The sequence below is a fragment of the Bradyrhizobium sp. Kon37 genome, from assembly GCF_055807535.1.
The window spans coordinates 112741-168540 of sequence record NZ_JBVVOY010000005.1; the positions used below are offsets into that span (position 1 = coordinate 112741).

Consider the following 55800-nt stretch of genomic DNA (forward strand, 5'->3'; position numbering starts at 1 on the left):
CGTTAAACCACTTCACGGTTCCCATGCTCATGGGGGTAGTCCCTTCTCAGATAACACAATGTCAGAGCCCGCTCGCGCGGACAGGTTAGATCGAATTTTTGGAAGGGTCGTCAGCGTGTCTGAACCGGCTGTACCGGTGGATGCTAATGTCGTCCGGCCGAAAATCGATTAATTCATTTTATTGGAAACAGAACCCCAAAACAATGCTGGCGTGCACGATTTTTTGATCCGCCGTGATGCTCACGGCGGATCAGCATACAGGTCGGAACTTCAGGTCCGCGCTCGCGCGCTGAGCCCCCGACTAGCGGCGACGGAACTGGCCGCCGCGCTGTCCGGGGCGCGGAGGTCCGCCCATCCCGCTCGGACGTTCGTCCTTGTGGCGGAAAATCAGCCGGCCCTTTTCGAGGTCATAGGGCGACATCTCCACCGTCACGCGGTCGCCCGCCAGAGTCTTGATGCGGTTCTTCTTCATCTTGCCGGCGGTGTAGGCGACGATCTCGTGTCCGGCGTCGAGCTGCACGCGGTAGCGCGCGTCGGGGAGGATTTCGGTGACCAGTCCTTCGAACTGGATCAGCTCTTCCTTAGCCATGAATTTCTCCAGGTCGTGGACGGCTAGTGCGAATGGGGTTTGCGGTTCGGTTGGCCGTTCGGCCGACTCTCGCGGCGCAAAAAGGCAACGCCTTGTATCCCATCAGACGCCCCGGCGCTATGCGCGGAACGCTGTTCCGGACGGCCGTTTGGCGAAGAATGCGCCTTGCCGCCGGTGTGGTCGCGACGAGGAGCCTTCGAAGCCTTCGGGCCAGTACCGGGCCGTGCGTCAGCACGCCTGGCGTCGCCATGCCGTCCCTCGCCGGGTCTTCCGTCGCCCTGCTTGGCGGCACTGTGGTGACGACCGTCAGCATGCCTTTCGTCGGCACGCCGCCCGTCGCCATGCCTTGCGCCTTGCGCACGCTGGCCCGGGCGGCCCGGCCGACCCTGTCGTTGCTGCTGCGGGGGAGGGCCCGCATCGCGGCGGCCAGCGTCGGTGCGGCGATCCTCACGCGGCAGCGCCACTTTGATCAGCCGCTCGATGTCGCGGAGATAGCTCAGCTCCTCGCCGCCTGCGACCAGTGAGATCGCGGTACCCTCGGCACCCGCGCGCGCGGTGCGGCCGATGCGGTGCACATAGGTCTCCGGCACGTTGGGCAGATCGAAATTGATGACATGGGTGATGCCGTCGACGTCGATGCCGCGGGCGGCGATATCGGTGGCGACCAGCGTGCGGATTTCACCGGTGCGGAACTGGGCAAGCGTCCGTTCGCGATGGTTCTGCGACTTGTTACCGTGGATGGCGCTGGCGGGGATGCCGGCCTTCTCGAGTGTCTTCACCACCTTGTCGGCGCCGTGCTTGGTGCGGGTGAAGACGAGGGCTCTGTTGACCTGCTCCTGTTTCAACAGCTGGGCGAGGAACGCCGGCTTCGCGGAGAAGTCGACCTGGATGATGCGCTGCTGGATGCGTTCCACGGTCGAGGAGACCGGGGTCACCGCGACGCGGGCGGGATCGCGCAGCATGGCGTCGGCCAGCTCGGCGATGTCCTTCGGCATGGTGGCCGAGAAGAACAGCGTCTGCCGCTTGATCGGCAGCTTGGCTACGATTTTGCGGATGTCGTTGATGAAGCCCATGTCGAGCATGCGGTCGGCCTCGTCGAGCACGAGGAATTCGACGCTGCCAAGCTTCAGTCCGTTGCTCTGCACGAGGTCGAGCAAACGGCCGGGGGTGGCGACCAGCACCTCGACGCCCTGCATCAGCGAGCGGACCTGACGGCCCATCGGCACGCCGCCGATGGCGAGGGTCGAGGACAGGCGGATGTGGCGGCCATAGGCGTTGAAGCTGTCGAGGATTTGGCCGGACAGTTCGCGGGTCGGCGACAGCACCAGGACGCGGGTCGTCTTCGGCTGCGGCTTGATGCGATTCTCGAGCAGGCGGTGCAGGATCGGCAGCGCGAAGGACGCGGTCTTACCGGTTCCGGTCTGGGCGATGCCGACGACGTCGCGGCCGGTCAGCGCGGTCGGAATCGTCTGGGCCTGGATGGGGGTGGGGGTGACGTAGTTCTCTTCGGTGAGAGCACGAGCGATGGGTTCGGCGAGGCCGAAATCCTGAAACGAAGTCAAAAGGTGGGTTCTTTCCATGTCAAAAGCGGGCGCCCGGCGCATTCGGCGCGGCGCGCGCAAAAGGGTGTCGAGAGGGACACCTGCGTGTTTGGGGTGTCGGATGGCTTGATGGGATGGGGCAAGCCAGACGCCCGTAAGGGCTTAAGAACACGCGGCTCGCAACGGTCTCTGATTCGCAAGAGACCTCGGCCCCCATATGGAACATTGAGGCGGCGCTTTCAAGGCAGGCGCACCACAAATGGCGATCGCGGTGCAGAAATAGTTATGCCGGAAATTTAGCCAGAGCGGGAAATTTGCTCAGAAAATAGCCTGCCTGCCGCATTCGCATACATTTGAATTGCTCAATGTTTAGGCGACCATGCCATGGCGATGCTTCGTTTTCTGTCGATTTCACCAGCGAAATCAATAGCCTATTATGTGTCCAATCCATGGCACGGTTCTTGCGAATCCGTTAATCGCAGGCGGCCGTTGGGGCCGTTTCGCAGCGTTTTTCACGTCTGCGTCAGGGAGATGAGACACTCATGCATAGCAAATCCACTCACGATATAGCGGCGCCATTTAGCCGCCGTGGCGTTCTCGCCGCGACCGCCGGACTGATGCTTGGTCTGGCTTCCATTTCCGGTGCGAAAGCCGCGGACGACACCATCAAGGTCGGCGTGCTTCATTCCCTCTCCGGCACCATGGCCATCAGCGAAACCACGCTGAAGGACACCATCCTCTTCCTGATCGACGAGCAGAACAAGAAGGGCGGCGTCAACGGCAAGAAGCTCGAAGCCGTCGTCGTCGATCCCGCTTCGAACTGGCCGCTGTTCGCCGAGAAGGCGCGCGAGCTGATCACCAAGGACAAGGTCTCGGTCGTGTTCGGCTGCTGGACCTCGGTGTCGCGCAAGTCGGTGCTCCCGGTGTTCAAGGAGCTGAACAGCATCCTGTTCTACCCGGTGCAGTACGAGGGCGAGGAGAGCGAGCGCAACGTGTTCTACACCGGTGCCGCGCCGAACCAGCAGGCGATCCCCGCCGTCGACTATCTGATGAAGGACGAGAAGGTGAAGCGCTGGGTGCTCGCGGGCACCGACTACGTCTATCCGCGCACCACCAACAAGATCCTGGAAGCCTATCTGAAGTCCAAGGGTGTCGCCCAGGAAGACATCATGATCAACTACACGCCGTTCGGTCATTCCGACTGGCAGACGATCGTGGCCGACATCAAGAAGTTCGGTTCGGCCGGCAAGAAGACCGCGGTGGTCTCGACCATCAACGGCGACGCCAACGTTCCTTTCTACAAGGAGCTCGGCAACCAGGGCATCAAGGCGAAGGACATCCCGGTCGTCGCGTTCTCGGTCGGTGAGGAAGAACTCGCCGGCATCGACACCAAGCCGCTGCTCGGCCATCTCGCCGCCTGGAACTACTTCCAGTCGATCAAGTCGCCGGAGAACGAGAAGTTCATCAAGGCGTGGCAGACCTACACCAAGAATCCGAAGCGCGTGACCAACGATCCGATGGAAGCGCACGTGATCGGCTTCGACATGTGGGTCAAGGCGGTCGAGAAGGTGAAGTCGACCGATCCGGACAAGGTGATCGACGCGCTCCCGGGCATCGAAGCCAAGAACCTGACCGGCGGCACCTCCAAGATGCTTCCGAACCATCACATCACCAAGCCGGTGTTCATTGGCGAAATCAAAGCCAACGGCCAGTTCGACGTGGTGTGGAAGACCCCGGGTCTTGTCGCGGGCGACGCCTGGTCGAAGGAGCTCGACGGCTCCAAGGACCTGGTCGGCGACTGGGTCGGCAAGAAGTGCGGCAACTTCAACACCAAGACCAACAAGTGCCTCGGTTCGGGTTCCTGATCCGAATCTGACGCTCCATTGCACGATCGGAGAAGGCGGCGATCCCGCCGCCTTCTCCACCCTTTTCTGCCGGGGTCTCTCACAGTGCCAGCCAATTTGTCCGCCCGCCTCTGTTCGCTCCTGCTCTCGTTGTTCCTGATCGCGTTCGCACTGCCGGCCTTGGCTGGTCCGTTCGAAGATGCGGTCGCCAAATTCGCCAACGACGATTATTCCGACACGGAAGAGGCGATCGGCGTGGTCGCGAGCAGCGGCAATACGCTGGCCTTTCCGATTATCAGCGCGCTCCAGGACGGCCGGCTCATGGCCGATCCGGACAGCAAGAAGGTTTACGTTACCGGTGCCGACGGCAAGTCGATCGATGCCGCGACCGGTCAGGCCGTGGCCAGCGTGCCCGACAGTGCAAGCGCGGTCCGCCTCAACAACCGCCTGCGCCGCAGCGTCGATGCCGCGATCGGCAGTCTGACGCTGCAGTCACCCGACATCGGAGCGCGGCTCCAGGCCGCGCAATCCGTCTTCAAGTCGCATGAGGAGACGTCGCTCGAAGCCGTCGACGGCGCGCTCGCCAAGGAAACCAACCGATCCGTCAAGGCCGCGCTGGGCGACGCCCGCGCGGCGATCCTGTTGTTCAAGCCTGACGCCACCGAGCTCGAGAAGCTCGAAGCCGTTGCCACCATCAAGGCGCGCGGCGACCAGGAGGCGATGGCGCTTCTCACCGGCATGGGCGACCAGCCGGCCTCGGTGACCAAGGCTGCCGCGAGCGCAATCGGCTCGATCCAGAGTTCGCTCGCGGTCTGGTCGATGGTGCAGAATGCGTGGTACGGCCTCTCGCTCGGTTCGGTGCTGCTGCTTGCCGCGATCGGGCTTGCCATCACGTTCGGCGTGATGGGCGTCATCAACATGGCCCATGGCGAGATGGTGATGATCGGAGCCTACACCACCTTCGTGGTGCAGGAGGTGATCCGCACCCGCTATCCCGGCCTGTTCGACTATTCGCTGCTGATCGCGGTGCCGCTCGCCTTCCTGGTGGCGGGCGCGCTCGGCGTCGTGATCGAGCGCAGCATCATCCGCTTTCTCTACGGCCGTCCGCTGGAGACGCTGCTGGCGACGTGGGGCCTGTCGCTGGTGCTGCAGCAGGCGGTGCGCACCATGTTCGGTCCGACCAACCGCGAGGTCGGCAACCCCTCCTGGATGAGCGGCGCGTTCGAGCTCGGCCAGATCACGATTACCTATAACCGGCTCTGGATCCTTGTCTTCACGCTCGCGGTGTTCGTCATTCTGCTCGCGATGCTGCGCTACACGGCACTCGGGCTCGAGATGCGCGCGGTCACGCAGAACCGCCGCATGGCGGCTTCGATGGGCATCGCGACCTCGCGTGTCGATGCGCTGACCTTCGGCCTCGGCTCGGGCATTGCCGGCATCGCCGGCGTGGCGCTGTCTCAGATCGACAATGTCAGCCCCAATCTCGGCCAGAGCTACATCATCGACAGCTTCATGGTCGTGGTGTTCGGCGGCGTCGGCAATCTCTGGGGCACGCTGGTCGGCGCCTTCACGCTCGGCATCGCCAACAAATTCCTGGAGCCGGTCGCCGGCGCCGTGCTCGGCAAGATCGCCATCCTCGTTCTCATCATCCTGTTCATTCAAAAACGGCCGCGCGGTCTGTTCGCGCTCAAGGGCCGTGCGGTGGAAGCATGACCCCTCACATGCTGACGCGATCGCTGGACCGCGGCGCGACGATCTTCCTTGCCGTCGTTGTGGCCTGCGGCATCCTCATCCCGCTCTCCAACCTGCTGCTGCCCGCGGGCTCGTTCCTGCAAGTGCCGACCTATCTGGTCGCGCTCTGGGGCAAATATGTCTGCTACGCCATCCTGGCGCTCTCGATTGACCTGATCTGGGGCTATTGCGGCATCCTCTCGCTCGGCCACGGCGCCTTCTTCGCGCTCGGCGGCTACGCGATGGGTATGTATCTGATGCGGCAGATCGGCAGCCGCGGCGTCTACGGCAACCCGATCCTGCCTGACTTCATGGTGTTCCTGAATTATTCGAAGCTGCCCTGGTACTGGTACGGCTTCGACATGTTCTGGTTTGCCGCGCTGATGGTGTTGATCGTACCGGGGCTGCTCGCCTTTTGCTTCGGCTGGCTCGCCTTCCGCTCCCGCGTCACGGGCGTGTATCTGTCGATCATCACGCAGGCGATGACCTATGCGCTGCTGCTCGCCTTCTTCCGCAACGATTTCGGTTTCGGCGGCAACAACGGCATGACCGACTTCAAGGACATTTTGGGCTTCAACGTGCAGGCCGAGGGCACGCGTGCTGCGCTGTTCGCGCTGAGCTGCCTGGCGCTGATCGTTGGCTTCCTGATCTGCCGCGCCATCGTCTCGTCCAAGCTCGGCAAAGTGCTGATCGCCGTGCGCGATGCGGAATCGCGCACGCGCTTCCTCGGCTACCGCGTCGAATCCTACAAGCTGTTCGTGTTCACGGTCTCGGCCTGCATGGCCGGCGTCGCCGGCGCGCTCTATGTGCCGCAGGTCGGCATCATCAACCCAAGCGAATTCGCGCCGGGCAATTCGATCGAGGCAGTGATCTGGGTCGCGGTCGGCGGCCGCGGTACGCTGGTCGGCGCTGCGCTCGGCGCCGTCGTCGTCAACTACGCAAAGACGTTCTTCACCTCCGGCATGCTTGCGCCCTACTGGCTGTTCATGCTGGGCGCCATGTTCATCCTGGTGACGCTGCTGCTGCCCAAGGGCATCGTCGGCACGTTCAACGCCTGGTGGGACTCGTCGAAGGAAAGGCGCGACGCCGCGACCATTGCGAGCGCCGCGGCCGAAGACGGCGTCACCGAACCCAAAATGGCGGAGGAAGCGCAATGAACGTCATGGACACCCGCGCGACCTCCGCAATGCTCTATCTCGACGGCGTGCACGTCTCGTTCGACGGCTTCCACGCCATCAACAACCTCTCGCTGACGCTCGAGCCCGGCGAGATGCGCGCCATCATCGGCCCGAACGGCGCCGGCAAGACCACGATGATGGACATCATCACCGGCAAGACCAAGCCTGACGAAGGCACCGTGCTGTTCGACGGCGTCACCGATCTGACGCGGCTAGACGAAACCCGTATCGCCGAGCTCGGCATCGGCCGCAAATTCCAGAAGCCGACCGTGTTCGAGAGCCAGACCGTGCAGGACAATCTGTTGCTCGCGCTCAATGTCGACCACAGCGTCAAGGCTACGCTGTTCTGGCGCGGCAGCCGGGCGGAGTCCGAGCAGATCGACAAGGTGCTGGAGACGATCCGCCTCACCGATGCCCGCAACCGTCTCGCCGGCAGCCTCAGCCACGGCCAGAAGCAGTGGCTCGAGATCGGCATGCTGCTCGCACAGGATCCGAAACTACTCCTCGTCGACGAGCCCGTCGCTGGCATGACCGACGTCGAGACGCATCTCACCGCTGAGCTGCTCAAGGAAATCAACAAGACCCACACCGTGATGGTGGTCGAGCACGACATGACGTTCGTGCGCGAGCTCGGCGTCAAGGTCACTTGCCTCCACGAGGGTACCGTGCTCGCGGAAGGCACCATCGACCAGGTCTCGTCCAACGAGCGGGTCATCGAAGTGTATCTGGGGCGCTGAGCGATGCTTGAGGTCAAGGACATCAACCTGTTCTACGGCGCGGCGCAGGCGCTGCGCGGCGTCTCGATCGCGGCCGAACCCGGCAAGGTCACCTGCGTGCTCGGGCGCAACGGCGTCGGCAAGACCTCGCTCCTGCGCGCCATGGTCGGGCAGTACCCGATTTCCTCGGGCGCGATCGTGCTCGACGGCAGCGATATCACCGGCCTGAAGCCCTATGAGCGTGCGCGCAAGGGCATCGGCTTCGTGCCGCAGGGGCGCGAGATATTTCCGCTTCTGACGGTCGAGGAGAATCTCAAGACCGGCTTCGGCCCGCTCAGGCGCGAGGACAAGCACATTCCGGACGACGTGTACTCGCTGTTCCCGGTGCTGCAATCCATGCTCGGCCGGCGCGGCGGCGATCTCTCCGGCGGCCAGCAGCAACAGCTTGCGATCGGGCGCGCGCTGGTGATGCGGCCAAAGCTGCTGCTGCTCGACGAGCCGACCGAGGGCATCCAGCCCTCGATCATCAAGGACATCGGCCGCGCCATCTCGTACCTGCGCAATCTCGGCAACATCGCGATCGTGCTGGTCGAACAATATCTCGACTTTGCCTGCGAACTCGGCGACAGTTTTGCGGTGATGGATCGCGGCGCGGTGAAGTTCACCTGCGACCGCTCCAATCTCGACGCGAGCGAAATCAGCCGCCAGATGGCGCTGTAGGCCATTCTGCCGCGACCGGCTGGGGAGGCGGATGCGCAGCGACGTTTTAGCGACATCTTCGGTGTTCCACGCCAACCGCGCCCGCGGCGCGGTGCGCTTCGACGTCCACGCGCGCGACGGTGTGACACGTCGCGGGATATTGCATGAGTCCGGCTCCCTGCGCGTGCGCTTCCCTTCGCCGGAGGACGAGGGGCTCTCCGGCGTGTTCGTCAACACGGCCGGCGGCGTTGCGGGCGGCGACCGCTTCGACATTGAGATCGCGGCCGCAGATGGCTCGAAGCTGACGCTGACGACGGCAGCCGCGGAAAAGGTCTACCGCGCGCCAGGGCAGGCGGCGGAGCTCAATATAGCGCTGAAGGTTGCCGCAGGCGCACATCTCGGCTGGCTGCCGCAGGAGACGATCCTATTCGACCGGGCGCGCGTGCGACGCCGCTTCGACATAGACCTCGATGCGACTGCCTCGCTCCTGCTGTGCGAGATCGTGGTGTTCGGCCGTACCGCCATGGGCGAACGGATGGAGCAGGGCGAGTTCGTCGACCGCTGGCGGCTGCGTCGTGGCGGCAAGTTAGTGTTCGCCGAGACCGTCAGGCTCGACGGCAACATCGGCGCAAAGCTTGCGCGATCGGCAGTGGCGAAGGGCGGCGCTGCGATCGGCACGGCGCTGATCGTGCCCGGCGACGAGGCCCTGATCGAGCGTCTCCGCGAGGCCTCGGAATCCTTTGGCGGCGAGGTCGGGATATCCGCCTGGAATGGCTTTGCAATGGCGCGGTTCTGTGCCCAAGATGCGGCGCGGCTGCGCGCCGACATGATGGCCGTGCTGGCGCGCACCGGTGCGGCGTTGCCGCGGCTCTGGCTCAATTGATCGGCTGAAAGTGTTGAACGGAAGAGATTTCGCATGAACCTGTCTCCCCGCGAAAAGGACAAGCTTCTGATCTCGATGGCGGCGATCGTGGCCCGCCGCCGACTGGATCGCGGCGTCAAGCTCAACCATCCCGAGGCGATCGCACTCATCTCCGATTTCATCCTCGAAGGCGCGCGCGACGGCCGCACGGTCGCCGAGCTGATGCAGGCGGGCGCGCAGGTCCTCACCCGCGACCAGGTGATGCCGGGCATTCCCGAGATGATCCACGACATCCAGGTCGAGGCGACCTTTCCGGATGGCACCAAGCTCGTCACTGTGCACGAGCCGATCAGGTAGGAGAGAAGCATGATCCCCGGCGAACTCTTCATCCAGGATGGCGAGATCGAGCTCAATGCCGGCCGCAAGACCGTGACGCTCACGGTTGCGAACACCGGCGACCGTCCGATCCAGGTCGGCTCGCACTACCATTTCTTCGAGACCAACCCGGCGCTGAAGTTCGACCGCAAGAAGGCCCGCGGCATGCGCCTTGACATCGCCGCCGGCACGGCGGTCCGCTTTGAACCCGGCCAGACCCGCGACGTCCAGCTGGTCGCCGTGGCCGGCAAGAAGACCATCTATGGCTTCCGCGGCGACGTGATGGGGAAGCTGTGAAATCCACAGGAACGAGCGTGGCACGCCACGGTTGAGGCGAAAACGGAGGACTTTGCCATGCTGTCAGCTGTCCGCCTCGTCTCCGAAGCCGCCGAGCTCGCCGCGCGCCGTCACAACGGCATGGCGCGCAAGGGCCGCGGTCATGAGCCTTACATCAACCACCTCGCCGAGGTCGCGAACCTGCTTGCCACCGCGACCGACGGCGCCGACGCCGAACTCGTTGCAGCCGGCTGGCTGCATGATGCGATCGAGGACACCGACACCGCGCGCGAGGAGCTCGCGCAAAAATTCTCCGACCGTGTCGCGTCGCTTGTCGAGGAATGCACCGACGATATGAGCCTGCCGAAGCCGGAGCGGCGGCGGCGCCAGGTGCTCGACGCACCGAAGAAATCGGCTGGCGCCAGGCTGATCAAGATCGCCGACAAGATCAGCAATATCGGCGCGCGCGTGCATTCCGATCCGACGGCCGAGGAACGCGACGATCTCGTCGATTACACCGACTGGGCCGAGCAGGTTGTTGCCGCTTGCCGCGGCGCCAACTCTTGGCTCGATACGACATTCGACGACATGGTGCTCACAGCGAGGACCTCGCTGTGAGCACCGATCCGAAATTCAAACGCAAACGGGGCTTGTGATGTCCGTCAAAATAAAGCGTTCCGTCTATGCCGACATGTTCGGCCCGACCACCGGCGACAGGGTGCGGCTGGCCGACACCGACCTCATCATCGAGGTCGAGAAGGATTTCACCACCTACGGCGAGGAAGTGAAGTTCGGCGGCGGCAAGGTGATCCGCGACGGCATGGGCCAGTCGCAGGTCACCAACAAGCAGGGTGCGGCGGACACCGTCATCACCAATGCGCTGATCGTCGATCACTGGGGCATCGTGAAGGCCGACGTCGCGATCAAGGACGGCATGATCGCCGGCATCGGCAAGGCCGGCAATCCCGACATCCAGCCGGGTGTCACCATCATCATCGGCCCCGGCACCGACGTGATCGCGGGTGAAGGCAAGATTCTCACCGCCGGCGGCTTCGACAGCCACATCCATTTCATCTGCCCGCAGCAGATCGAGCACGCGCTGATGTCGGGCGTCACCTCGATGTTAGGGGGCGGCACCGGCCCCTCGCACGGCACGTTCGCCACTACCTGCACGCCGGGGCCGTGGCACATGGGGCGGATGATCCAGTCGTTTGATGCTTTCCCGGTCAATCTCGGCATCTCCGGCAAGGGCAACGCCTCGCGGCCCGCCGCGCTGGTCGAGATGATCAAGGCCGGCGCCTGCGCGCTGAAGCTGCACGAGGACTGGGGCACCACACCGGCCGCGATCGACACCTGTCTGTCGGTCGCCGACGACTACGATATCCAGGTGATGATCCACACCGACACGCTGAACGAATCAGGCTTCGTCGAGGATACCATCAAGGCGTTCAAGGGCCGCACCATACACGCCTTTCACACCGAGGGCGCCGGCGGCGGTCACGCCCCTGATATCATCAAGGTCGCGGGGCTGAAGAACGTGCTGCCGTCTTCGACCAACCCGACGCGGCCCTTCACGCGCAACACCATCGACGAGCATCTGGACATGCTGATGGTGTGCCACCACCTCGATCCCTCGATCGCGGAAGATCTGGCGTTCGCTGAAAGCCGCATCCGCAAGGAGACCATCGCGGCCGAGGACATCCTGCATGATCTCGGCGCGCTCTCGATGATCTCCTCGGACTCCCAGGCCATGGGCCGCCTCGGAGAGGTCATCATCCGGACCTGGCAGACCGCCGACAAGATGAAGAAACAGCGCGGGTCGCTGCCGCAGGACAACGGCAAGGACAACGACAATTTCCGCGTCAAGCGCTACATTGCCAAGTACACGATCAATCCCGCGATCGCCCATGGTGTTTCGAAGCTGATCGGCTCGGTGGAGAAGGGCAAGCTCGCCGATCTCGTTCTGTGGTCGCCGGCCTTCTTCGGCGTCAAGCCGGATTGCGTCGTCAAGGGCGGCATGATCGTCGCGGCGCCCATGGGCGATCCCAACGCCTCGATCCCGACCCCGCAGCCGGTGCATTACCAGCCGATGTTCGGCGCCTTCGGCAAGGCGCGCACTGCGTCTTCTGTGGTGTTCACCTCGAAGGCCGCGATCACCGGTGGCCTCGCGCGCAAGCTCGGCATCGACAAGAAGCTCTATGCGGTCCAGAACACCCGCGGCAGGATCTCGAAGAAGAGCATGATCCACAACGACGCCACGCCCAATATCGAGGTCGATCCGGAGACCTATGAGGTCCGCGCCGACGGCGAGCTTTTGACCTGCGCCCCCGCCGAGGTGCTGCCGATGGCGCAGCGATATTTCATGTACTGAAATAGCGCCTCGACGCATGTCTCAGGACCATGTCCTGGTCGCATATCGGAGGCAGCTTTTCCGGTTTTGCGTTCGATCCCGCCTGGTCTAAGGTCCCGCCCGGTATCTGAAGCCCAGAAGAAAAGCCGGGAGGATTTCTCGTGATCTACGTCGTCGCCACCTTGACCATCAAGCCCGAAACGCGCGCCGAATTCATTGCAGCCGCCACCGCCTGCATCAAGGAGACGCGGAAGGAGCCCGGCAATATCGCCTATGATCTGCATGAGAGCGTCACCGATCCCGCCAAGATGGTGTTCGTCGAGCAGTGGGAGAATGCCGAAGCGCTGGTGCCGCATCGCGCCATGGAGCACATGAAGACGTTCGGCCGCGTCGCGGTGAAGTGTTTTACGGCGCCGCCGAAGATCGAAGTGATCACGCCCGAGAAGGTCGAGACACGGTAACGGGGTAAAAGCGCATGATCCGGGCGACGCAGGTCAGGGGACAACACCGCTTCGCGGAAGCGCCGGCGGATACGGTCGTGCTCGATTTCGACGATCGACACCGCCGCCGCATGGCAATGACGGGGACGCGGGGGCTCGAGTTCCTGCTCGACCTGGAGAATGCCGTCGCGCTGCGCGGCGGCGATGCGCTGGTGCTGGAGGACGGCCGGCTGATCGAGGTGGTCGCCGCGCCCGAGCCGCTGCTCGAGATCCGCGGCCACGATCCGCACCACCTTATTCGTGTCGGCTGGCATCTCGGCAATCGTCATCTGCCGACGCAGATCATGGCCAAGGGCCTGCGCATCCGCCGCGACCACGTCATCGAAGCCATGGTGAAGGGCCTCGGTGCCCACGTGATCGAGATCGAAGCGCCGTTCGATCCCGAAGGCGGCGCCTATGCCGATGCCGGTCATGCCCATGGACACGACGACCACGCGCATCACGATCATGGCCACGACGATCATCATGATCATCACGGTCATGATCACCACCATGATCACGCCGCACATGGCGACGGTCACGATCACCGCCACGACGAGCATTGTGATCACCCCGATCATCACCACGGCCACAAGCATGCTCATGACCACAAATGAGCCGGTCGCGGCCCGCGACCTCGCGGAGCGCGAGGCGGCAGCGCTGTACCGGCTGATGACGTGGCTATCGCCCGCGTTTCCCGTCGGCGGCTTTTCCTACTCCAGCGGCATCGAATGGGCGGTCGAGGCCGGCGACATCACCGACGTCGCGACGCTGGCGGACTGGCTCGACGCGATGCTTCGCGATGGCTCGGGCTTCTGCGATGCGATTTTTCTGGTCCACGCCTATCGCGCCACTGAAGCGGGCGAGGGCGACACCTTGAGCGATATCGCGGAGCTCGCCGCGGCCTTCGTGCCGTCGCGCGAGCGGCAGCTGGAGACGACATCGCAGGGCCGTGCCTTCATCGACATCGCCCGCGCCGCGTGGGATGCCGACGGGCTGGATGCCATGGTTGCGGCATGCCGGACGCCACTGGTCTATCCCGTTGCCGTTGGCGTGGTCGCCGCGATGCACGGCGTGCCGCTGGCGCCGACGCTGCACGCCTTCCTGCATGCGCTGGTCTCGAACTGGATCTCCGCGGCCAGCCGGCTCATTCCGCTCGGCCAGACCGACAGCCAGCGCGTGCTGGTGAGGCTGGAAGCCGCGGTTGCCACGACGGCGAATCGTGCGCTGAATGCGACCTTGGACGATGTCGGCGGGGCGAATTTTCGCGCCGACCTCGCCGGCCTGCGGCATGAGACGCAATATACGCGGTTGTTCAGATCTTGATTGCGGCCAGTACACTCCGCAGCCGCCAGGACGACGATAGGAAAGAAGCAATGGCTACATCTCACGGTCCCTTGCGTGTCGGCATCGGCGGTCCGGTCGGATCGGGCAAGACCGCGCTGATGGACCTGCTCTGCAAGACCATGCGCGAGCGCTACGACATCGCCGCGATCACCAACGACATCTACACCAAATGGGATGCGGAATTCCTGGTACGCTCGGGCTCGCTGACGCCGGATCGGATTGCCGGGGTCGAGACCGGCGGCTGCCCGCACACCGCGATCCGCGAGGACGCCTCGATGAATCTCGCCGCGGTGGCGGATATGCGCGCCAAGTTTCCCGGGCTCGATCTCGTGCTGATCGAATCCGGCGGTGATAACCTCGCTGCCACTTTTTCCCCGGAGCTCGCCGATCTCACCATTTACGTCATCGACGTGGCGGCCGGCGACAAGATCCCGTCCAAGGGCGGCCCCGGCATCACCCGGTCCGACCTCCTTGTCATCAACAAGATCGACCTGGCGCCCTATGTCGGCGCCTCCTTGGAAAAGATGGAGACGGACGCCAGGCGCATGCGCGGCGAGCGACCGTTCGTCATGACCAACCTGAAGAAGAGCCAGGGAATGGACCGCATCATCGGTTTCATCGAGGCCAAAGGCGGCTTGAAACGGGCCGGCTGACCGGCGCGACCACTTGGCGCAGGCGTTTTCCCCGGATAACGGCATGGGCAGAGCCGTGTCCGCGGAACAAATTTCGGTCACGGCAATTGATTACCTCCGGTGCCCGGAGCAATCCATCCCGGCCGGACCATCGGCCGGGCGGCTTTAAGCTTCTCAGGCGACCCAAGTTGCGTATCGATGCCTCCTCCTCCATTATCTCGGCCATTGGGGTTCACCCTGTTTCGGCACGTGCCCGTTCGAGCGGCGTCCATATGCTCCGTGTTTATTGCCGACCTCCTGCTTTCGCCTGAGTAGTCGCGTGGTCAGGCTGGGTTTCATCATCGGCTTCATTGCTCTTCTCGGAGCCCTGCTCTCCGGGCTTGCGGCTTATCGTGTCCACGACCAGGAGCTGGCGCTGGACCGGATCGCGCTGGCGCGCGCGATCGACGTCCATGCGAGCCTGGTCCAGGACCGGCTCACCGAGCGCGAACTGCTCGCGCGGGTTGCCTCCGGCCTGTTCCGGGCGCCGTCGGTGCTCAAGCCCAACATGCTCGAGCCGCTGCGCTCGGCCATCTACGCGTTCAAGACCGATTTCGTGGTGGCGGGCTGGGTCGCCCGCCTGAAGCCGAACGAGCTTGCCGCAGCGCAGGCCGCCATCGCGAGCGCCGGCTTCCCGAATCCGCGAATCCGCAGCTATGACGACAAGCCGATCGATCCGGCAGGTGTCACCCAGCCGATCGACGTGCTGATGGATCTCGAGCCGCGCAGCAACGAGACCAAGGGGCTGCCCGGCCGCAGTTACGACCAGGACCAGGTGCGCAGCGCCATGCTGACGCGCGCCAGAGTGGAGAAGAGGTCGGTTGCCTCAGAACCGGTTGCTCTCCTGCGTGGCGACGGGCCGATCGGCATCATTGTGGCCGCTCCCGTCATCCCCGAGGGCGCGACGGAGCCGGCGGGTTTCATAACATTTTCCTACGAGCTCTCTTCCCTGATGCTGACCAACGACGACATGTCGTTGTTCGCGGTCGCGCTGAAGGATCCGCGCCGGGACGGTGGCGAGCTGGTCGCCAACGATCAAGGCGTGGTCTCGGCCCGCCCGACGGCGGCCGATGGGCCGGCGCCGTCGGCGACGCGCACGGTGAGCTTCGGTGGTCGCGACTGGCAGCTCGGCTATTACGCCAAGACCAATTCGGCGCGCCGCGCCGAGCAGACTGCGATCATCGTGGCGGCGATCGGCTTTGCGATCACCGCGATGGTGTGCGGCCTGTTCGGCTATGTCGCCTACAACAATTTGCGGCTCAGCCGGGAAATCCAGGTCAGAATCGGCTTCGAGCGCCGGCTGACCGCTGTCATCGACGAGCTCAACCACCGGGTCAAAAACATCCTGGCGGTGATCCAGTCGATCGTGACCCGCACGCTGCGCCATGGCTCCGACATCGATGTCGCGCGCGAGCTGCTGATCGGCCGCATCCACGCCATGTCCAACGTCGTCTCGCTGCTCAGCGAGAGCCAGTGGCAGGGTGTCAAGCTGAAGGGCCTGTTCGAGGCGCGCGCCATTCCGCATGCCGACCGCATCGCCGTTACCGGTCCTGATATCGCAGTCAGCGCGCGCGCGGCGCAGAGCCTCTCGCTGCTGTTCTTCGAGCTCGCCTCGCACTCCGACGAAGGCCTGTCGCTGGTCGGCAAGCATCCGCACATCACGGCCAATTGGACGGTGACGAACGAGGGCGCCGGCGAGGTCTTCTATTTCCGCTGGGAGGAGTTCAACACCAGCGAAGCGACGCGCCGCCCCGATTCCGACTTCGGCCTGATCCTGCTCGACCGGGTCGCGCCCGAGGCGCTCGGCGGCACTGCCAAGCGCTATTTCACCGACGTCTCCTATGTCTACGAGCTGACCGCGCCGATGGAGACGGTCGAGGACATGACCGAGCGCGACCGCACCGACAAGCTTTCAGCACCGATCCGGCCCGCGCGGTGATTCCAGGTTAGCTCTTCGGCCGCAGCACGAGGTCAACCAGAGTCCGCGCGTAGGCCGGCGTGATCGGCGCAATGCCGAAGACGTAGCGGTAGAACAGGCCGCCATAGATCGCGTCGTAGAGATCCTGGGGCGGTGCGTCCGCCAGAATGCTGCCGTCGCTCTGGCCGGCGGCGATCATCTCGACCAGCGCGTCGCGGCGGAACTGCAGGTAGCGGGCGTAGAACAGCTCCGCCGAGCCGGTCTTGGAAATGCATTCGGAGATGACGGCGAGCTGGACCTTGCCGAACTCGCCCTGGAGCGCTTCGGCATAGGCGGCGGCGTGGCGGCGTGCGCGCGCGGCGGGGCTGCCCGAGCTTGCAGGCGGCAGCGGCAGCATCTGCGCGGCTTGATGAAGGAAGGCGTCGATCAGCAAGGCTTCGCGAGACGGCCACCATTTGTAGATCGTCATCTTGGAGACGCTGGAGTGGCGCGCGATCGCGTCGATGGTGGTGGCGGCAAGGCCGGTGGTGGCCATCAGCGCATAGGCGCTTTGGAGAATGGCGTTGGTGGTCTCGATCGACCTCGGCCGGCCGCGCCGGGGCGCGCTGTCGGCTCCCTCACTCCCGCCATTCGCCATCACCACGCCCGGCCTCCTCGCGCAATCCGCTGCCGCTCCGCTTAGCCCAGCCGCGATGGCCGGCCTAGCGGAATCGGAAGGTGCCGGGCTAGGCCTGTTGCCGCAAGGCTGCCGGCAGGTCCTGCCGCTTCGACCAGGCGATGTAGTATGCGACCGCGGCCATCGCCGCGAAGCCGGCCAGACTCACGGCGATCTGCATCACCACCAGATTGGCACCGGTGATCAGGATGAGATGGCCGGCGAAGGACAGGAACACGCCGACGCAGAACACCGCGAGCCATTCCTCGCCGCATCGGATGACCGCCCGTAGCGATCTCCATTGCAGCCCGGGATGATCGGCCGGCACGAGATGTGTCGCGAGGAAAGCGAGCGCGAGGAAGTGGACCACGCGATAGGGCGCGAGGTTTTCATTGTCGGTCGGCGTGATGTTGTCGAGCACGATGTTCGGCAAGTAGGCGGCAAGCGCCGGCGAGTGGCGCATCAGCGTGATCGCCATCGCGGATACGAGATAGGCGCCCGCAAGCACGCGTAGCCAGGGCAGGCCATGCAGCGCGCGGCTCGACGCACCGGTCACGGCGAACCAGGCGCCCAGCACCATCAGCATCTGCCAGCAGTATGGGTTGAAGGTCCACTCCTGGTCCGGATAGACCCGGAAATTCCATTCGAACCAGCGCGCGGCGACGTACAGCGCGACCGATGCAGCCAGCGTCAGGTTCGGCCGCCGCAACAGCCCCCACAGCGCGAACGGAAAGAAGGCCATCAGCGGGATCATCAGCTGTAACAGATCGAGATTCAGCGGCTCCTCCTGGAGCACGAGGCCACGCACCAGGATGCGCAGCGGGTGCTCGAGAATTCCCGATATGTTGTATTCGTGGATGATCTCGGGCGCCTTGGATTGCGAGGCGACATAGGCGATGGTGTCGATATAGATCACGAACAGCACGACATAGGCGGCATACAGCCGCCAGACGCGGCGAAAGATGCGCGTCGCCGCGACGACATAGCCGCGCTCCAGTGCGATCCTGCCGTGAATGATCGCGACCCCATAGCCCACCACGAACACGAACAAGTCTGCGGCGCCACTGAAGCCGAAATTACGCAGCGTCAGCAAATTGACCACGTTGTTCGGGATGTGGTCGACGAAAACCGACCAGTTGGCGATGCCGAGCGTCAAATAGAGCCGGGGGTCGTGATGGAATGCGGCGAGGTTCGCCTGGACAGACGGTTTCATCGAAAAAATGACTTTTGGAATCAGGGGCGCTGCTTTTAGCGGCAACCGCCTGCCTATCCGAGTAGCGTTTGCGTGAGTAGGGACATTCGCGTTGGGCGACGCAAATTTGGCGGGGCGCCTGCGGGTGTCGAATTCCGAAAGATGCGCTTGCGGGACCTATGACGAAATTTTCTAACGCCCGCTAGCTGCTACTCGGCAGGTTCGGCCGATGCCTCGTCGGGTACGCTTGCGCGGCTCGCCATGATTCCGAGGGCGACGCCGCCGATCGCCAGGATCGGCAACAGCCGCTTGATCCCGATGGCGCGAACGATCTGGAGTCCGGTGGCGAGCAGCATCGGGTCCGCGAGCATGCTTGAGGCCGCCGACTTCGTGGCGCGCTCGGCTGCGATATGAGCTTGCTTGCGCAGCTGCCGTTTGTAGACCCAATAGCTCACCGCTGCGGTCAGAGTCAGCAGAAAGAAGATGCCTGCACCGGCGAGGCAGGCCTGCACCGGACCATATTTGTTGAGCACCGAAATGAACGCCGCTGCGCACAGGAAGCACGTGGTGATGAAGAGTGCGAACGCCGCGCCTGCTGCCAGCGAGGTCAGCCGCACAGTGGTGCCGGTGGATGCGCTGATCCCGTCGATGATGCGCTGAAACATGGCCTTGCTCCTCAGATCCCCACAAGCCGGCACCGGCGGCGCCGCTGCGCCACCGTCTTAATACCCGTTCGCGATCTCAGCGACGCCAGACCGCGCCGATCAGGAAGCCGATGCCGAGCGCGAGCCCGACGGTCGCGAGCGGCCGCTGCGTGATCGCGTCCTCCAGCGTCTCCTCGATCGAGCCGTAGGCCTCCTGTGCCGCGCCCATCATCGCGCTGCCGCGCTCCGACATGTCGTCGATCGCGGAATCCACGTTTTCGCGCGCCTGGCTATAGCCGCGGCGGGCTTGCTTGCTGGAGGAGTTGGCAAAAGTATTGAGCGCGTCGGTGATCTGATCGGTGAGGGCGGCGATATCGCTTTTCACGGCTGCTACATCCTTCTCGAGGCGTTCTCGGGTGGCTTTGTCGGTCCAGTCTCTCATCCCGGCTTCGGCATTGGTGGCGGACATCTGGGGCTCCGAGCTGTTGACGGTTGAGACAGCCGGGAAACGTTTCGTCGTCGCGTAAGTTCCGTTCACGGAAACCGGTCAGTCCTGCGGGAGCTGCGGCGAATCCTGCGGCAACAGATGCTCCTTCAGGATCAGGGCGACGATCAGCAGCGGCGACGACAGGAACGCGCCCATCGGGCCCCACAGCCAGGTCCAGAACGCCAGCGCCAGCAGCACCGCGAGCGCATTGAGCGCCAGCCGTCGGCCGATGATGGTCGGCGTGACGAAATGTCCCTCCAGGAAGGTGATGCCGCCAAAGGCGAGCGCCGCCATCAGGCCGCCGCTGACGGTCGGAAAGGTGACCAGTCCCACCACGACCAGAATGGCGAACATGGCCACCGGTCCGATGATCGGAATGAAATTGAGGGTGGCCGCGAGCGCGCCGAGGCCAGCCGGATTGGGCATTCCGGTGAGGGCGCAGACGATGCCGGCGGCGACGCCGACGCCGACATTGATGAGGGTCACGGTCAAGAGGTAGTTGCCGAGATGGACCTCGATCTCGTTGAGGATGCGTAGCGTGCGCAGCCGTGCCTCATGATCGCTGAAGGTCATGATCATCGCCCGTCGCAGGTCCCGCCAGCTGGCGATGAACAGGATCAGGGTGACGAAGAACAGCAGGAATTCGGTAAACGTCGGTGACAGGAATTCGATCGTCGGCTGCACCCAATCGAATTTCGGCATCTGGAAGCTTGGCAATCCCTCCGAGCCGCCGAGCATCATCTGCAGCTCTCGCCACAGCGCCAGCGGCCGGTCGAACACGTGGACCTTGTCTTTCAACTGCGCGCCGAGTTCGGGCAGGCGCGAGCTCCATTCCATCGCTGGCGAGGCGATCAGCGCGACGATAAAGCCGACCACGGCGGTCACCGCGAGCACGATCAAGGCGGCGGCGAGCCCGCGCGGCACTTTCTGCTTCTCAAGGAAGGTCGCCGCCGGCGAAAGCATCGTGCCGGTGACGAACGCCATCACGACCGGCAGGAAGAACGCCTTGCCGACATAGAGTACCGCGACGATGGCGATGAGGAGCAGTCCGGCGAGCGAGAAGGCGACGAGCTCGGTGCGGCGGATCACCGGCGGGAGCTCGCCGTGGCTCTCAGGAAGTGGAGTGCCTTCGCCGTTGCCGGAAGTCATACGTTCACTGGGAAGGACGCGCACAATACCTCTCCGGCACGGAGGCTTCGGTCCGCGCGCCCATGACGAGAGGAGAACGTCCAAGCGCCCTGCGGGTTCCATCGCGGCTTCGTGAAGAGACGCTCGCTTGACTGTGACGTCGCTGCTGCATCGCTCCACGGAACTTGTATCGGCTCGGCCGCGTTGATCGAACCAGCGCATCACCCAGATGCGGGCATCCAACGGGGCAGCACATGACAAAGTTCTCTGCAGTCCGACGCCGCTTATCGCCGCGCCGCATCACCGCGTTCGCCTTCGCAACCGCCTTGCTGGCAGTGCCGTTCGGCGCCGCAAGCGCACAGACGCTGGGCTACACCTATCCGCAGGATCAGGCTTACCCGCAGGACCAAGGCTATTCGCAGGGTTATGCAAACCAAGGCTATGCAAACCAAGGCTATGCGAACCAAGGCTATGCAAGCCCGAACGCGCAGGCCTCCGACGAGGATGCCGCGCTGCCCGATCGCCTGCGCAAGCAGATTGTCAGCTTCGACCGCAGCGAGCCGGCCGGTACCATCGTCATCGATACCAACAATACGTATCTCTATTACGTGCTCGGCCAGGGGCGCGCCATTCGTTATGGCGTCGGCGTCGGGCGCGAAGGTTTCACCTGGTCGGGCGTGCAGAGCGTCAGCCGGAAGGCGGAGTGGCCGGACTGGCATCCGCCGGCTGAGATGATCGCGCGCCAACCCTATCTGCCTCGCTTCGTCGCTGGCGGCCCCGGCAATCCGCTCGGCGCGCGTGCGATGTATCTCGGATCGAGCGAATACCGCATCCATGGCACCAACGATCCCACCACGATCGGCAAGTTCGTTTCGTCTGGCTGCATCCGCATGACCAACGAGGACGTCACCGACCTGTTCGGCCGCGTCAATGTCGGTGCCAAGGTCGTTGTGCTGCCGAAGAACGCGCCGCTGATGGCCAAAGGCGGGGATTCCGTGCGCAAGCGTCCGGCCGTGACGGCGCTGCCCTCGGGCCGTCAGGCGCTGAACATTTCGAATTCGGCCGTGAACTAAGGGTCGAGTGAGGTCACATGAAGAGACGTTCGATCGGGAGACTCGCCGGGGGCGCGGCGGCATTGGTCGCCGTTGCCTCCTTCGGCCTCGCGCTGACGCCATCGGCCCATGCGGAGGACTTTTTCTCGGCGCTATTCGGCGGCTTCCGCGGGCGGGCGGCGCCCGAGATCCGCATGCCGTTCCAGACCGATGACGCTCCGCGCTACGACACGCCGCGCCAGCGGGCCTCCTATGGCGGCGGCACGGCCTATTGCGTGCGCGGCTGCGACGGACGTTATTTCCCGGCGCAGGGAAATGATTCCGAGAGCAAGGCGCAATCCTGCAAGAGCTTCTGCCCGGCGTCGGAGACCTCACTGGTCTATGGCGGCAACATCGAGGACGCGACCACGGACAAGGGGAAATCCTATTCCGACCTGCCCAACGCCTTCCGGTACCGCAACGAGATCGTGGCAGGCTGCACCTGCAACGGCAAGGATCCGGTCGGGCTCGCCCAGGTCAAAGTCGACGACGATCCCACCTTGCGCAAGGGCGACATCGTCGCGGGCGCCGACGGTCTGGTGGTCGCCAGCCGCAATGCCAACGACCGCCGCGGCGTCGCGATGAATTTCTCCCCATTGCCGGATTCGGTGCGCGCAAGATTCCGACAAGTGCCGGTAGTGGCGAAGGAGTAGCGCTCAACGTCGTCCTGGCGAAAGCCAGGACCGATTACCCCAAATGCCGATGTTGCCCCCACACCGCTGACCACCAGCCTGCCCCTTGCAGAGTGCGGTGGCTATGGGTCCTGGCTTTCACCAGGACCACACCGGCATGTGTGGCTCTAGATACCTACCCTACGCCGCGCGGATCTTGCCGAGGAAGTCGCTGACCTCATGGCCGAGCTGGCGGCTCTGGCTCTCCAGCATCTCGGAGGCGTGCTTTACGTTGTCGGCGGCTGCCGCAGCAGCGTCCGCATCGGATTTGACGCCGGTGATGTTGTCCGAGACGTTCTTGGTGCCCTGCGCGGCAAACTGAGTGCTGCGGGTGATCTCTTGCGTGGCCGCCCCCTGCTCCTGCACGGCGGCGGCGATTGCGGTCGCGACCTCGTTCACTTCGCCGATGATGCCGCCGATGGTCTGGATCGCGCTGATGGCATCGCCCGCGACCTTCTGGATGTCGGCGATCTGCTCGGAGATCTCCTCGGTCGCCTTGGCCGTCTGGCTCGCCAGCGACTTCACCTCGGAGGCGACCACGGCAAAGCCGCGCCCGGCTTCGCCGGCCCGGGCCGCCTCGATCGTGGCGTTGAGCGCGAGCAAATTGGTCTGTTGCGCAATGGTGTTGATCAGGCCGACGACCTCGCCGATGCGGCCGGCCGACTTCTGAAGTCCCTGGACCGTGCCGTCGGTGTCGCGCGCCTGGGTCACGGCGCGGCTGGCGATGCCTGCGGCATGCGCGGCCTGCTGGCTGATGTCGTTGATCGAGGCGCTGAGCTCTTCCGCGGCGGCGGCGACGCTGTCGACGCTCATGGAGGCGTCATTGGAGGCCTTGCCCGCGATTTGCACGCGGTCGTTGGTCTGCCGCGACACCGCGGAGAGATCGCCCGAGGTCTTGCGCATCTCGCCGGAGGCCTCGCTCAACTCGCCGAGCGTCTTGCGCACCGCGCCCTCGAACTCGCCGACATAGGTCTCGACCGCGCGCTGGCGCGCGGAGGCGCCCGCATTGCGTTCGCGCTCCTGCGCCTCGATCGTGAGCTTCTCGTTGGCCTGCTGCTTGAAGGTCTCCAGCGCGCCGGCAAGCGCGCCGATCTCGTCGTTGCGATCGAGATAGCCGCTGTCGACGGCAAGGTCGCCACCGGCGACCTTCAGCATGGCGTCCCGGATGGTGTTGAGCGGAGTGATGACGCGGCGGCTGACCAGCATGATCGCGCCGACGGCAAGCCCCACGGCGAGCGCCAGTAGCGTAAGCTGCACGAACAGTGCGCGTTCTGCGGCGCCGCGCTGCTCCTGCGTGTGGATCTTGGCGGCATCGAGCGCACCTTCTGCCACTGCGACCGCGCTCGCCATGCGGCCGACCGTGAGCGGGCTCCATTGGTTCGCCGTCATCTCGGGCTTCTCACCCTTGACCAGCGCGTCCGCGAGACGGTCGCGCAAGGCCAGATATTGCGGCTCGAAATAGGAGGTCTTGGCGGAGGCCATCGCGGAGGCGAGCCCCGCCGGCAATTGCATGCCGGAGGTCGACAACTCCAGCGCCTTCCACATCGCGCTCGTGCCGCCGACATGTTGGGTATAGGCGTAGCGGCCCTCCGGCGTGATCTTGCCGGCGGCAAGCCCGGTCGAGACGATCAGCGACGCCTCGCCTGCGGTATTGCGGAGCAGCCAGGCGTTCTGCTTGATCGACAGGAGCTGGTCGATCGCGGCGTCCAGGTGATTGACGGTGGCGGCCAGCGTGTTCGAGAGCTTGTCGAGCGTGTCGAGCAGGCCCTGCGTCGTCTCCATGTATTCCTTGGGCAGGCTGGCGCGGCGCTGGTCCTTTGGCTTGGCCACATCCTCCCAGAACTGCTTCTGCTCCTCGATCAGCAGCTTGTAGAGGCGCGCGAGCTCCGGTACCAGCGTACCCGATTGCGGAAAGTCGATGGTCGGCAGCAGCTCGAGCGCGCGCGCCATCGCGGGCATCTGCGCATCGCGCAGGGCGCGCAAATATTTCTCGATCTCGCCGTCCATCGGCTCGGTCGCGTTCAGGAGGCGGACCGTGGTCGAGCGGTCGGTGCGCAGGTTGTGCATCGCCTTGAACAGATCGGCGGACGTGTCGGCGATCTGCGAGATGCGATTGGCGGTCTTCAGGCGATCCCAGGACTCGTAGGCGGTGAGCGAGAGTGCGATCACCACGCAGATCGATGTGATCGCGATCACCGCCTTCAGCAGCGCGGATACGGTCAGACGATTCAGCATCGAAGTCCCCCAATTCCCATTACAAAGTGCGTGAAGTCGCCCCGGCAACATCGGAAAACTGGGCGCACGCAAGACCAGGCAATCGCATGCCGTTTGTGGCTCAGGGCCCAACGGTGACTGCATCTGAAAGGAAAAGGGTAAAGTTTTAGGCAGGCCGGCTGACGGTAGAAGTACGGAATTACTAGAAGTTGCAGAGGGTTGCCTCGATGGAACCGGCGCGAGAGTTGTGCGTTAAGAAGCGTCAGCAACTGGCCTAATGGGGGTCCTAGCAATGTTGGTCGGCGTCCTCGTCACCTTTCTCGTCGTCATTCTCGTACTTTACCTCATCAACATGCTGCCGATGGACGGCCGCGCCAAGCAAATCGCGCGCGTTGTCGTCATCATCATCGGGATCGTGTCGCTGCTGAAATATCTGGCAGTGTTCTAGCCGCGCTACTGCTCCAACAAAAAAGCCCCGGCGCGAGCCGGGGCTTCTGGTGCTCGCTTATTCGGGCCTACCCCGCCGCTTTGGCCTCGCGGCGGCGGGCGGTGAGGATGTATTCGGTGTAGCCGTTCGGCTGCTCGCGGCCCTTGAAGATGAGGTCGCTAGCCGCCTTGAAGGCCGTGCCGTCGAAGTTGGGTGCCATCGGCTTGTAGACGGGATCGCCCGCATTCTGCTTGTCGACGACGACCGCCATGCGCTTGAGCGATTCCATCACCTGCGCCTCGGTGATGACGCCCTGGTGCAGCCAGTTGGCGAGGTGCTGGCTGGAGATGCGCAAGGTGGCACGGTCTTCCATCAGGCCGACGTCGTGGATGTCAGGCACCTTGGAGCAGCCGACTCCCTGGTCGATCCAGCGCACGACATAGCCCAGAATGCCCTGGCAGTTGTTGTCGATCTCCTGCTTGACGTCGTCGGGTGCCCAGTTCGATTTCGACACCGGGATGGTGAGGATGTCTTCGAGCTTTGCCCGCGGGCCGCCCTTGGTGAGTTCCTGCTGGCGCGCGGTGACGTTGACCTGGTGGTAGTGCAGCGCGTGCAGCGTCGCCGCCGTGGGCGAGGGCACCCAGGCGGTGGTGGCGCCGGCCTGCGGATGGGCGAGCTTCTGGGCAAGCATGTCCGCCATCTTGTCGGGCGCGGCCCACATGCCCTTGCCGATCTGGGCATGGCCGGGCAGGCCACAGGTCAGGCCCATGTCGACGTTCCAGTCCTCATAGGACTTGATCCAGGGCTGCGCCTTCATCTCGTTCTTGCGGATCATCGGACCCGCTTCCATCGAGGTGTGGATCTCGTCGCCGGTACGGTCGAGGAAGCCGGTGTTGATGAACATGATGCGCTTGGAGGCGCGCTGGATGCAGGCCTTGAGGTTGACGGTGGTGCGCCGCTCCTCGTCCATGATACCGACCTTGAGCGTGTTCTCGGGCAGCGACAGCATCTTCTCGACGCGGTCGAAGATCTCGCAGGTCAGCGATACCTCGTCGGGTCCGTGCATCTTCGGCTTGACGATATAGGCCGAGCCGGTGCGGCTGTTCTTGACCTTGGAGTTGCCTTTCAAGTCGTGTACGGCGAGAAGCCCGGAGACGGCGGCGTCGAGCAAGCCTTCCGGAATCTCCTCGCCCTTGTCGTCCAGCACCGCGTCGGTGAACATGTGGTGACCGCAATTGCGCATCAGGAGCAGGCTGCGGCCGTGCAGCTTGACCTCGCCCTTGCCGTCAGGCGTCTTGTAGCTGCGGTCGGCATTGAGCGAGCGCGTCAGCGTCTTGCCGCCCTTCTCGAAATCGGCCGACAGCGTGCCGTTCATCAGGCCCAGCGTGTTGCGATAGACCAGCACCTTGTCTTCGGCATCGACGGCCGCGACCGAGTCTTCCATGTCGAGAATGGTTGAGACCGCGGATTCCATGACCATGTCCGCGACGCCGGCCGGATCGTCCTTGCCGATCGCGCTGGTGCGGTCGATCTTCACCTCGACATGCAGGCCGTTGTTGGCGAGCAGCACCGCGCTCGGTGCGGCTGCGTCGCCCTGGAAGCCCGCGAATTGCGCGGCGTTCTTCAGCGCGGTGGCGTTGCCGCTCTTCAGCTTCACCGCGAGCTGGCCCGCGACCACGCTATAGGCGGTGACGTCGGTGTGACTGCCGGTCGCCAGCGGCACGGCGGCATCGAGGAACGCTTTTGCCTTGGCGATGACCTTGTCGCCGCGCGCCTTGTTGTAGCCCTTGCCGCTCTCGGACGGCTCGTGCGGGATCGCGTCGGTGCCGTAGAAGGCGTCATAGAGCGAGCCCCAGCGCGCATTCGCCGCGTTCAGCGCATAGCGTGCATTGGTCAGGGGCACGACCAGCTGCGGGCCGCAGATCGTGCCGATCTCCTCGTCCACATTGGTCGTCTCGACCTTCTGCGTCGCCGGCTCCGGGACGAGATAGCCGATCTCCTTCAGGAATGCGGTATAGGCGTTGAGGTCGAACGCCTTGCCCTTGTTGGCGCGGTGCCAGTCGTCGATCTTGGCCTGCAACGTGTCGCGCACCGCCAGCAGCGCGCGGTTCTTCGGTCCCAGCTCCTTGATGATGGCGGCAAGCCCGGCCCAGAACGCATCCGGCGCAATCCCTGTCTTCGGGGCCGCTTCCTTGGCGATGAAATCGAACAGGACGGGAGCAATCTTCAATCCGTGGGCGTCGACGCGTTTCATGATGGGCTTTCTCGTTGGAAATGGCTGTTTTTGGCTGCTTTTGACCCGACAGCAGCAAAATGCGCCCATAAGGGGCGGCTTTCAGGGTCTTATTAGCCCCAAAATCGGGGCCGTGAGAAGGCCCCCAAAAGTTGTCAAAATGTCAAGGCGAGGTGGGCGGCTCCCGCACGGTGTCATTCCCCGCGAAGGCGGGGAATCCAGTACGCCGCGGCCTCTCGGCTGAATCACTGCTGTCGGTGGAATACTGGGTCGCCCGGTCAAGCCGGGCGACGACAGCGGGGCAGCAGCCCGCCTTCAAATATTCGCGGCGAGGTCCACGAGTTCGTCGAACAGCACGCCGGTCGTCTTGAGCATCTGTTCGATCTCGTCCGCCGCCTCGGCGACCGTCCGCGTCGAGGTGTCGATCACGAGCTCAGCGGCTTGCGGCGTCTCGTAGTCGTTACCGATACCGGTGAACGACGCGAGCGTGCCGGCGCGCGCCTTCTTGTAGTGGCCCTTGGGGTCGCGCTCCTCGCAAATTTCCGCCGGCGTCGCCACGTGAATCTCGCGGAACGAGGTGTCGGCGATGCGGCGCGCGGTGGCTCGGTCCTCGCGGGCGGGCGAGACGGCGGCGACAATGGCGATGTGGCCGTTACGGGCGAGATGCGTCGCGACTTCGGCGAGGCGGCGGATGTTCTCGCTGCGATCGGCGGCCGAGAAGCCGAGATCGCTGTTGAGTCCGGCGCGCAGCGTGTCGCCGTCGAGCAGGATCGGCGAGCCGCCATTGCTGAACAGCCGCCGCTCCAGCGCTTTTGCGAGAGTCGACTTGCCGGAGGCGGGAAGGCCGGTGAGCCAGACCACGGCGCCGTTGTGACGATAGCGCGCGGAGCGCTCGTCGGGCCGCAGCGCGGATTCCACCGGCACGATGTCGACGGGCACTGCGCGCTGGCCGGCGTCGACCGACAGCACGAGGCCGCCGCCGGCGATGCGCCCGGACACCTCGATCACGAGACGGCCGGTGCGGGGATTTTCCGTGTAGGGATCGGTGGCAATCGGATTCGAAAGGGAAATGTCGATCTCGCCGACATGGTTGCGCCCGATCGCCTTGTTCTCGACGCTCGACAGCTCGCCCGGATCAACCGCCTTCTCGATCGCGACGACGGTGGCGCGGCTTTCCTTCGGTCCGCAGCGAACCAGGAGCTGGTCGCCCTTGGCCAGCGGCTTGTCGTGCAGCCAGAAGATCCGCGCGCGCAGCCGTCGCGTCTCGCGCGGCGCCCTGTTGGCATGCGCGATGATATCGCCGCGTTCGAGGAACAGCTCGCGGTCGAGCGTGATGCCGACCGAGCGGCCTGCACCCTGGCGGCCCGCGACCGGCGTCACCGGCCAGCTCTCGACCGTCTTGATCCTGGCGATCTTGCCGGCGGGCATGATCACGATTTCGTCGCCGGCAACCAGGCTGCCGGATTCGATCCGGCCCGCGACGATGCGGCGGTCGTCGAACTTGTAGATCGCCTGCACCGGCAGGCGCAGCGCCAGCGCTTCCAGCGGCCGCGCCGGCTCGAGCCTGTCGAGGGCTTCGACCACGGTCGGACCCTTGTACCAGCCGATGCGGTCGGTGCGCTCGGCGACGCCGTCGCCGTCGCGGGCGGAAATCGGAATCACGGCCGTGGGCTTCACGCCAAGGCTCTGCAGATGCGCCGAGATCTCGTCGCTGATCTCCTTGAAGCGCTCGGCGGAGAAGTCGACGCGGTCCATCTTGTTGACGACGACCGCGACCTGCTTCACGCCGAGCAGATGCAGGAGATAGCCGTGCCGCCTTGTCTGATCGCGCACGCCTTCGAGCGCGTCGATGATCAGCACCGCGCCGTCGGCCTGCGAAGCGCCGGTGATCATGTTGCGCAGGAATTCGGCGTGGCCGGGTGCGTCGATCAGCACGATGTCGCGTGAATTAGTGCGGAAGCGGATCTGCGTGGTGTCGATGGTAATGCCCTGGTCGCGCTCGGTCTGGAGCGCGTCGAGCAGGAACGACCATTCGAACGGCATGCCGCGCCGCGCGCTGACGGCCTTGAGCATGTCGAGCTTGCCGTCGGGCAGGCTGCCGGTCTCGTGCAGCAGGCGGCCGACCAGCGTCGACTTGCCGTGGTCGACATGGCCGACGATGACGATGCGGACCTGCGGTCGCGTCGTGCCGTTCGGGGTGGCGGGCGATGCGGGGGTGACGATCATGTTCATACGACGCTCGCGTCCTTGATCAGAGATAGCCGGCGACGCGCAGGCGCTCGAAAGCGTCCTCGGTCTCGTGGTCGAGCGCGCGGCCGGACCGTTCCGGCACCTTGGTCTGCTCGAGCTCGATCAGGATCTCGTCGATGGTCGACGCGTTTGAGGCGACCGGATTGGTGATGTCCTGATCGCCCAGCGAGCGATAGCGCTTGCCGTTTTGAGACAGATACAACGGGATGATCGGGATGTTCTCGCGCTTGGTGTAGGCCCAGATATCGGACTCGGTCCAATGCAGGATCGGATGGATGCGCAAATGCGCGCCTTGCGGCGGCGACGCATTGAAATGATCCCAGAACTCCGGCGGCTGGTCGCGCACGTCCCAATTGCCCTCCAGGCCGCGCGGCGAGAACACGCGCTCCTTGGCGCGCGTCGCCTCCTCGTCGCGGCGGATGCCGGCAATCAGGCCGTCAAAACCGTATTTGCCGAGTGCCATCTTGAGGCCCTCGGTCTTGCGCGCGGCGGAACGGGCGGCGGGCGGCAGCGTTGGGTCGACGGCATCAATCGGCGGGCAGGGCTCGACGCGCAGATCGAGATCCCATTCCTTGCCGTAGTGATCGCGGAAGCGATACATCTCCGGAAACTTCTTGCCGGTGTCGACATGGAGGGCCGGGAACGGCAGACGGCCGAAGAACGCCTTGCGCGCCAGCCAGATCATGACGTTGGAGTCCTTGCCGAGCGACCACAGCAGGGCGATCTTCTTGAGGCGGCCGAAGGCTTCGCGGAAGATGTAGATGCTCTGGGCCTCAAGCTGGTCGAGATGGTCCATGCTCGGGGCAAGGTCGGCAGAAAATTCTTGCGCGGGCACGCGCTCGGCGAGAGCGGGGCTGCTCAGCCCGCCAGCAGTGGAATTGTCCTTGAGAAGATGCATCTCTGCCACTTTGCGTTTGGAGGCGAAAATTCTATAGTTGCGGTGCGAGAGAGAAGAAAAAATTTTCTCTTTGCGCGCTCGAAAAGACACATATATAGAAAATAATTCCAGTCAACCCCGGATCTGGGGGGAGCGAGTATCGTATGCGGTTCTTGCCGGTGTTCCTCGATCTCACGGCCGGTCCGGTGGTTCTCATCGGCGCGGGTGAGCTTCTGCGCGCCAAGCTGCGCGTGCTCACTGCGGCCGGTGCGCGCATTCGCGTGCATGCGATCGACGGCAATCAGGACCTGAGTCTGAGCTCCGGGGATGCGGCGCGTATCGACATCGCGGCCGCCGATCCGCTGACAGCAGATCTCTCTGGCGTCATCGCTGTCGTTTGCGCCGGCGCCGGCGATGTCGGCGTGGCGATGTCGGCCCGCGCCAAGGCGCTCGGCCTGCCCGTCAACGTCATGGACGATCTGGAGCATTCGAGCTTCATCTTTCCGGCCATCGTGGATCGCGGCGATGTCGTGGTCGCCGTCGGCACTGGCGGCACGTCGCCGGTGGTGGCGCGGCGCGTGCGCGAGCAGATCGAGGCGCTGCTGCCGGCGCGGATCGGCGAACTCGCCGAGTTCATCGGCAGCTTCCGCAAATCCATCAACGAACGCATTGCCGAGTTTCCGCTGCGTCGCCGCTTCTGGGAGCGCGTCATCGACGGCCCGATTGGCGCTGCCATTCTGGCCGGCCGCAAAGGCGAGGCGGACGCAGCGCTCAAGGCGATTTCCGATCCATCCGCCTTCGCCCGGGCCGACCAACCGGAAGGCTCCGTTGCGCTGGTCGGCGCCGGTCCGGGGGATCCGGATCTGCTCACCATCAAGGCGCTGCGCGCGCTCCAGGATGCCGATATCGTCTTCCACGACGAGCTGGTCTCGCCTGAAATTCTCGACCGCATCCGCCGTGACACCACGCGCGTGCCGGTCGGCCGCCGCGTCGGCAAGCCCGGCATCGGGCAGGACGCCATCAACAAGCGCATGATCGAGGCCGCGCAATCCGGCCAGCGTGTGGTGCGGCTGAAGGGCGGCGATCCCTTCGTGTTCGGCCGTGGCGGCGAAGAGGTCGAAGCGCTGCGTGCTGCCGGCGTTGCCTATTCGATCATTCCCGGCATCACTGCAGGCCTCGGCGGCGCCGCCGATTTCGAGGTGCCGCTGACCTACCGTCATGAAGCAACCCGCATCACCTTCCTCACCGCGCACAAGGCGCGCGACGCGGAAGTCGTGGACTGGTCGACGCTGACCGACGCCAGGATGACCGTCGTGGTCTATATGGGCATGACGGCTGCGCCGGCCGTACGCGCCGGCCTCTTGGCCGCCGGCCGTTCGCCGGAGACGCCGGTCGGCGTGTTCGCCCGCGTCACGCGCCCCGATGCGCAAGGCGCGATCGGCACGCTGCGCGACCTGCCCGAGCTGGTGCGGCGGACCAACGGTGGCCCTGCCATTCTCATCATCGGCGATGTGGTCCGGCATGCCGGCTCGCTTCGCCGCCAAACCCCAAAGCAAATCATCTCTGACCTATTGGATGCAGCCGAATGACCTCCCCGCTTGAACAGAAGAAGATCAAAATCGCCGGCCCCTCGGTCGTGACCGCCAACCGCACCTGGGACGGCATCGTGGTTTACCGCACCGCCGCCAAGAGCTGGTCCGCGGACCTGTCGGAAGCCGCGATCGTGCGCAACTCCGATGAGGCGAAAGCGTTGCTTGCGGAGTCCGTGGCCGATGACGTGGGCGCGATCGGTCCCTATATCGCCCCGGTACAGGTCGGCGCCGACGGCAAGATCGAACCCGGCAATCTGCGCGAACAGATCCGCCGCACCGGCGTGACCATCGGACAGCCGGTCCAGGTTTAAGGCAATCTCTCATGTACGCTTACGATGAAATCGACCGCACGCTCGTCAACGAGCGCGTCTCGGAATTCCGCGACCAGGTGAAGCGCCGCCTCTCCGGCGAGCTCACCGAGGACGAGTTCAAGATCCTGCGGCTCCAGAACGGCGTCTATCTGCAACTGCACGCCTACATGTTCCGGGTCGCGATCCCCTACGGGACGCTGGCGTCGAACCAGCTGCGGGCGCTCGCCCACGTCGCGCGCAAATACGATCGCGGCTACGGCCATTTCACCACGCGGCAGAACATCCAGTTCAACTGGATCAAGCTCGCCGAGCTGCCGGATGCGCTGGCCGATCTCGCCGAGGTCGGCATCCATGCGATGCAGACCTCCGGCAACAATATGCGCAACGTCACCTCGGACCAGTGGGCCGGCGTCGCGCCCGGCGAGATCGAGGATCCCCGCATCTGGTCGGAGCTGATCCGCCAGCACACCACGCTGCATCCGGAATTCTCGTTCCTGCCGCGCAAGTTCAAGATCGCGATCACCGCGTCGGACCACGACCGTGCCGCGATCAAGATCCACGATATCGGCCTGCGCCTGATCAAGAACGAGAAGGGCGAGACCGGCTTCGAGGTTCTGGTCGGCGGCGGGCTTGGGCGCACGCCGTTCATCGGCAAGACCATCAAGCACTTCGTGCATGGCCGCGACATTCTCAGCTATATCGAGGCGATCCTGCGCGTCTACAACCAGTACGGCCGCCGCGACAACATCTACAAGGCGCGCATCAAGATCCTGGTGCACGAGCTCGGCATCGAGAAGTTCTCGCGCGAGGTCGAGGAGGAGTGGCAGCACATCCGCAACTCCTCGCTCCAGATCGACGACGAGGTGGTCGAGGACATCCGCTCGCGCTTTACCTATCCCGCCTACGAGAAGCTGCCGCACATGCCGGACGAGCTGCGCCAGGCCGCGGCCGATCCGGATTTCGAGGCATGGCGCAAGAACTCGGTCGCTCCGCACAAAGTCCAGGGCTATTCCATCGTCACGATCTCGCTGAAGCCGATCGGCGCGCCTCCAGGCGATGCCACCGCCGAGCAGATGGATGCGCTCGCCGACCTCGCCGACAAATATTCGTTCGGTGAGATCCGCGTCGGCCACGAGCAGAACCTCGCTTTGCCGCACGTCGCCAAGCGCGACCTGCCGGCGCTGTGGAAGGCGCTCGACAAGCTCGGCTTGGCGACGCCGAACGTCAATCTGATCACCGACATCATCGCCTGCCCGGGTCTCGACTATTGCTCGCTGGCCAATGCGCGCTCGATCCCGATCGCGCAGGAACTGACACGGCGCTTCGCCAATCACGAGCTGGCCAATCTGATCGGCCGGTTGCACATCAACATCTCCGGCTGCATCAACGCCTGCGGCCATCACCATGTCGGTCACATCGGCATTCTCGGCGTCGAGAAGAACGGCGAGGAGGTCTACCAGATCACCATCGGCGGGCGCGCCGACGAGAGTGCCGCACTCGGCAATCTGATCGGCCCCGGCGTCAAGTTCGACGAGGTCGCCGATGTCGTCGAGGACATCGTGGAAGCCTATCTGGCGCTGCGCGAGCGGCCCGAAGAGCTGTTCATGGACACGGTGAAGCGCCTTGGCGTCGAACCCTTCAAGGAGCGCGTTTATGCCACTCGTTAACGGCGGAAAGATCGCCGACGACAGCTTCGTCAAGCTCGCCGTCGACACGCCGCTGCCCGAGGGCGGCGACATCCTGGTGCCGGCCGAACGCTTCGTCGGCGAGGCGGATGCGCTGCTCAAGCGGACCGGCAAGGTCGGTGTGATCTGGCCGAACAATCGCGACATCGCCGAGCTGGTGCCCTATCTCGGCAAGATCGCCGTCGTCGCGCTGGTGTTCCCGACCTTCCGCGACGGGCGCGCCTACAGCCAGGCGCGGCTGCTGCGCGAGCGCTACAATTACCGCGGCGAATTGCGTGCGACGGGTCAGATCCTGCGGGACCAGTTCGTGTTCATGCTGCGCGCTGGCTTCGATTCCTTCGACGTCAAGAAGCAGGCCGACGCGGAAGCTTTCATGCAGACCGCGAAGCGCTACTCGGTATTCTACCAGCCCACCGGTGACGGCCGCATCACGGCGCTGCACCGGCGCATGCAACTGCGTCATTCCGAGGGTGTCGGCACGTGAACGCAATCGCCTCTCCGTCAATCTCCGTCTCGGCGCTGCCCTCGGCGGAGGAGCTCGATCGCGCTTTGCGCGATGCCTCGCCCGCCGAAATCATCGCCGCTGCGCTGAAGACGGTCGGACGCGACAAGCTTGCGCTGGTGTCGTCCTTCGGCACGGAATCGGCGACGCTGCTGAAGGTCATGGCCGACGTCGATCCGGCGATCCCGGTGATCTTCCTCGACACCGGCTGGCTGTTCGAGGAGACGCTGGCCTATCGCGACACGCTGATCGCGACGCTGGGCCTGAAGGACGTCCGCTCGATCAAACCCGCCGAGGAGACGCTGTCGCGCGATGATCCCGACCGCGACCTCTGGTTCTCCGATCCCGACGCCTGCTGCCGTATCCGCAAGGTCGAGCCGTTGGCGCGGGCGCTGAAACCGTTCGATGCGTGGCTCAATGGCCGCAAGCGCTTCCAGGGCAGTACCCGCGCTGACATTCCGGTGGTCGAGGACGACGGTGCGCGGTTGAAGTTCAATCCCTTCGCCAATGTTTCGCGCGAGGAACTCGAGGCCATTTTCGCCCGCGCCAAATTGCCGCGTCATCCGCTGGTTGCGTCGGGATTCCTGTCGGTTGGGTGTATGCCTTGCACGAGCAGAACGACTGAGGGCGAGGATGAGCGTGCCGGTCGCTGGCGCGGCCGGGCCAAGACGGAATGCGGCATCCACACGATGAAGACTTCGTAGCAAAGTTACGCTGCCCTGCTACGAACAAGAAAATCCGGTTCCGTTGACTTAAGCGCGTTTCGACCCGAGTTATGCCCGCACGTCTTCGCTGACACCGATGTCATCGAAGTGAATGGAGATGGACATGATGCGCCGTATCGTTCCGCTCGCTGCAGGACTGCTCGTGACAGGCTTGTTGGCAAGCTCGGCTCTCGCCGCTGACATCAATCTGCTGAACGTATCCTATGATCCGACGCGTGAGCTCTATGTCGAGTTCAACAAGGCGTTCGCGAATGCCTATCAGAAGGAAACCGGCAAAAGCGTCGAGATCAAGCAGTCGCATGGCGGCAGCGGTTCGCAGGCGCGCGCCGTGATCGACGGATTGCAGGCCGACGTGGTGACGCTTGCGCTCGCCTACGACATCGACGCCATCGCGGGCAAAGGCCTCACGACGGCTGACTGGCAGAAGCGGTTGCCGCAGAATTCGTCGCCCTACACCTCGACCATCGTGTTTCTGGTCCGCAAGGGCAATCCGAAGGGCATCAAGGACTGGGACGATCTGCTCAAGCCGGGCGTCGCCGTGATCACGCCGAATCCGAAGACGTCAGGCGGCGCGCGCTGGAATTATCTGGCGGCCTGGGGCTTTGCGCAGAAGAAATACGGCTCGGCGGACAAAGCCAAGGATTTCATCGGAAAGCTCTATCAGCAGGTGCCGGTGCTCGATACCGGTGCGCGCGGCGCGACCGTGACATTTGTCGAGCGCGGCGTTGGCGACGTGCTGCTCGCCTGGGAGAACGAGGCGTACCTGGCGCTCAAGGAATTCGGTCCGGAGAAATTCGAGATCGTGGCGCCGCCGCTCTCGATCCTGGCAGAACCGCCGGTCACGATCGTCGACAAGGTTGCCGATAAAAAAGGCACCCGCAACGCCGCCGACGCCTACCTGCAATATTGGTATACCAAGGAAGGTCAGGAAATCGCGGCGCGCAACTTCTATCGTCCGCGCGATCCTGAGATCGCCAAAAAACATGAAAACTCCTTCGCGAAGGTCGAGCTGTTCACGATCGACGAACTTTTCGGCGGCTGGACCAAGGCGCAGAAGGAACATTTTGCCGACGGCGGCGTCTTCGATCAGATCTACAAGAACTGATCGGGCGCTGTCGGCGGGGCTTAAACAGGGGGCCTGGTGAGCGCAATCGCAGCACGACGCCGGACATTGCCGGGCTTCGGTCTCACCATGGGGCTGACGCTGTCCTGGCTGTCGATCATCATCCTGATTCCGCTCGCCGGCCTGTTCCTGAAATCGCTTGAGCTGAGCCCCGAGCAGTTCTGGAACATCCTCTCCAGCCGCCGCACCCTGAATGCGTTGCGCGTCTCCTTTGGACTCGCCTTTGCGGCCGCCTGCGTCAATCTCGTGATGGGCAGCATCATCGTCTGGGCGCTGGTGCGCTACCGCTTCCCGGGACGGCGGCTGTTCGACGCCATCGTCGACGTGCCCTTTGCGCTGCCGACGGCGGTTGCCGGCGTCGCGCTGACCGCATTGTTCGCCGAGAAGGGCTGGCTCGGCGCGCCGCTCGCGGCGGCCGGCATCAAGGTGGCGTTCACACCGGTCGGCATCTTCGTCGCCATGATCTTCATCGGCATCCCCTTCGTGGTGCGCACGGTGCAACCGGTGCTCCAGGACCTCGACCCCGAGATCGAGGAGGCCGCGGGCAGTCTTGGCGCGAGCCGCTGGCAGACCATCATCCGCGTGATCCTGCCCTCGCTCGGCCCGGCGCTGCTCACGGGGCTCGCGCTCGCCTTCGCGCGCGCAGTCGGCGAATACGGCTCGGTGATCTTCATCGCCGGCAATCTGCCGAACGTCTCCGAGATCGCACCGCTGCTGATCGTGATCCGCCTCTCCGAATTCCGCTATGCCGACGCGACCGCCATCGCAGTGGTCATGCTCGTCGTGTCCTTCGTCATTATCTTCGCCGTCAACCGGCTCCAGCGCTGGGCGCAGAGCCGGATCCCGGCACGCTGAGGGCGGATCATGACGATGCAGATCGCAGATTCCGTCCCACTCTCGGCCCCCGACGCCAAGGCACGCGCGCATGCGGCGGCCGCGCGGAACAATCTGCGCACCGAACCGCGCGCGGTCCGCATCGTCATCATCGCGCTGGCATTGACCTTTCTCTCTGTCTTCGTCGTGCTGCCGCTGGTCGTGGTGTTCGCGCAGGCCTTCTCGAAGGGAATCCTCGCTTATCTCGCCGCGCTGACCGACCCGGAGGCGCTGTCCGCAATCAAGTTGACGCTGTTGGTTGCGGCAATTTCCGTCGGCCTCAATCTTGTCTTCGGCCTGGTCGCTGCCTGGGCGATTGCAAAGTTCGAATTCTCAGGCAAGACCTTCCTGATCACGCTGATCGATTTGCCATTCTCGGTCAGCCCCGTCATCTCGGGCCTCGTCTTCGTGCTGCTGTTCGGCGCTCAGGGCTATTTCGGCGGCTGGCTGCGCGATCATGACATCCAGATCCTGTTCGCGGTGCCCGGCATCGCGCTTGCGACCACCTTCGTGACCTTCCCCTTCGTGGCGCGGGCGTTGATCCCGCTGATGCAGGAGCAGGGCACGCAGGAGGAGGAGGCCGCGATCTCGCTCGGCGCGTCGGGCCTGCAGACCTTCTTCCGCGTCACGCTGCCCAACATCAAATGGGGCGTGCTCTACGGCGTCCTGCTCTGCAACGCGCGCGCGATGGGTGAGTTCGGCGCAGTCTCCGTGGTCTCCGGCCATATCCGCGGTGAGACCAACACGATGCCGCTGCTGGTCGAGATTCTCTACAACGAATACCAGTTCGTCGCGGCGTTCGCGATCGCCTCGCTGCTCGCGATGCTGGCGTTGATCACGCTGATCGCCAAGACCGTTCTGGAAAATCACCTCGACGAAGGACACGACGCAAGTGAGCATTGAAGTCAGGAATCTCGTCAAGAAGTTCGGCAGCTTCAAAGCCCTCGACGGCGTCGACCTCAAGGTCAATGACGGCGAGCTGCTGGCGCTGCTCGGTCCGTCCGGCTCCGGCAAGACAACGCTGCTGCGCATCATCGCCGGCCTCGATTGGCCCGATTCCGGTGAGGTGTCTTTCAACGGCGAGGATGCGCTGGCGCAGGGGGCGCGCGAGCGGCACGTCGGATTCGTATTTCAGCACTACGCGCTGTTCCGCCACATGACGGTATTCGAGAACGTCGCCTTCGGGCTCCGCGTGCAGCCGCGCGCGATCCGCAAGGACGAAGCGACCATCCGTGCGCGCGTCAAGGAGCTGCTCGATCTCGTGCAGCTCGACTGGCTCGCCGACCGTTATCCGAGCCAGCTCTCCGGCGGCCAGCGCCAGCGCATCGCGCTGGCCCGCGCGCTCGCGATCGAGCCACGTATCCTGCTGCTCGACGAGCCCTTCGGCGCGCTTGATGCCAAGGTGCGCAAGGAGCTGCGCAAATGGCTGCGGTCGCTGCACCACGAAATCAACGTCACCTCGATCTTCGTCACCCATGACCAGGAGGAGGCGCTCGAAGTCGCCAACCGCGTCGTGGTGATGGACAAGGGCAAGATCGAGCAGATCGGCTCGCCCGATGACGTCTATGAGAGCCCGGCGACCGCCTTCGTCCACAGCTTCATCGGCGAATCCATCGAGCTTCCGGTGCTGATCGCGGACGGTCTCATCACGCTCGGCGACCGACCGCTTCAGCTCGCGGCAGACGGCCTTGCGCCTGGCGCGTCAAGACTGTTCGTACGGCGACACGACATGCTGGTCGGTCCGCCCGGCAGCGGTGCCTTCGAGGGCGCCGTGCAGCATGTCCGGAATTTCGGCCCCGTGCAGCGAGCCGAGGTGGCGCTCGCTGGCGGCGAGACCATCGAGATCGACGCTCCCCGCGGCAGGGAACTGCGCGCCGGCGATACGATCGGCCTGGAGCCTCGGCGTTACCGGATCTTTGCGGGCACCTGAGCGGGGTCAACGGATCAATTTTTCCTCAATATTCACCTTTCAGCCACGGTTGGTATGCAACAACGGCCCCTGATTTTGGGGGCTCCTGTTCATGCGCGCCGCGGCCGCAATACTCATCACTTTGCTGCTCGCCGGCTGCGCCGGCAACGAAGCACCGGTCCAGCAGCCGTCCATGTATGCCGATATGTCCGTTCCGGGCTCCAAGCTCGATGCGCAGGCGGCAGCGATCATGATCTCGCAATACCGTCAGAACAACGGGCTCGGCACTGTCGTGATCGACCCTGCCCTGATGGGTCTCGCCGAATCTCAGTCCCAGGCCATGGCAGCGGCCAACAAGATGGACCATGACGTCCGCGCGCCGCTGGCCAAGCGCCTCAGCGCCGGCGGTTATCCGGCGACCGTTGCGGTCGAGAACGTCTCGGCCGGCTATCATACGCTGGCGGAAGCGTTTTCCGGCTGGCGCGACTCGCCCCCGCACCGCGCCAACATGCTCAAGAGCGGTGTCACAAAATTGGGCATCGCGGCGGGCTATGCTCCCGGCACCAAATACAAGGTGTTCTGGACCATGATCCTGGCCTCGACGGACTCCCGATAAGCCAGACTTGATCCCGGGATGCATTGACGCCGCGGCAGACTGTCGCCACGGTCGCTCGCCATCTGCTACTGTTCCCGCATGACCGATCATAGTCCAGAAGTCGCAACAATCCCCGCGAACGCGCAACGTGTCCTGGTCCTCCAGGGCGGCGGCGCGCTCGGCTCCTATCAGGCCGGCGCCTATCAGTCGCTCTGCCATGCCGGCTTCGAGCCGGATTGGGTCGCCGGCATCTCGATCGGCGCGGTCAACGCCGCGATCATCGCCGGCAACGAAGGGCAAACGCGCGTCAAGCGGCTCAAGGAATTCTGGGAGATGGTCTCCGCGCCGGTGCCGTGGAAACCGATCGGCAAGAGCGACCACAGCCGCGAGCTGTTCAACTCGACCAGCGCCGCATTGATCGCGACCTTCGGCGTACCCGGCTTCTTCACGCCGCGCATTCCGCCCGCGCCGCTCTGGCCGCCCGGCAGCCCGCAGGCCGAGAGCTATTACGACACCGCACCGCTGAAGAAGACGCTGGAGCGTCTGGTCGATTTCGACCGCATCAACGATCTGAAGACGCGGCTGTCGGTTGGTGCGGTCGGCGTCACCTCCGGCAACTTCAAATATTTCGACAATTTCGAGTTCAGGAAGCTCGGCAAGAAAATCGGTCCCGAGCACATCATGGCCTCCGGCGCGCTGCCGCCCGGCTTTCCGTCCATCGTCATCGAGGGCGAGCATTATTGGGACGGCGGCATCGCCTCCAACACGCCGCTTGACTACGTGCTGGACGCCGAGACCGACCGCGACCTCCTGATCTTCCAGATCGACCTGTTCAGCGCCCGCGGCGATCTGCCGACCTCGCTGCTCGAGGCGACCGAGCGCGAGAAGGACATCCGCTTCTCCAGCCGTACGCGGATGAACACCGACAAGAACAAGCAGGTGCACAACGCCCGCAGGGCCGTGCGCGACCTGATTTCCAAATTGCCCGATTATCTCAAGAACGACCCTTCCGTGGAATTCCTTGCCAAGGTATCGCGTGAAAGCACCGTGACTGTGGTGCACCTGATCTACCGCAGCAAGAACTACGAATCCTCGTCCAAGGATTACGATTTCTCGCATGTCGCCATGGTCGAGCATTGGGAAGCCGGCGTGCGTGACGTGCATCTGTCGATGCGCCACAAGGACTGGCTCGAGCGGCCGCAATCCGGCGAGACCATGGTGACCTACGATCTCACGGGGGACGTCACTGCGCCCCCGCCAAAAAGGAGCGAGTAATATGGGAAGTCTGTCAGGCAAGAACGCCGTCGTGACCGGGTCGACCAGCGGCATCGGGCTTGCCTATGCGCGCGCCTTCGCCGCCGCCGGCGCCAATGTCGTCATCAACGGGTTCGGCTCGCCGGAGGACATCGAGAAGGAGCGCGCCAAGATCGAGTCCGATTTCGGCGTGAAGGCGGTCTATTCGCCCGCCGACATGACCAAGCCGGTCGAAATCGCCGGAATGATCGCTCTCGGAGAGAAGAGTTTTGGTTCGGTCGACATCCTCGTCAACAATGCCGGTATCCAGTTCGTCTCGCCGATCGAGGAATTCCCGCCGGAGAAATGGGACCAGATCATCGCGATCAACCTGTCCTCGGCCTTCCATGCCATTCGCGCCGCCGTTCCCGGCATGAAGAAGAAGGGCTGGGGCCGCATCATCAATACCGCTTCCGCGCATTCGCTGGTCGCCTCGCCCTTCAAGTCGGCCTATGTCTCGGCCAAGCACGGCATCGCCGGCCTGACCAAGACCGTGGCGCTCGAGGTCGCGACCAGCAAGATCACCTGCAACTGCATCAGCCCGGGCTATGTCTGGACGCCGCTGGTGGAGAAGCAGATCCCCGACACCATGAAGGCCCGCAATCTCACGCGCGAGCAGGTCATCAACGACGTGCTGCTCGACGCGCAGCCGACCAAGGAGTTCGTCACCTCCGAGCAGGTCGCGGCCCTCGCGCTGTTCCTGTGCGGCGACGATGCCGCGCAGATCACCGGCACCAACCTGTCGATCGACGGCGGCTGGACCGCGGAGTAGTTCGGCGGTGCCGTAGGGTGGGCAAAGGCGCGTCAGCGCCGTGCCCACCATTCTTGTTCGAATGAGGAAAAGTGGTGGGCACGCTTCGCTTTGCCCACCCTACAAGATGATATCGGACGACGCCATTTTCGTTCAGTGCGTCCAGGCCAGCGCCGTCTCGAACGCCGAGGATAGGTGCAGCTCCGCGAACATGATCTTGCCGGCGACCACGAACAGCACGCTGGCAAGGGTCAGGCGCAGCACCGTCTCGGGCACGCGTGTCGCGCTGAAGCTGCCGACGATGATGCCGGGCAGCGAGCCCAACAGCAGCACGCCCATCAGCGCCCAATCCACGTCGCCAAGCGCCCAGTGCCCCATTCCGGCTATCAGCGTCAGCGGGACCGCATGGGCGATGTCGGAGCCGACGATGGTCGCCATCGGCAGGCGCGGATAGAGCAGCAGCAGAACGGTGACGCCGACCGCGCCGGCGCCGACCGATGAAATCGAGACCAGCACGCCCAGCACGATTCCGGTGACGACTGTCGCGATCGCGGTGGTGCGGTCATCGACCTGCTCCAAACGCCGGCGATAGCGCTCCATGATCGATCTGCGGAAGATCAGCGAGGTCGCGGTCAGCAGCAGCGCGAAGCACAACACCAGATTGACCAGGCCGCGCTCGGAATCGCTGTTGAGGTCGAGCTTCCACAGCACGAGCAGCGTCAGCGCGCTCGCCGGAAGGCTGCCGCAGGCGAGCCGCAGCACCGCCGGCCAGTGCACGCTGCGCGACCAGCCATGCACCACGCTGCCGCCGGTCTTGGTGGCGGCGGCATAGAGCAGGTCGGTGCCGACGGCGGTCGATGGATGAATCCCGAACAGCAGGATCAGCAGCGGCGTCATCAGCGAACCGCCGCCGACGCCGGTCATCCCGACCAGCAGGCCGACGCCGAACCCGGAGGCGACGTAGAGTGGATCGATCATGTCCAGGGAATCTTAGGTTTATCTCGTCAGTTGGGCAATACGACGTAGAATAAACTTTCCCTTGGGCGCAACCGGTTGGACCGAATAAGAAAAATCCTCCTGCAAGGGGGCAGAGTGGAGGCGTTTTCTCCAATTCATCGCTCTCTTGCGAAACGGACGTTTCGGCGAGACGTCAAAACAAAGATTTAGAACTTCGGTTCTGATTCAATCAGATCCGACAACGGTCTAGGCATATTGCCTACCGGGCTCATTCAGCCCCGCGAGCGGCCGCCGTGACGTGTGGCGAATATGGACAATATGGATCACATCGTCGCTGACGCGGTAAAATATGCGGAATGGATAGCGGACGACCGTTACCACGCGGATTTGGGAGCGGTTCGCAACGCGAGGCGCTGCGAAAGGCGCACCCCGAAGGCGCTCGATGACATCGGCAAATCTCCGTCCGACGGCTTCCGCGATCACAGGGCTGGCATTGCTGGCATAATAGGTCGCGATGTCTGCGAGATCAGCAAGCGCCTCTCGCGTCCAGACGACCTTCATCCCCGTCGAAACTTCGCGAAGGCCTCCGCAACCTCGGCATCCGTAGCGACTTCGCCGCGATCGATGGAGGCCAAGGCCGTGTCGATGCTCCGCAACTCATCTTGCGTCGCCAAATACTCGCCGCCGAGCAGCTCACTCTCGATTTCGCTAGCAATCGCAACGAGCTCGTTCTGGGCCTCTTCGGGCCAAGTCTGAGCACGTTCCAGAAGGTTTCGCAGATCGCTTGCAGCCATGACCCCTATTATATCAGGTGCCGCATTGCTTTCCAAATGCCTTGAGCCGACGGTTAGTGGCCGAACGCCAGCACGTGCAGGCCGAGCCGCTGTCGCACGATCCAGAACAGCAACACCGTCTCGAAACTGAGCGAGATCGAGGTCGCGGCCGCAGCACCGTGGCCGCCGAAGCGCGGCACCAGCGCGATGCAGAGCACCAGGTTCATCGCAAAGGCCAGCGCATAGGCCAGCGCGCAGATCTTCTGCTGGCCGAGCATGTTGAGCAGCCGTTCGACCGGGCCGATCGCGGCACGGACCACGAGGCCGATCGCGGCGACGAACATGATGTCGTAGCCGACCACGAATTGCGACCCGAACAGCCAGAGCAGCGGCTTGCCGAGCGCGAGCAGCACGATGGTCGCCGCCAGCGACGGCCAGAACGTCCAGTTGATGGCATGCGCCACGTAAGCCGATAGCCGCGCCTTGTCGCCCGCAGCGTTGTATTCGGCGAAGCGATGCGCGGTCGTCGCCGACATCGCATAGTGGATGAACGAGACCAGCGCCAATGTCTTCACCACGGCGAAATAGACGCCGACCTCGTCGGAGGGACGGAACTGCTGAAGCACCAGCACGTCGGTGTAGGACAGCAGCAAATAGAAGCTTTCGACCAGCAGGATCGGCAGTGAGACGGCGAGCCAGCCGCCGACGTCATAGGCCTTGGGGCCCGGCTCGATGTGATCGGCGAGCTTGCGGTTCAGCACCGCCATCTGCCCGGTCATCGCGATCCACACCGCGCCGGCGCTCGCGACCATCGCGGCGACCGCGCCGAGATGATAGCCGAGCAGGAAGGCGCAGGCCGTGATGCCGATGATCAGCGCCTGGCGGATGATGAATTGCGGCATCAGGCCGAGCTGCATCCAGTCATGCGAGCGCGCGATGCCGTCCTGGGTGTTGGCGACCACGAAAGCGGGCAGCGTCATGCAGCCGATATAAAGCGGCAGCTCTTCGGCCGGATCGATCCAGGGCGACAGCAATTTGACGAGACCGGCGAGGCCGAGCGACACCAGTGCGGAAACGGCAAAGGTCAGCCAGCGGCTGCCCGAGAGAAAGCCGCGCAGCAGCGCATGTTCGCCACGGGCGCGGTATTCCGGAATGATCTTTTGCGCGGAGGCCGAGATGCCGAAGTCCATCATGCTGCCGAGCAGCAGCACCCAGGTCCAGACATAGACGTAGACGCCGTAATCCGACGTCCCCATCCAGCGCGCGAGCAGGACCTGCGAGAAATAGGCAAGGCCGGCGCTGATCACGCGGATGACGAAGATGGTGCCGGCCAGCCGCCGCGTCAGCGATGCTTCGCTCGACCCGCCCGTCAACTTTTCGCGCAGCCGCGCGATGAGGCCGGCAGGTCCGGTCGTTGCGGGTTCTGCATCCATCACGGCCAATTCGAGGGGTCTCCGAGGCGCGCACGAGTGCTGCGGCAGACTTGCCGCAGGAGCCCATGGGATTAGCAACCATTCGTTAAGATTCGGTTGGATCAAGGATGTCGTCCTGGCGAATGCCAGGACCCATACCGCGTGACCTGTCAGGAGGAATTGGGTAGCAGTTCCAAAAAAGGAATCTTCGCCAAACTAATCCCTGGGGTAATGGGTCCTGGCGTTCGCCAGGACGACCACTCACTCCAAATTCGTATTGAACTCGTACGACTTCTCCGGTCCGACCAGCGTGAACTTCAGCGCTGCGCCGTCGGGCTTGGCGCCCGGCGGCAGTCCGTCGAGCTCGAAAGAAAATCGCTTCACGCCCGGTGGGCTGGGCTCGACCGGTGCCGGAATGGGCAACGCCCAATCGGGCGTCGGGCCTTCCACGTACAGATTGACGGTGCGCGCATCGGGCGCGACCACGTCGACCACGACATTCTTGGGCCCGTCACGCTTGACGTCGCGGATGGTGAGCGGGTTGGGATCGCCGATCGTGGCAGGCTTGGGCACGGTGTCGAGTGCTGCGCGCAGATTGGCGTCCTCGGTCGAGGCGACGCTGTTGAAGCCGAGCTCGGCGCGGGCCTCGACCGGAATGCAAAGCTTTTCGCACACCGCATAATTGATCTCGGCGCGCAACGTCACCGGCTTGTCGGCCGCCTTGGCGATGATGCGCAGGGGCAGCACGATCTGGTCGTGGTAGCCGATCGAATGGCCGCCCGCGCCGTCGTCGAATTTCTGCGGGGCCGGCCACATCACCGTCACCGCCTCGACATTGTCGGATTTCGAGAAATCGAAGCGCGGCGGAACGCCGGAATCGCCCGGCATGCGCCAATAGGTTTTCCAGCCAGGCTGGATCTGGAAGGCGATACCGCCGAGCAGGACGGCGCCGCTGCGCGATCCCGCCAGCAACCGCACCGCGGAATGTCCATCGCGCTGCCACGGCGATGCGTCGCCGGCATGGGCCGCAAGCGCCAGCGACGACGCGAGCAGGGTTGTCGCGACGCCAATCGCCGCACGCCGGGGAACTCTTGTCAGCATGGTACGTCTTTACAGGGTCACCCCGCGGCAAACCATTGAATTGCTTGTGATGGACGTACTTGAATCGAGGCCCTGCAAGCCTTGATTTGACAGCCGGCCGGCCCGACATCAGGATAGGAATTGAAACCGGAGTGCTTCACCGATGGCTCCCACAGGCAAGAGGACGGGCGAAAGCACCCGCAAGTCAGCCCCCGCGCTCCCGAGCTCGGCGGGCTACCTCGATGGCCAGCTGTTGATCGCCATGCCCGTGATGGGCGACGAGCGCTTCGAGCGCTCGGTGATCTATCTCTGCGCCCACTCCGCCGAAGGTGCGATGGGCATCATCGTCAACCACCCGGCCGGCAGTATCGACTTCCCGGAGCTGTTGCAGCAGCTCGGCATCATCAACAAGGGCGAGCACATCAAGCTGCCGGAGAATGCCGAAAGCATGAAGGTGCTGCGCGGCGGTCCGGTCGATACCGGCCGCGGCTTCGTGCTGCATTCGAGCGATTTCTACATCGAGAACGCGACGCTCCGGATCGACGACGGCGTCTGCCTCACTGCGACCGTCGACATCCTGCGCGCGATCGCCAACGGCTCCGGCCCCAAGCACGCCATCCTCGCGCTCGGCTATGCAGGCTGGGCGCCGGGCCAGCTCGAGACCGAAATCCAGAGCAATGGCTGGCTGCATTGCGACGCGGATTCGGATTTGATCTTCGGCGACGACGTCGACGAAAAATACGGACGCGCGCTGCGCAAGATCGGCATCGATCCCGGCATGCTCTCGAATGAGGCGGGGCACGCGTAGGCTTGCTGTCGTAGGCTTTCTGTCATGCCCCGCGAAGGCGGGGCATCCAGTACGCTGCAGCGTATCGGTTCTATGAGCGACGTCTCGGAGTACTGGATCGCCCGGTCAAGCCGGGCGATGACACCGATTGCTGAGTAGCGCCTACTCCGCCGCCTGCTGCTGCACCGTCGGCTCCGTGCCTGCCACCGTCGCGCGCCGCATGTCGCGGGGCTGCGACTGGTCGTAGCGGCGGACGCGGTGCATGGTCTGGCGATTGTCCCACATCACGAGGTCATGCAGCGTCCATTTGTGGACGTAGACGAACTCGCTTTGCGTCGCGTGCTCGTTGAGATCGCGCAGCAGCAGCCTTCCCTCGGGGACGCTCATGTCGACGATCTTGCCGGCATGCGATGAGAGATAGAGCGATTTGCGGCGATGCACGGGATGGGTGCGCACGAGACGTTGCAGCACCGGCTTGAACATCTCTTTCTCGTCGTCGGTGTATTCGGTGAAGCCGAGCGATCCCCGCGAATACATCAGAGAGTGCTCGCAGACGAGGTCGTCGATCTCCGCCTTGATCTCGTCGTCGAGCGCGTCATAGGCCGCGCGCATGTCGGCGAATTCGGTGTTGCCGCCCTTCGGGTTGAGCACGCGGGCCGACAGCAGCGAGAATTTTGCCGGGATGGGGCGGAACGAGCTGTCGGAATGCCACAGACAGTTGCCAAGGTTGAACAGATGCGCGCGGCTGTCCTTTGCCAGCGGCTTGCCGTCCTTGCCGAGATTGGAGACGTCGTTCAGGCCCGATTGGAGCCGGTAGTCTTTTTCCTTCGTGACAGTGCCGCCGCGCGCGTCCTCGCGCTGGCCGAAATTCAGCGCAAAGGCCATCTGCTGTTCGTCGGTGATGTCCTGGTCGTGGAACACCAGCACCGCATATTTGTCCATGGCGGCTTCGATCTCGCGCGCCTCGGCCTCCGTGAGAGGTTGCCGCAGGTCGAGGCCGGAAACCTCGCCGACAAAATGTTTGTGAAGCTGCCGGATGGCGATCGTCATGACGTTTCTCCCGGGCGTGCGAGCGGTTGGTCCCGCTCTGTCGTGGAAAAAGTTACTCCCGTAACAGGCGATGTCAACGCTTGGGCAGCATACCTCTCACGCGTTGCGCGCCATCAGGCCGCCGTCGACGGGGATCACCGCGCCGGTGAGGAAGGACGCTGCCGGCAGGCACAGGCTCAGCGTCATGTGCGCGACCTCCTCGGGATCGCCGTAGCGGCCCAGTGCAGTGCGGCGCTTGGCGTAGATGGTCTTGTGCTCTTCCGAGATCCGGTCGGTGATGGCAGTGCGGACCGGCCCCGGGCAGATGCAGTTGACGGTGATGCCTTCACGGCCGAGCTCCACCGCGAGCGAGCGGGTGAGGCTGGCGACGCCGCCCTTCGCCGCCGAATAGGGGCTGTGCAATGCGGTGGCGCCGAGCGCCTCGGTCGAGGCGATGTTGACGATGCGCGGGCTCTTCGACTTGCGCAAGTGAGGCAGCGCGGCGCGGATGATGCGCGGATGCGCCGTCAGCATCACCGCGATACCCCTTGCCCAGGCGTCCTCATAGGCCTCGTCGTCGATCGCGACGCGCACGGAGATGCCGGCATTGTTGACGATGATGTCGAGCCCGCCGAAATGCGCAGCGACGTCGCCGACCACGCGCTTGATCTCATCGCCATCGGCAACGTCGAGCTTCCAGGCTTTCGCGGCGCCGCCGCTTGCCGCGATCTCCTTCGCCACGGCCAGCGCGCCCTGCTCGTCATAGTCGGTGACGGCAACGTTTGCGCCGTCAGCGGCGAACACGCGGGCCGTTGCACGCCCCATGCCGCGGGCCGCGCCGGTCACGAGAACGGTCAGGCCCTTCACGGAGCGACTGAGCTGTTTGAAATCGGACATGGTGTTTCCTCGTGCGTTGCTTATTCTTGTTGTGATTGACAAGGCTGTCATCGATCCGCAGACAGGTCAAACAAGCAAGATGATCGGGGAGGCCAGCGATGACGAACGAGCTCGATTTCTCAGGCAAGCAGGTGCTGGTCGTCGGCGGATCCAGCGGCATCGGCAACGGCATTGCGCAAGCCTTTCGCGTCAGGGGCGCGCAAGTCGCGGTCTGCGGCACGCGTGCCCACGCGAAGGAATATTCAGCTGAGGAGGGCTCGGATCTCACCGGTCTCTCCTACGCGCAACTCGACGTCGGCAATGCCGGAGCGGTCGAAGCGTTCAAGCCGTCGTTCGATCGGCTCGATATCCTGGTGCTGGCGCAGGGCGCGGTGCTCTATCGCCGCGGCGAGTTCGAGATGGCCGGCTTTCGCCAAGTGGTCGAGGTCAATCTGATGAGCCTGATGGCTTGCGCCACGCGCTTTCATGCCATGCTGCGGGACTCACGGGGATCGCTGATCATGGTGTCCTCGACCGCGGCCTATCATTCCACCATGGGCAATCCCGCTTACAACGCGTCGAAGACCGGCGCGGTCGGATTGACGCGCACACTGGGCGAGGCCTGGGCCGAGGATGGCATCCGCGTCAACGGCATCGCGCCCGGTCTGGTCGACACCAAGATGACGAAGGTGACGACCGACAATCCCAAGCGGCTCGAAGGTGCACTTTCACGCATTCCGCTGCGGCGATTGGGCACGCCGGCTGACATGGCGGGCGCGGCGCTGTTCCTGGCATCGCCGCTGTCGTCCTACATCATCGGCCAGACATTGGTCGTCGACGGCGGGCTGATTCTCTGAGTCCAATTTCAAGTCAGATGGAACTGCGCCGCTCCTGATCGGTTACTTGGGCTGACCCCCGAGGAGGAGCATCATGGATAAAGATCGGATTGTCGGATCGGCCAAGGAATTCGCCGGACGCGCGGAAGGCGCTGTCGGTGATCTCGCAGGCGATGCGCAGACACAGGCGTCGGGCAAGGCGCGTGAAGCCGCCGGCACCGTGCAGAATCTCTACGGCCAGGCCAAGGATGCCGTACGTGACGCCACGGACACCGCGGCCAGCTATGCCAAGGACGCCTACGACAAGCCGGCAGAAACCTTGCGCGACGGCTCGCAGGCGCTTGCCCAGAAGGTACAGGACAACCCGATGGGCGCGCTGCTGGTCGCCGGCGGCATCGGTTTCGCGCTCGCGTTGCTGATGGCACGGCCTGCGCGCCGCCCGCCGCCGCGCTGGCGCTATTACGGCTAAAGCCAACGCGCGATATTCATCGGGCCCCGGACGCAGCACGGCGTGTAACGCCGCGTTGCTGAGCCGGGGCCCATTCTTTTTGAACGTGCTGGGCTGCGCAGCAGCGTTTCACGCTGCAGCGCGTCCGGGACACGAGACCTCAGCTTAGAAAGATTACCGGAACACTTCCGCCGATCGCCCGACATTGCCAGGCGGCCGCGGGATCGCGGGGTTGGGATTCGGATTGCGCGGCGCCGGCGCCAATTGACGCGGCGGGGGCGGCGGCGAGCCAAAGCCGAAGAAATCGCGCATCGATGGCGCTGCCTGTGCCGGTTGCTGCGGCGCCGGTGGCTTCTTCGGCGCAAGCTTTGGCGGGGCGATCGCTGCGGCCGCACCCGGCGTACCGCCATCAGGTGTCGTCGCGGCCACCGGCGTATCGCCCTTGGCCTGCTCGCGGCCGACTTCGCGGCGCGGCCAGGCATAATCGTCAGCGCGGCCGGCAGGCGCAGCCAGTGGCTCGCCCTTCACCATCGTCTTCGCAGCGAGCGCATCGACGGCGGCAGGACGTGAGCCCGGCCCACCCAGCAATTGATCGGTCGAGATCGAGGCCGCAACCAGCGGCACGATCGGGCCGGCCAGCGGCCGCGGCGCGGGCTTGCCGGGCTCGGCACTGGTGTCGGGGGTCGCCGGCTCGCTCGGCAGCGCGATCGGGCCGGAGCGCCCGGCGAGCAGGCGGGTGATCTCGCGTTCGACATAGTGGGCGAGCTTGCGCGCGCCTGGCTTGGTGAAATAGACGCCGTCACCGCTGCGGAGCTGACGGATCTGACCTTCGAAGTCCGGGCCCTTCTGCAGGAAACGGCCGGCCTCGTCGACAAAGCCGTCCCAGACGTCGACGTAAGTGATGCCGGCCTTGGCCGCGCCTTCACGATAGAGCGAATCCAGGAACAGCATGTCCGCGGTGCCCTTGGGACCGCGGATGGCAGGCAGGCCGACCCAGAGCACCGGCACGCCCTTGGACTTGAGGACGTTGGCGAGCTCCTCGATCTTCTTGCCGTAGAGTTCGACCCAGCGCTCGTCGCGGAATTCGTACAGGCCGTTCGGGTTACGCGCGGTCTTCTCGGGCGCTGCGACTGCGGGTGCGTCAGCGTTGTCGGCATCATCCTGCGGCAGGTCGGCATCGGCCGGCTTGTCGTCCGGCTTCGCGGCGGTGTCGCCGGGCTTGGCATCGCCGGGCTTGGCCGGTGGTTTGCCGCGCGCGCCCTTGTCATTCTTCTTGTCCTTGTCCGTCGCCTTGTCCGATTTATCGGGCGCCGCCTCGCGGATCGCGATGCGGTCGTTGAGGCCGAGCATCACCACGATCACGTCGGGCTTCTCGGTCTCGAGAATGCCCTTTGCAGCAGCCGTCCAGTCCGAGGGCTCACCCTTGGGCTGATACTTGATCAGGCCGGACGTGGTCTTGTGCTTGCGGATCACGCCCATGTCGGGCTGCTCGGTGTAGGCGTCCTCCAACCCGTAGGCGAGCCAATCGGCCATGGCGTCGCCGATCACCAGCACGTTCCTGTCGGGAATGGTGTCGCGCTTGGCCGGCGCCGGCGCGCGCGAAAAATCCTGACGCGGTGCTTGCGGCTGTTGCTGCTGGAACGGCGCGAAGAAGTCGCCGCCGAACCATCCGCCACCGCCACCTCCACCTCCGCCGTTCCGCGGCGGCGGCGGAGCCGAACGCTGCGGTGGGCCGCCGAAGCCGGGGAAGTTGAAGAACTGCGCCGAGGCGGGTCCCGCGACCGACACCAGAATCGCAAGCGCCGTCCCCAGCGCGATCAGCGGGCCGGTCTCGGTCAGCACCTTGAGCAGGGACTTCTTCGACATGCGATCTCGGCACGGGCAATAGGGATCGGGACAGGCTCGATATAATAGCGGAATCGGGCGCCAAACGGGCAGATTCTCTTTTCAGATTCTCTCAGATCCTGGCCCATACACGGCGAACCTCCGCCCCGGTCAAGGTTGCCGGGCAAAATCCCTGTTCAAGGTTACTTTCGGCGCGATTTTACCGCCCGCGCAGCCGGTTCAGCGCGTCGGAGGAGGCAAATCCGTCTGCGGGGACCCCGATCGAGGCCTGGAAGTTGCGCAGGGCTTCCCGGGTCTGGCCGCCGAACTGGCCGTCGGGGGTGCCCTTGTAGAAGCCGCGCTGGGCCAGCAGCTGCTGGAGTTCCAGCCGCTCGGTCCGGGACAGCTCCCGTTCCTGCCGCGGCCAGGGCTGCACGAAGGGCTGGCCGCCGCGCAGGCGGTCGGCGAAATGGCCGATCGCCAGCGCATAAGCCTCGGCCGGATTGTACTTCATGATGACCCGGAAGTTCTGCAGCATCAGGAAGCCCGGCCCCTGCGCGCCGGCCGGCGCCAGCAGATAGGCCTTCTCGGCCGGATGCGGGAAGGGCTGGTTGGCCGGGCGCTTGAGGCCGAGCTTTTCCCATTGCGCCACCGTCATCGCCTTGGCGCGATCGGCCAGCATGTAGTTGAAGCCCTGGGGCACCACGACCTCGTAGCCCCAGGTCTGGCCGGCCTGCCAGCCGTCCTTCTTCAGATTGTTGGCGGTCGACGCAATCAGGTCGGAGGGATTGTCGACGACGTCACGCCGGCCGTCACCATCGCCGTCCACGGCAAAGCGCTTGAACGCGGTCGGCATGAACTGGGTCGGGCCGAAGGCGCCGGCCCAGGAGCCGCGCAATTGTTCGGGCCTGAGATCGCCGCGGTTGAGGATCTCCAGCGCGGAGAGGAATTCGTCCTTGAAGTAAGCTTGGCGGCGGCCGATGCAGGCGAGCGTCGCGGTCGATTGCAGCACGCTGCGGTCGCCCATCTGCGTCGAGTAGTTGGACTCGATGCCCCAGATCGAGGCGATGATGTAGCGATCGACGCCGGTGGCTTTCTCGGTGGCGTCGAACTGCGCCTTGTATTTGGCCAGGACCTCGCGGCCCTTGGCGAGGCGGTTGTCGTTCACGAGGATGTCGAGATAATCCCAGATCGACTTGGTGAACTCGGGCTGCGAGTCCATGAGGTCCATGATGCGCAGATCGGGTGCGAGGCCTGCCGTGAAGCGCTGGAAATTTTCCTGCGTGACGTTGCGCCGTGCGGCATCGGGCCACATCCCCGCGACGCAATTGTTGAAGTTGCCGGCGGCCTCGCGGATCGCGGCGGCCGTCATCAGCGGATGCCCGGAGGCGCCGTCCTCGCCGGTCCAGGGTTGAACTCCCGTTTGAGCGCCGCTGGGCCCGGGCGCTGCTGGCGAAGGCGCCTGGTTCGGGCCGGAGAAAATACCGCCGAACAGATTTGACAGACCGTTCTGAGCCTGCGCGCTGGCGGGAAGCGGGAACAGCAGGGCGGCCGCAATCATCGTCGCACCGGTCACGGACCCGCCCCGTTTTGCCAGCCCTGCCATTGATTGCATCATGTCCACACCTGTCCGGCCAAAATCCGCCCTCAGGAGGCCTGGTTACGGTTGCCAACAGCTTAACAAAGGTGAAATTTTGATGGTGGCCTTTTTCTTAACTCTGTGAGGATGAGGCCCCACATCCGCCTTTGTTGGCGGCTGCAAACAAGCTAGCAAGATGCCATTGCTCCCTTCACGTGTTCCTCAGGTATTCGATCAATCCCATGAAAATCCGCAAAGCCGTATTTCCCGTTGCCGGCCTCGGCACCCGCGTCCTGCCCGCCACCAAGGCGATGCCGAAGGAAATGCTGACGATCGTCGACAAGCCGCTGATCCAGTACGTCTATGACGAGGCCCGGGAAGCCGGCATCGAGCACTTCATCTTCGTCACCGGCCGCAACAAAAGTGTCATCGAAGATCATTTCGACCGGATGTTCGAGCTCGATGCGACGCTGGCCGCGCGCGGCAAGAAGACCGAGCAGGACGTTCTGGCGCAGAACCAGCCGGAGGCCGGCGCCGTGAGCTTCACCCGCCAGCAGGCGCCGCTCGGCCTCGGTCACGCGGTCTGGTGCGCGCGCGACATCGTCGGCAACGAACCGTTCGCAGTCGTGCTGCCGGACGAACTCGTGCTCAATTCGCCCGGCTGCCTGAAGCAGATGATCGACACCGCCAGCAAGCTCGGCGAAAAATCCAACGTCATCGCGGTCGAGCCGGTGCCCGATCATCTGACCCATCAATACGGCATCTGCGGCGTCGGCAAACGCACCGGCAAGATGTTCGAGGTCGACGGCATGGTCGAGAAGCCGGCCAAGGGCACCGCGCCCTCCAACCTCTCGATCACTGGGCGCTACATCCTGCAGCCGGAGATCTTCAAGATCCTGGAGACCCAGGAGCGCGGCGCCGGCGGCGAGATCCAGCTCACCGACGCCATGATCGGCCTCGCCAGATCGCAAAAATTCTACGGCGTCGAGTTCGAGGGCGAGCGCCATGATTGCGGCTCCAAGCCCGGCTTCCTCCGCGCCAACATCGCCTACGGCCTGAAGCGGCCGGAGCTGCGTGACGGGCTCATTGCGGAGATGAAGAAGTATTTGGGGCAGTAACGCTCCGTCGTCATTGCGAGGAGCGAAGCGACGACGCAATCCAGGCTGCCTCCGCGGAGACAGTCTGGATTGCTTCGCTTCGCTCGCAATGACGGAACGAACCCCTCACGCCACCAGCGACAGCTTCGGCAGGCTCGCGACCACCGACTGGTTGCGGCCGCCGGCTTTTGCGGCGTAGAGCGCCTTGTCGGCGGCGGCGACCAGCAGCGGCCAGTCCATGCCCGTGGTCGGAACGAGGCTCGCGATGCCGCAGGACACCGTCGAGCTCGTGTGGTCGTCGGACCATCCCTGCACCTTGGTGCGGATCTTCTCGGCGACATCAAGGGCGTCGGTGACGGAGGTCCCCGGCAGCAGCACGGCGAATTCCTCGCCGCCATAGCGCGCCGCGCAGTCGCCGGCGCGGCTCACCGAATCGGAAATGCAGATGGCGATGCCGACCAGCACCTGGTCGCCGGCCTGATGGCCGAACGTGTCGTTGTAGGCCTTGAAGTGATCGGCATCGATCATCAAGAGCGCGATCGGCGTCTGCTGCCGCATTGCGCGGCGCCATTCGACCTCGATCACCTGGTCGAACTTGCGGCGGTTCTTCAGGCCGGTGAGCGCGTCGGTCGTCGCCATCTCTTCGAGCTTGCGCTCGGCCTCCGCGCGCCGGCCGATCTCGCGCGCGAGCACCAGCGTCGATGCCAGCATGAACAGGCTGAGCGCCAGGACCACGGCGCCGATGCGGTAGGCTTCCCTCTGCCAGAGCTCGAACACGGCGTTCAGTGGCTTGCCTGCCACCACGAATAGCGGGCCGGTCCCGCTGCTGCGGACATAGAGCCGCGGCGTGCCGTCGATCGGCCCCTGTCCGGCGAATGCGCCGCCGACCTTCAGATTTTCGGCCTTCCAGATCGGCCGGGTGGCCAGATTCGTGCCGATCACGTCGAGATCAAACGGCCGCCGCATCATGACGGTACGGTCGCGCCTGAGCACGGTGATGGTGTCTTCGGGATCGAGGCTCAGCCGCTCGAACAATTCGTGGAAATAGCTGAAGCGGATCGATCCGGCGACGACGCCGAGGAAGCCGCCGTCGGTATCGCTGATGCGCCGGCTCAGCACGATCGAATAAGCGCCGCGGAACAGCATGGGACGGCTGATGAAGAGGCCTGCGTCCGGATTGTCCCGATGGGCCTTGAAGTAATCCTCGTCGCCCCGGTTCACGGCAACGGGATCGAGTGTCGAGGCGTCGATGGTCAGCCGGCCGTCGGCGTCGAACACCTGGATCGCGCCGAAATGCC

56 protein-coding genes (2 of these 56 cut by a window edge) are annotated in these 55800 nt (G+C 64.4%); 34 read left to right on the plus strand and 22 right to left on the minus strand.

The features are described from left to right. From AC0L3J_RS14055 to AC0L3J_RS14065, 3 genes are all read right to left on the minus strand, one after another. Positions 1–31 carry the beginning of a cold-shock protein gene (locus tag AC0L3J_RS14055; protein WP_007599788.1) on the minus strand. The gene continues 182 nt to the left of window position 1, outside the view, so the window shows 31 of its 213 coding nt (coding positions 1–31); it begins with the start codon at positions 29–31; its stop codon lies off the left edge, out of view. 270 nt (positions 32–301) lie between these two features. Then, positions 302–589 (minus strand): translation initiation factor IF-1, encoded by a 288-nt coding sequence (gene infA, locus AC0L3J_RS14060; RefSeq protein WP_007599789.1) that lies wholly within the window; start codon positions 587–589, stop codon positions 302–304. 23 nt (positions 590–612) lie between these two features. Continuing rightward, on the minus strand, positions 613–2193 hold the full coding sequence (locus tag AC0L3J_RS14065) for a DEAD/DEAH box helicase (RefSeq protein ID WP_473347383.1): 1581 nt from the start codon (positions 2191–2193) through the stop codon (positions 613–615). Positions 2194–2672: 479 nt separating this feature from the next. On the opposite strand from AC0L3J_RS14065, the gene urtA reads away from it, so the two are divergent. The 15 genes from urtA to AC0L3J_RS14140 all read left to right on the plus strand — a co-directional run bounded on the left by urtA (position 2673) and on the right by AC0L3J_RS14140 (position 16597). Next, positions 2673–3995, plus strand: coding sequence for an urea ABC transporter substrate-binding protein (gene urtA, locus AC0L3J_RS14070; protein ID WP_007599797.1), 1323 nt, complete (start codon positions 2673–2675; stop codon positions 3993–3995). A gap of 84 nt (positions 3996–4079) precedes the next feature. Further along, positions 4080–5687 (plus strand): urea ABC transporter permease subunit UrtB, encoded by a 1608-nt coding sequence (gene urtB, locus AC0L3J_RS14075; RefSeq protein ID WP_473290396.1) that lies wholly within the window; start codon positions 4080–4082, stop codon positions 5685–5687. Continuing rightward, positions 5684–6862 carry an urea ABC transporter permease subunit UrtC gene (gene urtC / locus AC0L3J_RS14080; protein WP_456766323.1) on the plus strand — a complete coding sequence of 393 codons (1179 nt, stop codon included), beginning with the start codon at positions 5684–5686 and terminating at the stop codon, positions 6860–6862. The genes urtB and urtC overlap by 4 nt, the downstream gene beginning before the upstream one ends. Beyond that, positions 6859–7620, plus strand: a complete 762-nt coding sequence (urtD, locus tag AC0L3J_RS14085) for an urea ABC transporter ATP-binding protein UrtD (protein ID WP_473290399.1) — start codon at positions 6859–6861, stop codon at positions 7618–7620. Before urtC ends, urtD begins: the two co-directional genes overlap by 4 nt. Positions 7621–7623: 3 nt before the next feature. Next, positions 7624–8319: an urea ABC transporter ATP-binding subunit UrtE gene (gene urtE / locus AC0L3J_RS14090; protein ID WP_007605420.1), complete on the plus strand. Its 696-nt coding sequence runs from the start codon at positions 7624–7626 to the stop codon at positions 8317–8319. Between the two features lie 31 nt (positions 8320–8350). Continuing rightward, entirely contained in the window at positions 8351–9181 is an 831-nt protein-coding gene (locus tag AC0L3J_RS14095) for an urease accessory protein UreD (RefSeq protein WP_473347384.1), read from the plus strand. 33 nt (positions 9182–9214) lie between these two features. After that, positions 9215–9517, plus strand: a complete 303-nt coding sequence (locus tag AC0L3J_RS14100) for an urease subunit gamma (RefSeq protein ID WP_007599811.1) — start codon at positions 9215–9217, stop codon at positions 9515–9517. 9 nt (positions 9518–9526) lie between these two features. Next, positions 9527–9832 (plus strand): urease subunit beta, encoded by a 306-nt coding sequence (locus tag AC0L3J_RS14105; protein ID WP_007599812.1) that lies wholly within the window; start codon positions 9527–9529, stop codon positions 9830–9832. Between the two features lie 57 nt (positions 9833–9889). Next, positions 9890–10429 (plus strand): HD domain-containing protein, encoded by a 540-nt coding sequence (locus AC0L3J_RS14110; protein WP_473347385.1) that lies wholly within the window; start codon positions 9890–9892, stop codon positions 10427–10429. Between the two features lie 37 nt (positions 10430–10466). Continuing rightward, the gene (ureC, locus tag AC0L3J_RS14115; protein ID WP_473347386.1) at positions 10467–12182 is read left to right on the plus strand and encodes an urease subunit alpha; all 1716 of its coding nucleotides are present in this window, start codon (positions 10467–10469) and stop codon (positions 12180–12182) included. A gap of 140 nt (positions 12183–12322) precedes the next feature. Then, positions 12323–12622 carry a putative quinol monooxygenase gene (locus tag AC0L3J_RS14120; RefSeq protein ID WP_007599815.1) on the plus strand — a complete coding sequence of 100 codons (300 nt, stop codon included), beginning with the start codon at positions 12323–12325 and terminating at the stop codon, positions 12620–12622. 14 nt (positions 12623–12636) lie between these two features. Then, the gene (locus AC0L3J_RS14125; protein WP_473347387.1) at positions 12637–13257 is read left to right on the plus strand and encodes an urease accessory protein UreE; all 621 of its coding nucleotides are present in this window, start codon (positions 12637–12639) and stop codon (positions 13255–13257) included. After that, positions 13238–13966, plus strand: coding sequence for an urease accessory protein UreF (locus AC0L3J_RS14130; protein ID WP_473347474.1), 729 nt, complete (start codon positions 13238–13240; stop codon positions 13964–13966). Before AC0L3J_RS14125 ends, AC0L3J_RS14130 begins: the two co-directional genes overlap by 20 nt. 50 nt (positions 13967–14016) lie before the next feature. Then, the gene (gene ureG, locus AC0L3J_RS14135) at positions 14017–14640 is read left to right on the plus strand and encodes an urease accessory protein UreG (protein WP_473290409.1); all 624 of its coding nucleotides are present in this window, start codon (positions 14017–14019) and stop codon (positions 14638–14640) included. Between the two features lie 298 nt (positions 14641–14938). Next, positions 14939–16597: a CHASE domain-containing protein gene (locus AC0L3J_RS14140; RefSeq protein WP_456766316.1), complete on the plus strand. Its 1659-nt coding sequence runs from the start codon at positions 14939–14941 to the stop codon at positions 16595–16597. A 7-nt stretch (positions 16598–16604) separates the two neighbouring features. Here AC0L3J_RS14140 and AC0L3J_RS14145 read toward each other — a convergent pair whose 3' ends face one another. From AC0L3J_RS14145 to AC0L3J_RS14165, 5 genes are all read right to left on the minus strand, one after another. Continuing rightward, entirely contained in the window at positions 16605–17213 is a 609-nt protein-coding gene (locus AC0L3J_RS14145; RefSeq protein ID WP_473347475.1) for a TetR/AcrR family transcriptional regulator, read from the minus strand. 88 nt (positions 17214–17301) lie between these two features. Next, entirely contained in the window at positions 17302–18444 is a 1143-nt protein-coding gene (locus AC0L3J_RS14150; protein WP_473347388.1) for an OpgC domain-containing protein, read from the minus strand. A 188-nt stretch (positions 18445–18632) separates the two neighbouring features. Beyond that, positions 18633–19088 carry a hypothetical protein gene (locus AC0L3J_RS14155; protein ID WP_473347389.1) on the minus strand — a complete coding sequence of 152 codons (456 nt, stop codon included), beginning with the start codon at positions 19086–19088 and terminating at the stop codon, positions 18633–18635. A gap of 76 nt (positions 19089–19164) precedes the next feature. Then, positions 19165–19536, minus strand: coding sequence for an ElaB/YgaM/YqjD family protein (locus AC0L3J_RS14160; protein ID WP_027570222.1), 372 nt, complete (start codon positions 19534–19536; stop codon positions 19165–19167). Positions 19537–19614: 78 nt separating this feature from the next. Continuing rightward, entirely contained in the window at positions 19615–20727 is a 1113-nt protein-coding gene (locus AC0L3J_RS14165) for an AI-2E family transporter (protein WP_473347390.1), read from the minus strand. Between the two features lie 209 nt (positions 20728–20936). Between AC0L3J_RS14165 and AC0L3J_RS14170 the strand changes: the two genes are divergently transcribed. Together AC0L3J_RS14170 and AC0L3J_RS14175 are read left to right on the plus strand one after the other, a co-directional pair. Further along, positions 20937–21755, plus strand: coding sequence for a L,D-transpeptidase (locus AC0L3J_RS14170; RefSeq protein WP_473347391.1), 819 nt, complete (start codon positions 20937–20939; stop codon positions 21753–21755). A gap of 17 nt (positions 21756–21772) precedes the next feature. After that, positions 21773–22426 (plus strand): DUF2865 domain-containing protein, encoded by a 654-nt coding sequence (locus AC0L3J_RS14175; RefSeq protein ID WP_473347392.1) that lies wholly within the window; start codon positions 21773–21775, stop codon positions 22424–22426. Between the two features lie 159 nt (positions 22427–22585). Here AC0L3J_RS14175 and AC0L3J_RS14180 read toward each other — a convergent pair whose 3' ends face one another. Then, positions 22586–24679 carry a methyl-accepting chemotaxis protein gene (locus AC0L3J_RS14180; RefSeq protein ID WP_473347393.1) on the minus strand — a complete coding sequence of 698 codons (2094 nt, stop codon included), beginning with the start codon at positions 24677–24679 and terminating at the stop codon, positions 22586–22588. Positions 24680–24950: 271 nt separating this feature from the next. On the opposite strand from AC0L3J_RS14180, the gene AC0L3J_RS14185 reads away from it, so the two are divergent. Further along, a complete protein-coding gene (locus AC0L3J_RS14185; RefSeq protein WP_007599832.1) occupies positions 24951–25106 on the plus strand; it encodes a Thivi_2564 family membrane protein in 156 nt (51 codons plus the stop codon). Positions 25107–25173: 67 nt separating this feature from the next. On the opposite strand, the gene AC0L3J_RS14190 is transcribed toward AC0L3J_RS14185, so the two are convergent. The 3 genes from AC0L3J_RS14190 to cysD form a co-directional block, all read right to left on the minus strand. After that, positions 25174–27339 (minus strand): malate synthase G, encoded by a 2166-nt coding sequence (locus AC0L3J_RS14190; protein ID WP_473347394.1) that lies wholly within the window; start codon positions 27337–27339, stop codon positions 25174–25176. Positions 27340–27633: 294 nt separating this feature from the next. Continuing rightward, on the minus strand, positions 27634–29550 hold the full coding sequence (cysC, locus tag AC0L3J_RS14195) for an adenylyl-sulfate kinase (RefSeq protein ID WP_473347395.1): 1917 nt from the start codon (positions 29548–29550) through the stop codon (positions 27634–27636). A gap of 19 nt (positions 29551–29569) precedes the next feature. Next, a complete protein-coding gene (cysD, locus tag AC0L3J_RS14200; RefSeq protein ID WP_035974680.1) occupies positions 29570–30364 on the minus strand; it encodes a sulfate adenylyltransferase subunit CysD in 795 nt (264 codons plus the stop codon). Between the two features lie 245 nt (positions 30365–30609). Here cysD and cysG point away from each other — a divergent pair, with 245 nt between their 5' ends. The 12 genes from cysG (at position 30610) to AC0L3J_RS14260 (ending at position 41825) form a co-directional block, all read left to right on the plus strand. Next, positions 30610–32034: a siroheme synthase CysG gene (gene cysG, locus AC0L3J_RS14205; protein WP_473347396.1), complete on the plus strand. Its 1425-nt coding sequence runs from the start codon at positions 30610–30612 to the stop codon at positions 32032–32034. After that, entirely contained in the window at positions 32031–32348 is a 318-nt protein-coding gene (locus tag AC0L3J_RS14210; protein ID WP_007605455.1) for a DUF2849 domain-containing protein, read from the plus strand. The genes cysG and AC0L3J_RS14210 overlap by 4 nt, the downstream gene beginning before the upstream one ends. Positions 32349–32359: 11 nt before the next feature. Further along, positions 32360–34015, plus strand: coding sequence for a nitrite/sulfite reductase (locus AC0L3J_RS14215; RefSeq protein ID WP_473347397.1), 1656 nt, complete (start codon positions 32360–32362; stop codon positions 34013–34015). After that, positions 34002–34517 (plus strand): DUF934 domain-containing protein, encoded by a 516-nt coding sequence (locus AC0L3J_RS14220; protein WP_018454648.1) that lies wholly within the window; start codon positions 34002–34004, stop codon positions 34515–34517. The genes AC0L3J_RS14215 and AC0L3J_RS14220 overlap by 14 nt, the downstream gene beginning before the upstream one ends. Then, the gene (locus AC0L3J_RS14225; protein WP_473347398.1) at positions 34514–35239 is read left to right on the plus strand and encodes a phosphoadenylyl-sulfate reductase; all 726 of its coding nucleotides are present in this window, start codon (positions 34514–34516) and stop codon (positions 35237–35239) included. Before AC0L3J_RS14220 ends, AC0L3J_RS14225 begins: the two co-directional genes overlap by 4 nt. A 124-nt stretch (positions 35240–35363) precedes the next feature. Continuing rightward, on the plus strand, positions 35364–36365 hold the full coding sequence (locus AC0L3J_RS14230; protein ID WP_247818119.1) for a sulfate ABC transporter substrate-binding protein: 1002 nt from the start codon (positions 35364–35366) through the stop codon (positions 36363–36365). 36 nt (positions 36366–36401) lie between these two features. After that, positions 36402–37238 (plus strand): sulfate ABC transporter permease subunit CysT, encoded by an 837-nt coding sequence (gene cysT / locus AC0L3J_RS14235; protein WP_081747971.1) that lies wholly within the window; start codon positions 36402–36404, stop codon positions 37236–37238. A gap of 9 nt (positions 37239–37247) precedes the next feature. Then, the gene (gene cysW, locus AC0L3J_RS14240) at positions 37248–38159 is read left to right on the plus strand and encodes a sulfate ABC transporter permease subunit CysW (protein WP_473347399.1); all 912 of its coding nucleotides are present in this window, start codon (positions 37248–37250) and stop codon (positions 38157–38159) included. Further along, positions 38149–39186: a sulfate/molybdate ABC transporter ATP-binding protein gene (locus AC0L3J_RS14245; RefSeq protein WP_473347400.1), complete on the plus strand. Its 1038-nt coding sequence runs from the start codon at positions 38149–38151 to the stop codon at positions 39184–39186. The genes cysW and AC0L3J_RS14245 overlap by 11 nt, the downstream gene beginning before the upstream one ends. Before the next feature lie 91 nt (positions 39187–39277). Then, positions 39278–39781, plus strand: a complete 504-nt coding sequence (locus AC0L3J_RS14250; RefSeq protein ID WP_473347401.1) for a CAP domain-containing protein — start codon at positions 39278–39280, stop codon at positions 39779–39781. A 78-nt stretch (positions 39782–39859) separates the two neighbouring features. Beyond that, on the plus strand, positions 39860–41035 hold the full coding sequence (locus AC0L3J_RS14255; RefSeq protein ID WP_027570240.1) for a DUF3734 domain-containing protein: 1176 nt from the start codon (positions 39860–39862) through the stop codon (positions 41033–41035). 1 nt (position 41036) lies between these two features. After that, positions 41037–41825, plus strand: coding sequence for a 3-hydroxybutyrate dehydrogenase (locus tag AC0L3J_RS14260; protein WP_473347402.1), 789 nt, complete (start codon positions 41037–41039; stop codon positions 41823–41825). A 132-nt stretch (positions 41826–41957) separates the two neighbouring features. Here AC0L3J_RS14260 and AC0L3J_RS14265 read toward each other — a convergent pair whose 3' ends face one another. The 5 genes from AC0L3J_RS14265 to AC0L3J_RS14285 all read right to left on the minus strand — a co-directional run bounded on the left by AC0L3J_RS14265 (position 41958) and on the right by AC0L3J_RS14285 (position 46047). Beyond that, positions 41958–42782 carry a sulfite exporter TauE/SafE family protein gene (locus tag AC0L3J_RS14265; protein ID WP_473347403.1) on the minus strand — a complete coding sequence of 275 codons (825 nt, stop codon included), beginning with the start codon at positions 42780–42782 and terminating at the stop codon, positions 41958–41960. A 225-nt stretch (positions 42783–43007) separates the two neighbouring features. Beyond that, on the minus strand, positions 43008–43322 hold the full coding sequence (locus AC0L3J_RS14270) for a type II toxin-antitoxin system RelE/ParE family toxin (protein WP_473347404.1): 315 nt from the start codon (positions 43320–43322) through the stop codon (positions 43008–43010). Next, entirely contained in the window at positions 43319–43555 is a 237-nt protein-coding gene (locus AC0L3J_RS14275; RefSeq protein WP_473347405.1) for a hypothetical protein, read from the minus strand. The genes AC0L3J_RS14270 and AC0L3J_RS14275 overlap by 4 nt, the downstream gene beginning before the upstream one ends. A gap of 53 nt (positions 43556–43608) precedes the next feature. Further along, complete coding sequence (locus AC0L3J_RS14280; protein ID WP_473347406.1) at positions 43609–44976, minus strand: flippase; 1368 nt, start codon at positions 44974–44976, stop codon at positions 43609–43611. 231 nt (positions 44977–45207) lie between these two features. Then, the gene (locus tag AC0L3J_RS14285) at positions 45208–46047 is read right to left on the minus strand and encodes a protein-disulfide reductase DsbD domain-containing protein (RefSeq protein WP_473347407.1); all 840 of its coding nucleotides are present in this window, start codon (positions 46045–46047) and stop codon (positions 45208–45210) included. Between the two features lie 142 nt (positions 46048–46189). On the opposite strand from AC0L3J_RS14285, the gene AC0L3J_RS14290 reads away from it, so the two are divergent. Beyond that, entirely contained in the window at positions 46190–46834 is a 645-nt protein-coding gene (locus AC0L3J_RS14290; protein WP_007605477.1) for a YqgE/AlgH family protein, read from the plus strand. Positions 46835–46975: 141 nt separating this feature from the next. On the opposite strand, the gene AC0L3J_RS14295 is transcribed toward AC0L3J_RS14290, so the two are convergent. Together AC0L3J_RS14295 and AC0L3J_RS14300 are read right to left on the minus strand one after the other, a co-directional pair. Continuing rightward, complete coding sequence (locus AC0L3J_RS14295; protein ID WP_473347408.1) at positions 46976–47863, minus strand: TauD/TfdA dioxygenase family protein; 888 nt, start codon at positions 47861–47863, stop codon at positions 46976–46978. 96 nt (positions 47864–47959) lie between these two features. Continuing rightward, complete coding sequence (locus AC0L3J_RS14300; protein ID WP_473347409.1) at positions 47960–48739, minus strand: SDR family NAD(P)-dependent oxidoreductase; 780 nt, start codon at positions 48737–48739, stop codon at positions 47960–47962. Positions 48740–48837: 98 nt separating this feature from the next. On the opposite strand from AC0L3J_RS14300, the gene AC0L3J_RS14305 reads away from it, so the two are divergent. Next, entirely contained in the window at positions 48838–49575 is a 738-nt protein-coding gene (locus AC0L3J_RS14305) for an SDR family NAD(P)-dependent oxidoreductase (protein ID WP_473347410.1), read from the plus strand. A 73-nt stretch (positions 49576–49648) separates the two neighbouring features. After that, positions 49649–50023, plus strand: coding sequence for a CsbD family protein (locus AC0L3J_RS14310; protein ID WP_473347411.1), 375 nt, complete (start codon positions 49649–49651; stop codon positions 50021–50023). Positions 50024–50176: 153 nt separating this feature from the next. Here the strand turns inward: AC0L3J_RS14310 and AC0L3J_RS14315 are convergent, their stop codons facing one another. Then, complete coding sequence (locus AC0L3J_RS14315) at positions 50177–51868, minus strand: SGNH/GDSL hydrolase family protein (protein WP_473347412.1); 1692 nt, start codon at positions 51866–51868, stop codon at positions 50177–50179. Positions 51869–52046: 178 nt separating this feature from the next. Beyond that, the gene (locus AC0L3J_RS14320; protein ID WP_473347413.1) at positions 52047–53444 is read right to left on the minus strand and encodes a lytic murein transglycosylase; all 1398 of its coding nucleotides are present in this window, start codon (positions 53442–53444) and stop codon (positions 52047–52049) included. Between the two features lie 203 nt (positions 53445–53647). Between AC0L3J_RS14320 and AC0L3J_RS14325 the strand changes: the two genes are divergently transcribed. Then, positions 53648–54523 carry a UTP--glucose-1-phosphate uridylyltransferase gene (locus AC0L3J_RS14325; RefSeq protein WP_007599884.1) on the plus strand — a complete coding sequence of 292 codons (876 nt, stop codon included), beginning with the start codon at positions 53648–53650 and terminating at the stop codon, positions 54521–54523. 105 nt (positions 54524–54628) lie between these two features. Here AC0L3J_RS14325 and AC0L3J_RS14330 read toward each other — a convergent pair whose 3' ends face one another. After that, positions 54629–55800 carry the 3' portion of a sensor domain-containing diguanylate cyclase gene (locus AC0L3J_RS14330; RefSeq protein ID WP_473347414.1) on the minus strand. It continues 325 nt past the right edge of the window, so 1172 of the gene's 1497 nt are visible here — the last part of the coding sequence; the start codon falls outside the window, past its right edge; it ends in the stop codon at positions 54629–54631.

Excerpts from the sequence above, each read along its gene's own strand:
- ureC (WP_473347386.1), top strand. The coding sequence starts at position 10,467 with ATGTCCGTCAAAATAAAGCGTTCCGTCTATGCCGACATGTTCGGCCCG.
- cysW (WP_473347399.1), top strand. The coding sequence starts at position 37,248 with ATGACGATGCAGATCGCAGATTCCGTCCCACTCTCGGCCCCCGACGCC.
- urtD (WP_473290399.1), top strand. The coding sequence starts at position 6,859 with ATGAACGTCATGGACACCCGCGCGACCTCCGCAATGCTCTATCTCGAC.
- AC0L3J_RS14250 (WP_473347401.1), top strand. The coding sequence starts at position 39,278 with ATGCGCGCCGCGGCCGCAATACTCATCACTTTGCTGCTCGCCGGCTGC.
- AC0L3J_RS14220 (WP_018454648.1), top strand. The coding sequence starts at position 34,002 with ATGCCACTCGTTAACGGCGGAAAGATCGCCGACGACAGCTTCGTCAAG.
- AC0L3J_RS14265 (WP_473347403.1), bottom strand. The coding sequence starts at position 42,782 with ATGATCGATCCACTCTACGTCGCCTCCGGGTTCGGCGTCGGCCTGCTG.
- AC0L3J_RS14170 (WP_473347391.1), top strand. The coding sequence starts at position 20,937 with ATGACAAAGTTCTCTGCAGTCCGACGCCGCTTATCGCCGCGCCGCATC.
- AC0L3J_RS14100 (WP_007599811.1), top strand. The coding sequence starts at position 9,215 with ATGAACCTGTCTCCCCGCGAAAAGGACAAGCTTCTGATCTCGATGGCG.
- AC0L3J_RS14325 (WP_007599884.1), top strand. The coding sequence starts at position 53,648 with ATGAAAATCCGCAAAGCCGTATTTCCCGTTGCCGGCCTCGGCACCCGC.
- AC0L3J_RS14185 (WP_007599832.1), top strand. The coding sequence starts at position 24,951 with ATGTTGGTCGGCGTCCTCGTCACCTTTCTCGTCGTCATTCTCGTACTT.
- ureG (WP_473290409.1), top strand. The coding sequence starts at position 14,017 with ATGGCTACATCTCACGGTCCCTTGCGTGTCGGCATCGGCGGTCCGGTC.
- AC0L3J_RS14110 (WP_473347385.1), top strand. The coding sequence starts at position 9,890 with ATGCTGTCAGCTGTCCGCCTCGTCTCCGAAGCCGCCGAGCTCGCCGCG.
- AC0L3J_RS14320 (WP_473347413.1), bottom strand. The coding sequence starts at position 53,444 with ATGATGCAATCAATGGCAGGGCTGGCAAAACGGGGCGGGTCCGTGACC.
- AC0L3J_RS14255 (WP_027570240.1), top strand. The coding sequence starts at position 39,860 with ATGACCGATCATAGTCCAGAAGTCGCAACAATCCCCGCGAACGCGCAA.
- AC0L3J_RS14175 (WP_473347392.1), top strand. The coding sequence starts at position 21,773 with ATGAAGAGACGTTCGATCGGGAGACTCGCCGGGGGCGCGGCGGCATTG.
- AC0L3J_RS14160 (WP_027570222.1), bottom strand. The coding sequence starts at position 19,536 with ATGTCCGCCACCAATGCCGAAGCCGGGATGAGAGACTGGACCGACAAA.
- AC0L3J_RS14065 (WP_473347383.1), bottom strand. The coding sequence starts at position 2,193 with ATGCGCCGGGCGCCCGCTTTTGACATGGAAAGAACCCACCTTTTGACT.
- AC0L3J_RS14095 (WP_473347384.1), top strand. The coding sequence starts at position 8,351 with ATGCGCAGCGACGTTTTAGCGACATCTTCGGTGTTCCACGCCAACCGC.
- AC0L3J_RS14125 (WP_473347387.1), top strand. The coding sequence starts at position 12,637 with ATGATCCGGGCGACGCAGGTCAGGGGACAACACCGCTTCGCGGAAGCG.
- AC0L3J_RS14285 (WP_473347407.1), bottom strand. The coding sequence starts at position 46,047 with ATGCTGACAAGAGTTCCCCGGCGTGCGGCGATTGGCGTCGCGACAACC.
- urtA (WP_007599797.1), top strand. The coding sequence starts at position 2,673 with ATGCATAGCAAATCCACTCACGATATAGCGGCGCCATTTAGCCGCCGT.
- AC0L3J_RS14155 (WP_473347389.1), bottom strand. The coding sequence starts at position 19,088 with ATGTTTCAGCGCATCATCGACGGGATCAGCGCATCCACCGGCACCACT.
- AC0L3J_RS14290 (WP_007605477.1), top strand. The coding sequence starts at position 46,190 with ATGGCTCCCACAGGCAAGAGGACGGGCGAAAGCACCCGCAAGTCAGCC.
- AC0L3J_RS14215 (WP_473347397.1), top strand. The coding sequence starts at position 32,360 with ATGTACGCTTACGATGAAATCGACCGCACGCTCGTCAACGAGCGCGTC.
- AC0L3J_RS14105 (WP_007599812.1), top strand. The coding sequence starts at position 9,527 with ATGATCCCCGGCGAACTCTTCATCCAGGATGGCGAGATCGAGCTCAAT.
- AC0L3J_RS14295 (WP_473347408.1), bottom strand. The coding sequence starts at position 47,863 with ATGACGATCGCCATCCGGCAGCTTCACAAACATTTTGTCGGCGAGGTT.
- AC0L3J_RS14275 (WP_473347405.1), bottom strand. The coding sequence starts at position 43,555 with ATGGCTGCAAGCGATCTGCGAAACCTTCTGGAACGTGCTCAGACTTGG.
- cysG (WP_473347396.1), top strand. The coding sequence starts at position 30,610 with ATGCGGTTCTTGCCGGTGTTCCTCGATCTCACGGCCGGTCCGGTGGTT.
- AC0L3J_RS14150 (WP_473347388.1), bottom strand. The coding sequence starts at position 18,444 with ATGAAACCGTCTGTCCAGGCGAACCTCGCCGCATTCCATCACGACCCC.
- AC0L3J_RS14180 (WP_473347393.1), bottom strand. The coding sequence starts at position 24,679 with ATGCTGAATCGTCTGACCGTATCCGCGCTGCTGAAGGCGGTGATCGCG.
- AC0L3J_RS14315 (WP_473347412.1), bottom strand. The coding sequence starts at position 51,868 with ATGTCGAAGAAGTCCCTGCTCAAGGTGCTGACCGAGACCGGCCCGCTG.
- AC0L3J_RS14130 (WP_473347474.1), top strand. The coding sequence starts at position 13,238 with ATGCTCATGACCACAAATGAGCCGGTCGCGGCCCGCGACCTCGCGGAG.
- AC0L3J_RS14210 (WP_007605455.1), top strand. The coding sequence starts at position 32,031 with ATGACCTCCCCGCTTGAACAGAAGAAGATCAAAATCGCCGGCCCCTCG.
- urtC (WP_456766323.1), top strand. The coding sequence starts at position 5,684 with ATGACCCCTCACATGCTGACGCGATCGCTGGACCGCGGCGCGACGATC.
- urtE (WP_007605420.1), top strand. The coding sequence starts at position 7,624 with ATGCTTGAGGTCAAGGACATCAACCTGTTCTACGGCGCGGCGCAGGCG.
- AC0L3J_RS14260 (WP_473347402.1), top strand. The coding sequence starts at position 41,037 with ATGGGAAGTCTGTCAGGCAAGAACGCCGTCGTGACCGGGTCGACCAGC.
- AC0L3J_RS14190 (WP_473347394.1), bottom strand. The coding sequence starts at position 27,339 with ATGAAACGCGTCGACGCCCACGGATTGAAGATTGCTCCCGTCCTGTTC.
- AC0L3J_RS14230 (WP_247818119.1), top strand. The coding sequence starts at position 35,364 with ATGATGCGCCGTATCGTTCCGCTCGCTGCAGGACTGCTCGTGACAGGC.
- AC0L3J_RS14305 (WP_473347410.1), top strand. The coding sequence starts at position 48,838 with ATGACGAACGAGCTCGATTTCTCAGGCAAGCAGGTGCTGGTCGTCGGC.
- AC0L3J_RS14270 (WP_473347404.1), bottom strand. The coding sequence starts at position 43,322 with ATGAAGGTCGTCTGGACGCGAGAGGCGCTTGCTGATCTCGCAGACATC.
- AC0L3J_RS14310 (WP_473347411.1), top strand. The coding sequence starts at position 49,649 with ATGGATAAAGATCGGATTGTCGGATCGGCCAAGGAATTCGCCGGACGC.
- cysC (WP_473347395.1), bottom strand. The coding sequence starts at position 29,550 with ATGAACATGATCGTCACCCCCGCATCGCCCGCCACCCCGAACGGCACG.
- infA (WP_007599789.1), bottom strand. The coding sequence starts at position 589 with ATGGCTAAGGAAGAGCTGATCCAGTTCGAAGGACTGGTCACCGAAATC.
- cysD (WP_035974680.1), bottom strand. The coding sequence starts at position 30,364 with ATGGACCATCTCGACCAGCTTGAGGCCCAGAGCATCTACATCTTCCGC.
- AC0L3J_RS14300 (WP_473347409.1), bottom strand. The coding sequence starts at position 48,739 with ATGTCCGATTTCAAACAGCTCAGTCGCTCCGTGAAGGGCCTGACCGTT.
- AC0L3J_RS14145 (WP_473347475.1), bottom strand. The coding sequence starts at position 17,213 with ATGGCGAATGGCGGGAGTGAGGGAGCCGACAGCGCGCCCCGGCGCGGC.